Genomic DNA, 57,671 nt, shown 5'->3' with positions numbered 1-57,671 from the left:
AGCAATGACAACACCGATTGGAACCCCGATATCCATTGTCATATTGTGCGGATCCTGACTAATGATACCTACGCAGGTCATTCCTTTAAGTTTTTTTGGCAAATATTCGCAAACGAATAAATTTTTCAAGTACTTATCCTGCCAAATCCCGTAATCCGTTTCGTCACTGGACATGATTGCGAGTTCTTTTGCATGTTGCTGAATTTCTTCTGCCATTACTTCCACAATCTCGTCCAATTTCTTCTGCGGAAAAGCAGCGAGTTTTTTTTGTGCTTCGCGCGCATTTTCCACGAGGATTCGCGCTTCTTGGATGGAGAGCAAATCGTTATCAATAATATTCATTTCTGACTCTCCTTATCATTTCATCCACTTCTATCCAAGCAAGTTATCGATGGAATAACGTGCAATGATTTTTTCTAAATCCTGATGCGGCCTTGCTATTACGACAGAGCTGTATACCTGGGTGCCCAACTTTTTGACTGCTTGGACACCGGTTTCTACCGCCGTTTTACATGCTCCTACATCGCCGCTGACAAGAACAGAGATGTAACCGGATGCCACGTTTTCGAAGCCAATCAATTCCACATCTGCTGCTTTACACATCGCATCTGCAGCCTCTAATACATAGACAATCCCAAATGTTTCAATTAACCCTAATGCTTCGTATCTATTCATTTAGGTAGTCCCCTTACCTTATTTATCGACGTCATATAATGAAACGATGTCACCAACACTCCTGATTGGGCGCGGCATTACATTGTGAGCCGTTAATTTGCCAATTGCAGCAGCAGCGGCAGCCCCCGCTTCTACAGCTTCCCTGACTGCAGCCACATCCCCCTTTACCATGATGGTAACGAGCGTGGAGCCGACATTTTCATACGATACCAATTCAACATTAGCTGCCTTCAGCATTTTATCTGCCGCCTCAATTGCCGGCACCATACCAACTGTCTCGACAAGTCCTAATGCTTCTTCACCTTGATACCTCATCGTATCTCCCCCAAAGGTTGATCAATCTTTAATGTATTTATTAATGGTGTTTGCACCGTCTTCATGAGCATGGTAATAAATTCTTAAAAGGCCAGCCGCATCCATTTCAAATCTTGATTCTTCAATAAGTCCATTTGCTTCGGCCGTCATTAATGACGAAATGACATCTTTTCGATTTAGGGCCCTGAACTTTCCATATTCCCCTTTTAACGCTTCGATCACGTCTTCTGCACAAGCTTCATCGACTCGTGTAAAGTGTTTTAAAATAGCATAGTTAAGTGGGTTCAAGATTTATCTCCTCCTTTGCCAATCAAACAATTAGCTGGCAATTTTTTGGTCATCCATTTGTTTCCCTTTTTTGAATAGGTCGAGAGGGTTCATGGCGATTAATAAGATACCAAATACCATTACTACCGCAGCAATCCAGGCAATAGGGGGAATGGACCACCCATCCATACCGAAAATAACACCAAGGACGATCCAGCAGCAGAATGGTCCCCAGAAGGAATATGTCCCATTACAAGCCATGCCAAGAGCGGCACCACACATACTGTTCCCTCGATACCAACTCATATAAGAAAGCCATGCACAAAAACCACCGATTGCAATCCAAATCATCGCTGGACCGCTAGAAAATGCCTGAACAGCAAGATCAACGGAAAGACCGACATCGCCAGCTAGTAACCCAAAAATTGGGATTAGAATGATTAAGTTTGAAACACCTGAAATGACCTGGCGGATTGTAATGCTAATTTCATAATCAATCATCGATGTGCCATAGCCGGCAACGCAGCCTTCAAAGCCCCAGCCCAGAGCCGCAATAAATGCGATACAGATTCCTAGGAACATCCCTTTTGGCGCATCGCCGCCAATGCTTGTGCTGCCAATCATGAAGCTGGCAATAACACAAATGGCAATCCCAAGCATCATTCGTTTGTTTAATTGCTGTTTGAACAGCAGTCTGCCTAGAATTGCGCCAATTGCCGGGCAAAGTGCCGTTATTGGAATAACGATGGAACCCGCCATTTGAAGTCCGACAACATAAGCAGTACTAGAGATCGGTCCTCCGACGAGTGCTGCTAAAATCATCACTTGACCAGGCTTGGTTTTAAGCGTTCTAAAGAAATCTCCCATTTTTCCTTTTACGCCAACATTAAGCAGTGCCCAGCCAGCGCTCGTGGTATCATTGACTGCACTGCCCAGTGCACCAAGCAAATAGGTGATCACAAATGCAGATAAGACCGTTTTTGCCCCATACCAGTCAGCCCAAACGCCCTTAGACATCCCCAATGTCAGGAATGCGGAATAGAAACCGTACATCAAGCCTGAGAATAAAGCGATTACAATTCCCTTTTTAAAAAATTGTGAAGCTACCTTCTTCTTAGCAGCAACTGCTAGTGAATCAGAATAAGTTGATCCCGTCACAGCGTTCATTCGCAAAACTCCTTTGTAAAATTTATTTTTACGATTTATGAATTGCATCTTTATCTTAATTGATGGAAGCGGTTTATCATGGTATCTAGGGAAGTTTTTACTGGATAATTTCCATCTGTATTTTTGGCGGATTGTACAATCGTTACTTATTCGCATGTAATTTACGTCCATAAATTCGCCACAAATCTTGTAAAATTTCCATAATAAAAGAGAATGTTCCATATGAAGGGGTTAACCCTAATGAAACATCCTCATTAATCGCAGTTTATTTAATTATTCACTATGCTGGAGATGGAATATTGAGATAAATGTTTGATTATTTCCATATTTTTACGGAACCGTTCGTACCTAAAATAACAATAGTCTAGAAAGTCATCGCCATTGTAATGCCGGATGAGTGCCCAGACTGTCCAAAGCAAATCCTGTGCCAGCATGAAGCCTTTTATTTTTACAATCTCTTCGTGTTGCGGATAATCGCCATAGTAGTCCACAAGAAAATCCTTTATCGGTTCTTCGCCTAGTTTAGATTCAAGAATATAGGCAGCAATATCCCATGCAGGGTCGTTCATACCAGAATATTCCCAGTCAATCAGAAATGCTTCATCTTTATCATTTAATAGTATATTCTCTGGTACTGGGTCGTTATGGCATGGAAGAAAAAAGGTTTGTTTTATATTTTGTTCAAAAAAACACAGTAGGTCTCTCTTCATACTTTGATAATCATAGAAAAAGTCGCCGTTAAGCTCCTTGACAATCTGCTCATATTTGGCTAGTTCAATCTTCCAATCAAAGAAATTAGAAAAATGCTTTTCGCTCAAATGAGTTTTTTTCAACAAACTGGAGACAGCTGTTAAATTTTCTGACTTACTAGGATTACTAACTGCTACGTTTTGGCTGTTTATTATATAGGCACTGATTTTAATCCCGCTGATTTCATCAAAATACACACATTGTGAATTTAGACCAAGTTCCGAGGCAATTCGGTTGTTAACTTTTTCAATCCTTCGGTCTATCATCTGGTTCGTCATTCCGCCCGGCTGCCGGATAATATACTCTGATCCTTTTATATTCATAATGTAGTTATAATTGGTAAGTCCGCCGGCAAAACGGGATTTGTCATAGATAAGATCTTCGTCGTTAAAAATGCTCCGCAATTTGCTCTGAACTATATCTTCTATTTTCATATATTATTCCACCAGTGCACATTTAATTGTTAGTAAAAGTATAATTTCATTAAAATGGGAGGTCAATAAACCTCTGTGAATAAATTGGTAAAATTACCTTTATAAATAGCGATTGTTCAAGAAAAAAGAATTAGTACCATTTTTATTATAAAAATGCTCCGAGAGTACTATAATATCTGGCAAATCTTCAATCTTCGGGTTTTCGTTCCATGATATTGTTAACATGGATTATTGTTATAAAGCCGAAGAATGGGGGTATCTACCATAGAAGATCAGTTTTTTCTTAAAACCAAAGTATATTTTAGCCGGGATTCGTTGAAATCACTGAAACAAGTTAAAGGGTCGAGGGCATTTATTGTTTCCGATTCTATTATGGAATCACTCGGATACTTGCAGCAGGTTGTAGATTACTTGAATGATGCCGGAATCAGCTCCACCATTTTCACAGGGGTCCGCCCTGATCCCGATGTTTCGCTAATTGCTGATGGACTGAAGCTTTACGGAGATTGCGGCGCCGATGTCCTAGTGGCCATCGGCGGCGGATCAGCTATTGATTCAGCGAAAGGAATCCTTTATTTCGCCTGGAAGTTTGGCGCTATCGAAGGGGCAGAAATCAAAAAACCGCTCTTTATTGCCATACCTTCCACTAGCGGTACCGGTTCTGAAGTGACCGACTTTTCCGTCATTACCTCAAATGGCGAAAAGGTAGTTGTGGTTGATGAGTTTATCGCTCCAGACATGGCCATCCTTGATTCAACCTGTATCCAGCATGTCCCCCAGCGTGTAGTCGCAGATACAGGAATGGATGTTTTGGTTCACGCCATCGAGGCCTATGTTTCCACGAAGGCAACTGATTTTACCGATGCCCTTGCAGAAAAGGCAATCAAACTGATTTTTGAAAATCTCGAAACACTCTACAAAGATCCGAAAAATGATATTGCCCGCGATCACGTCCTGAATGCTTCTTGTTTAGCGGGTATGGCATTTACTAATACCGGTCTTGGTATTAATCACAGCCTTGCCCATGCCTTTGGCGGCACTTTTCACATTTCCCATGGCCGTTCGAATGCACTATTGCTCAATGCGGTGATTGAATACAATGCCGATTTACATGGAAGCTTGGGGGAATATGCCGCCAATCGCTATGCTAAACTTGCCACAGTCCTGCAGCTACCAGCGAGAACGAAACGTGAGGGAACCGTAAATCTCATACAAGCAATCAAACGCTTGAAAAAATCCCTTGGAGTCGAGGATAAAATTAGGGACCTTGGCATTGAACAAACTGAATTTACAAATGCATTGGATCATATGATTGAATCAGCGCTGCTAGACCGCTGTACCCCGTCAAATCCAAGGGTGCCTGCTAAAGAAGATTTAAAACATATTTTTAAAAAGTGTTATTAAAAAAATTCCCCACTGTAGCCTTTACGGTGGGGAGTTTTTTAACCGTTCACGCTTGCCCCAAGAGAGGAATCATTTTGGTTCAAAGCGTGGACGGATTTTCGATAGTTTTGCGGTGTCATATTCATCTTGGCACAGAAAACTCTATTAAAATAGGACGGGTCCGAGAAGCCGCATTCAAGGGAAATCCGATAAGCCTGATAATTGGTTGTTTCAAGCAGTCTGCAGGCATATTGTATTCTCAGTTGAATAATATAATCAGTGAACGGAATCCCCATTTCTTTCTTGAAGACATGGCTAAAATACTTTGGATTCACAAACACCTTGGTGGCGACCGTTTCCAAGGTTAACTTTTCTCGAAAATTTGCGCCAATATATTTAATCGCTTCTTCGATAAAATGAGAGTGTTCATGGTCATTTGTTTCCGGTTTACCTACTTCCGCCTTTTCATCGCTCACATCTTGTTCAATAACCGAAACTGTTTTCAACATTTTGCTCAGTACCGCTGTAATCGCAATCGGTTTTACAGGTTTTAACAGATATTCAAAAACTCGCAAACTAATGGCCTTCTGCGCGTAAGAAAAATCGGAATAAGCTGATAGAATGCTTATGCACGACTGAGGCAAGAATTTTCTAATTTCCTGAATTGCGCTTAGTCCATCGATATCAGGAATCATTAAATCCATAAAAATAATATTCGGCCGATACTGCTTGGCCATCCTGACAGCCTCGACTCCGCTATCTGCAGTCAGCAGAATATCCTCGGGCTGAAGTCCATCACGAACAACCATTGTCAAGAACTCCCGTTCAAGCATTTCATCTTCTACAATCAAGACAACGTTCATTTTAGGACCTCCCAGTTATTTGGGTGGGAATCTTGATGGCGACGGTACTTCCACTAAAATCAGATTTTACAATCTCTAAGCCATAACATTCTCCATAATTTTGTTTTAAGCGCTTATCAGTGCTTCGGAACCCCAGCCCCGACTTATTTTCAGACTGTTTGATTCTTTCGAGGACATCCCTTGGGAAACCGTTTCCATTATCTTCAACAGTAATAATGACTTCCTCATCCGTTTCGTGGGCAATTATATTTATTTTTCCCCCATCACGTCTAGGTGTAATACCGTGAATAAGGGCGTTTTCAACAATTGGTTGGATGACCATATTCGGGATTCTGTAAGCCTTAATGTTTTCAGGAACATCAATTGTGTACTCCAGACGGTTTTTAAAGCGGGCTTTTTGGATATACAGATATTTCATAATGTTATCTATTTCAGAACCGATGGTGTGAAGTTGATCGTCCTGCTTCAAATTGTAACGCAGCAAGTCGGACAGGTAGTAAATCAATTCCTCTGTTTTATGAGAATGTTCAAAATAAGCAATACGGGCAATACAGTTCAAGGTATTAAACAAAAAATGCGGATTGACGACAAGCGACATGTTTTTCGCTTCTAGGTCAATAATCTTTTTCTCCAGCATTTCCTTTTCGATTGATAATCTGGCTACAGCGGAATCTGCATGATTTTTGGTGCTCTCAGTCAGGTCAATGGTTATGTTTTTGGCAATGTGACTACATAACTGCTCATGTACCTTCATTTTATTTTCATCAACTGTTTTCAAAGAGGCAATGGATTTGGCGATAAACTCCAATTCCGTGTTTGTTTCTTCCCTTAGGGCTTGGACATCAATCATAAATTTTTGGTATTCGGTGTCCTGTGAATAAGCCTTCATTCCCGAAACAAACCCTACCGTTTCGTCATGCTTTTTGATCGGTATAAAGATATTATGCAAGCCATAATGGCAAGTAAAACGGCCCTCCTCCCCCTTATCCGAGTTAAAGCGACTCTTGTAGTCGGGGCAAATCTTCTGACCGCCTTGCTTTTTGCAATATGTACAAAAATCCGGAGCTGGGATTAACTCATGCATGACTTGACCATCTGTATTGACCAAAACTAAAGGAATATCTGACAGAGATAAGATTCCACTATAGCGGGCATATAAGCTCGTAGGACTCAATTCTTTTAGAGGGTTTTCAGTTAGATTCATCTTATTAGTACACCTCCCGCTATGAAATGAATTAGATATTGATGAAGAGAAATTGCAATCTGCTCCTCCTCATGAGAATAACAATTCTATTATACTGACTACTCAACTGGATTTTTTGCTATAAAAAAGAATTTTTTGTGTAAATATTTTCTTCAAAAAGGAAAACAACCTGTCCAAATTTAATTCAAACAAAAATAAAAGAAGTTGTCTAACATAGAACAACCTCTTTTTCAACCAAGTAACTTTATATAACCAGCATTAGTTTTTATATATAATATGTGACAAATTCATGAACGAATAAGTATAAACTTTGTTTGCTTGGTAATTATATTCCAGTAAGTGCTTTTATTTATCTTTAGTATTTGCTATTATAAATATAAGGTTATTATTAATAACCAAGGAACCATTTGAGGTGTTTATATATGGATACGGAAAATAAATTATGCAGCAAAGTTGAAGAGTGCTACCATATTATGGGGAAGAAATGGATGGGTTTGATTGTTCATACTTTAATGGAGGAACCAAAAAGATTCAGTGAAATCCATTCTTCTATACCAGATTTAAGTAAAAGAGTATTAAATGAACGTATGAAAGAGCTTGAGGATCATGGAATTGTGTTAAGAAATGTCATTGCAGATCGTCCTGTACGGACCGAATATTCATTAACCAAAAAAGGGACCGAACTCGGGCGATCGCTTAAAGTTTTAGAACAATGGGCAGATAAATGGCTTTAATGATGGTGAAAATTCAAAAACTCTTCGTTTATCCGCTATCATATAAGCTGTCTGCCACTATAAACATCCTTTCTGTTTTAGAACTAAATATAATAAATAAAGGAGCTTGGCTACCAAGCTCCTTTATTTTTAGCTAATATTGTTTATTTCATTATACTAAACAGCTACTGCTGATAATTTCTTTGCTGCTTCTTTTACTTTTTCTAATCCTTCGGCAATAATGGTTTCAGCTTGAGCCGGCATTGCAGCATGTCCTTCGATAATAACTTCGTCTACGATTTCCATACCGAATACGCCGCCTACCACGTTTTTAATATAATTTGCCGCCATTTCCATTGGTGCTGCTTCAGGAGTTGAGTAAACGCCGCCGCGAGCGCTTAGGATGATTGCTTTTTTGTGTGTCATTAATTGAACTGCTTGACCATTTTCATCGTATTTAAAAGTGAAACCAGCTTGATATACGTAATCAATAAATGTTTGTAATGGGGCCGGGATTGTTAAATTCCATAACGGGAATGCGAATACAACTAAGTCTGCTGCGGTAAGAGCATCCATTGCTTTTTGTTTTGCAGCAAGAAGACGTTTTTCTAAATCAGTCAATTCTTCGCCTTTTTCAACTTTGCCGAAAGCGTTGAATAAATCTTGGCCAAAGTAAGGCATATCTTCAGCGAAAACATCGAAAGTTGTGACATTCACTCCTTCTAAGTTTTCCATAAAAGTTTCGTACATTTTACTTGATACAGCCTGCGAAGCTGGACGATTGTTTGCTTTAACTACTAAAACATTCATATATATATTACTCCTTTTTAGCTGAAATTTTATTATTATCAAATACAATATCTCGAATTAATAATATATTAATACAGTATTATTGTCAATGAAACCCACATAGTAGTTATTTCCTGTTTTTTTATTTATAGCTGATAAAAAAGTCTGTGGAATAATAGTCCCATAAGACTATTTCATTATTCTCAAAAAAAGCTCATCGTTGAGTTGGATCGGACGTTTTGTAATCATCAATAATCAATAGAATTTTTTCCGCGAGTCAAAAATTTACTATTTCAATATAATAGTTATACCAAGTTTTTTCGGTTCTTCCAGAAAATAATAAAAACTAATCGAAAGGTCCGATTAGTTTTTGATTATCGTTTTATTGATTCGCTTTTTTTACCCATTCAGCAACTGTAACAGTACGCTTTGCTTGATGTTTAACAGCCCCTTGAACATCTTCAATCATTTTACCATCTTGATCTACAGAAACACTTGTTCCATATGGGTTACCACCAGCCCCAAATAGTACTGGGTCTGTATAACCAGGAGGAACAATAATCGCACCCCAGTGCATCATTGAAGTGTACAATGATAAGATAGTTGCTTCCTGGCCGCCATGTGGGTTTTGTGCAGATGTCATGGCACTTACTACTTTATTGACTGTTTTACCAGTCGCCCACAACCCGCCTTGGGTATCAAGGAATTGCTTCATTTGTGATGGCATGTTCCCAAAACGAGTTGGAACACTAAATATAATGGCATCTGCCCATTCAATGTCAGCAGATGTTGCGACTGGAACGTCTTTAGTAGCCTCAACAGTAGCTTTCCATACTTCATTTCCCGCGATAACGGATTCAGGCGCTAATTCTTGTACTTTTAATACCTTTACTTCAGCACCGGCTTCTTTCGCACCTTCTTCTGCCCATCTCGACAGTTGGTAGTTTGTTCCACCCATGCTGTAAAAGATTACTGCTAATTTTACATTTGTCATTTTTTCTGTCTCCTTTTCGGTAGATTTTCCAAATAATTTGGATAAGAAACCCATTATTAATGCACCACCTAAGTTATTATTTCTTAATTTGAAGGTAATATTCATTATTAAGCTGCTAATGTTATTTCTTGGACTCATTTGAATCCTTGTGAAAAATCAATTGGTTAACTGATAATAGTTTGCTTCAATTGTTCAAGGTTAATACCACGGATTATCATATCTCGAATTCAAGGTAATAGAGATACACATCAATAATTTGGTTAATATCAATTGTATTCCTATCTGGTAGACACACAGACCTTATTGAACTTCTTCCAATAAGCTATATACTTCATCTAGTTGGATTATACGCATATTACGTGGTAAAAAGCTCCGTATCTCTTCTTCGTTAAACCCAACTTGCAATCTTTTTTCGTCAAGGATTAATGGTTTTCTTAATAGCCCAGGATTTTCCTCGATCATCGTATACAATTCATGAAGGGACAGAGAGTCGATATCAATATTTAGCTCCTTGAAAGCTTTTGACTTAGTAGAGATAATTTCATCAGTGCCATCTTCTGTAAAGTAAAGGATATTCTTTATCTCATCTAATGTAAGTTTATCAGAAAGGATATTTCTTTCTTTGTAAGGAATTTGATGTTCATCAAACCAAGCTTTTGCTCTTCGGCATGAAGTACAACTAGGTGATAAATATAAAGTTACCATCATTAACACTCCCTTGGTGTTTTTTAGTCAGTTCGACTTAAATTAATTAACTTTCCCGTATATCTCAAATTAAAATATCTCGAAATTAGGATATTTTTATTATATATCAACCTTTACTTTTGTCAACCTAAATATTAAATAGTATCACCACTTTATGAAATTGGATTTCTACCCTATAATTCCTTTTAGCTTAGAACTTAATCGGGTTTCTTGTGTTTATCGGATATAGTCTCCCATCTAACGCAAATGATATTTTCCCCGTTTCTTCAGAAACGACAAGAGCAAGTGCATCGCTTTTTTCGGATATGCCAAGTGCCGCCCGATGACGTGTTCCAAGTTTCTTTTCCCCTGTTACAATGGTTGTCAGCGGAAGGACATTGGCTGCCGAGACGACTGTATTTCCTCTTATTAAAACTGCACCATCATGTAATGGGTTCCCTGGGTAAAAAATCGATTCCAATAATTTGGGTGTTACAAGAGCTCCTATTGTTGTTCCCTTTTGTATAATCGAGTCAATAGGATCGCCACGTTCAACTACAATGAGTGCACCATGGTTTTGTTTTGATAAATACTGTACCGCTTGAGATAAAACCTCGTATGTATCAGTAAAGGATGATAAATAGCAATTTAAATAGAAGGAAGCTGCAATCGATTCAATTTTTATTAGTTGCTCTTTTACATCCTCCAGACCTCCTAATACACAGTAATTTTCGTTTCCTAACACCATTAAATTGGATTGGAGTAAATCAATAATTTGTCTGATACCATCCTCTAAATTCTGCTTTAATGGCGAAAAATCACAATTACTCTCCATGTAGAAATTCCTCCAAAATTTTTTTGACTCCAGAGTAGTTCTTATAATTTTGTATACTATTACATATTAGAAATAGTATTAGTTTGGTGTTTAAAAATTATAGATGGACATTCCCAATAATTTTCAAGCAACTTTAATTGATTTATCCGCCTATAAACACTATAATGTAATTAGGTTACTAAAAGTATACACATTACTTTTTATAAACAAATCAATAGAAACGAGGTATGAAAAGTGAAAATGTTAGAATCAAAAGTAATTCAAACTAGGTATGAAAAAGAAATTTTTATAGATGAAAAACCAAACATTGAAATTAACGGGTTTCGTTCTCTTAATAAGAACACACCTTTTTATGAATTTATGATTGGCCTTGATTTAATGCGGATTCGGAATAATGAGTATTATGGATATAAGAAAAGTTTTATTCGCATCAGAATTTCGGAGGATTTACAATCTCTTTTCGTACTAGAACCCGATTTACAAAGTATCTTCGCAGGCAAAAATACGCAGGAAAAAGAAGCAGCCATTGAATTGATTCATTACCTATTAGTTGATTCTCAAACTTTTAAACAAGTGGTATCAGATATGATAGGCAGCCTAAGAAAAGTAAATGTTGTAAACAGTTTAGAAATAAAGGAATTAAAGATTAAATTAGATGTGCTAGAAAGATTATTAAATGTTAATGAGGAAGATATTAAATTCACGATTCGAATGGAAAATATAGCTTAGTTTTTTGACAAAGGAGAAAAGCCCCATCATAACTGACTTTTCTCCTTTTTAGTATGTGTAATATTTCATACTTCAAGGAAAAGCAACCTTATTTGTGACAAGGTTGCTTTCTATTTCTATTATTTAGAAATGCGTTTTCGTAATTTTTTCCTTTCTTCTTCGTATCCAGGTTTTCCAAGTAGTGCAAACATGTTCTTCTTATATGCCTCTACTCCTGGTTGGTCAAAAGGATTTACTCCCATTAGCAAGCCGCTGATTCCACATGCCTTCTCAAAGAAATAAACCATTTCACCGAAGGTATATTCATTTAATTGATCCAGCTCGACAGATAAGTTAGGAACTCCTCCATCCACATGGGCTAAAACTGTACCTTGAGCGGCATTCTTATTAACATAGTTCATTGTCTTCCCCGCTAAATAATTTAATCCATCAAGGTCCTTATCCTCTATCCTTAGAGTAATATCTACTTTAGGTTCTCTTACAGAAAACACGGTTTCAATCAGTTCACGGCGACCTTCTTGCACATATTGTCCCATGGAGTGAAGGTCCGTTGTAAAATCGACAGAAGCAGGATAGAGACCTTTTTGATCCTTCCCTTCACTCTCACCAAATAACTGTTTCCACCATTCAGATACATAATGAAGGGATGGTTCAAAGTTCACCAATAGCTCGATTGATTTACCTTTCCGGTAAAGGGCATTCCTGACTGCCGCGTACTGATAACTCTGGTTTTCTTCCAAGTTTGGGTTATTGTACTTATCCGCCGCAGCCACAGCACCTGCCATCATTTTACCAATATCTAGGCCAGCGGTTGCAATCGGCAATAAACCTACTGCGGTTAACACGGAGTATCTGCCGCCAACATCATCAGGAATCACAAAGGTTTCATATCCTTCTTCATCCGCAAGGGTTTTTAAGGCCCCTTTAGATCGATCTGTTGTCGCATATATACGTTTCCGAGCTTCTTCTTTACCATACCTTTTCTCCATATATTCACGGAAAATACGGAACGCAATCGCAGGCTCGGTTGTGGTACCTGATTTAGAGATTACATTGACGGAAATATCTTTGTCCTTCAGCACGTCAAATAAGTGAGAAATATAAGTAGCACTGATATTTTGTCCGGCAAAATAAATCTCTGTTTTGTCATCCATTTGGTTATGGAAAGTATGAGACAATGCTTCAATGGCTGCTCTTGCACCAAGATAAGAGCCTCCGATTCCGATGACGATTAGAGCATCGGAATTACTGCGAATTCTTTCTGCTGCTGCTTTGATACGCGCAAATTCTTCTTTATCGTGGTTATACGGTAAATCCACCCATCCAAGATAATCAGAACCTGGTCCTTTTTTCTCGTGAAGCATTTCATGTGCAGTTTTTACAAATTCACTTAAATAATCAACTTCATGCTGTTGCATAAACGCTAATGCATTTGAATAATCAAAAGTAATTGACATACAATTGTTCTCCTCACCGGTTTATTTTTGTTATGTAAGGGCGCTAACTTTCCCTTGGCTAACGCCCTTAGATTTCAATTTTTTATACGGTCTTCCAGTCAGCAGCAAATTTCTCTAGTCCCTGGTCGGTCAGCGGATGTTTTGCCAATTGCTCAATGACCTTAAATGGAATTGTTGCTATATGTGCTCCTGCCAACGCAACACGGGTTACATGGTCCGGATGTCGAACAGATGCTGCAATGATTTGTGTATCTAGATTTTGAATCCGGAACAATTCAGCAATTTTTGCGACAAGCTGTACTCCATCTTCATTAATGTCATCTAAACGGCCTAAGAATGGGGATACATAGGTAGCTCCTGCACGTGCTGCCAGTAATGCCTGGTTTACACTAAAAATCAGTGTAACATTTGTTTTAACACCTTTTTTGGTTAAATAACGGCAAGCCTCTAATCCATCCAATGTCATTGGCAGTTTAATGGTAATGTTCTTGTCTCCGCCATTTATTGTTATTAGTTCATTTGCCTCGGCAATCATTTGATCAGCTGTTAGGGCATTAGGTGTTACTTCAGCAGAAACAGACTCAACCTCTGGGACCGCAGTTAGGATTTCTGCAATGCGGTCTTCAAATTTAACTCCTTCTTTTGCCACTAATGAAGGGTTGGTTGTAACACCCGATAAGACACCAATTTTATATGCTTTTTTAATGTCATCTAAGTTTGCAGTATCAATAAAAAATTTCATTTTCGCTTTCCTCCATTTTGTTATAAATTCGGTTTTTTTAATTCTTTACAACCGCATGTCCGCCAAATTCATTTCGTAATGCGGCTACTACTTTACCTGTAAAGGTATCATTTTCTAAAGATCGGTAACGCATTAATAAAGACATTGCAATAACTGGAGTGGCAGTTTGTAAATCTAAAGCTGTTTCTACAGTCCATTTTCCTTCCCCTGATGAGTGCATGATTCCTTTGATTTCATCTAATTTTGCATCTTTTGAAAATGCATTTTCTGTTAATTCCATTAACCATGAACGAATAACAGAACCATTGTTCCAAACTCTTGCTACCTTTTCGTAATCATAATCGAATTCACTCTTCTCAAGCACTTCAAAGCCTTCACCTATAGCAGCCATCATGGCATACTCTATGCCATTGTGAACCATTTTTAAGAAGTGTCCGCTGCCTGCTTTGCCAGCATATAAGAAACCATTTTCTACTGCTGTATCTTTAAAAATTGGTTGAACGATTTCCCATGCTTCAGGATCACCGCCAATCATATAACATGCACCATTACGGGCACCCTCCATGCCGCCCGAGGTACCTGCATCCATAAATCTGACACCAATTTTTTTTAATTCATTGTAACGGCGAATGGATTCCTTATAATGAGAATTACCCGCTTCGATAACAATATCACCTTTGTCCAAAAATGGGATTATCTCACCTATGACTGGATCAACAACAGCATGCGGAACCATAATCCAGATAATTCTAGGTTTTTCTAAAGACTCAACAAGTTCTTGATAGCTTGATACACCAACTGCTCCATATTTCTTCATTTCTTTCACAGCATTAGGGTTAACATCAAATGCTACGACTTCGTGGTTTTGATCCATTAAATTTTGTCCTAAATTAAAACCCATTTTCCCTAAACCAATTAATCCAACCTTCATTGTGATTTCCTCCTCTACTTTAATGTTTCTCTTTTTTAAGAATTCAAAAGACTTTTCGTCAGTTGAATTAAATTGTCGGTCGTAAATCCGAACTGTTCCATAACTGAAGCACCATCTCCTGACGCTCCAAATGATTCGATGGATAACACTTTTCCTTTAAATCCAACAAAACGCTCCCATCCCAGTGAGATTCCCATTTCAATCGCCACTCGTTTTGTAATGGAAGAAGGAAGTACCGATTCTTTATATTCAGCAGATTGCTGATTAAACAACTCCCAGCTTGGCATTGCAACGATCCGAACCGATCGATTTTCTTTTTCGAGCTCGGCTTTTGCTCTGACAGCTAATGAAACTTCAGAGCCGGTAGCAATCAAAATAACCTCTGGTGTGGAATTAGTTTCAGCCAATACATAAGCTCCCTTAGAAACATTCTCCAAATTCGCTTTTGTTTCGTTATACACTGGCAGGTTTTGGCGGCTTAAAATCAATGCTACTGGGCCATCCGTTTGTTGAAGTGCGTAGGCCCATGCACTTGCCGTTTCATTTGCGTCAGTAGGCCTAATAACTGTTAATCCAGGTATAGACCGGAGTGCTACCAAATGTTCAACCGGTTCATGTGTAGGTCCATCCTCACCAACCGCAATGGAATCATGTGTAAATACATAAATGACAGGCAGCTTTGATAATGCTGCCAAACGGATTGACGGACGAAGATAATCATTAAAGACAAAAAATGTACTAACAAAAGGTTTTACACCGCCATGATAGGCCATTCCATTGGCTGCAGCTCCCATGGCATGTTCACGGACTCCAAAGTAAACATTACGTGCACCGTATGATTCAACTGCGTAAATTTGTTCCCCTTTAATGTCCGTCATTGTAGAACCTGAAAGGTCTGCACTTCCCCCAAAAATCGCTGGAACAGATTTTACAAAATGATTGATGGCTTCTCCACTGGCAACGCGCGTCGAAACAGCTTTTCCTGTATCAAAAGTTAATATATCTTTTGCGTCGATTAGGACTTTTCCATCTATAGCACTTGTCAATTGATTGGCTAATTCAGGAAATTTCCGCTTATAGGATTCGAATAAGTTCATCCAGCTTTGTTCAGCATCGTTCCCCTTACGCTTTAATTGTTCAAAATGGGCTTTTACTTCCTCTGGAACATAGAAATCTTCCTCATAAAGCCAGTTATAGGCTTGCTTTGTCGCTTTCCCTTCTTCCACTCCCAGTGGTGCACCATGTGCTTTATTTGTTCCAGCTACCTTCGGACTTCCATATCCAATTATCGTTCTGACTTCAATCAAACTTGGCTGATTTGTATTTTGTTTGGCGGCTTCAATTGCTTCAGAAATGGCGTCGATGTCATTTCCATCTTCCACTTTTACATAGTGCCAATGTGCTGATTCTGCTCTTTTCTCAATGTTTTCGGAAAAAGAAACGTTCAATTCACCATCAAGAGATATATCGTTTGAATCATATAATACAATCAGTTTTCCTAGTTTCATGTGGCCAGCCATTGACATCGCTTCATAAGAAATACCCTCCATTAAGTCACCGTCCCCAACTAACGCATAGGTGTAGTGATCAATAATCGGATGTCCTTCTTTATTAAACTTTGCTGCTAAATGCGCTTCTGCCATCGCCATCCCAACAGCATTCGCAATCCCTTGGCCTAATGGACCTGTTGTTGCTTCCACACCTGGAGTATGACCGAATTCAGGATGTCCCGGCGTTCTGCTATTCAATTTTCGAAAGTTTTTCAAATCATCGATTGTGACATTGTAGCCAGTTAAATGCAGCATGCTGTACAGCAAGCTTGACCCATGGCCCGCAGATAAAACAAACCGGTCACGGTTAAACCATTTCGGGTTTTCAGGGTTGTGTTGAAGGTGTTTGGCCCATAATGCATATGTCATTGGTGCTGCCCCCATCGGGAGACCCGGATGACCAGAATTGGCTGCATTAATAGCATCAATCGATAACGTTCTAATTGTCGTAACGGCTAGATTTTCAATTGTTTGTGACAAAAGTTTTTCCTCCTCAAACTTCTTAGTAGTGTAGGACCTTATCATTAAGTTCTTGAATTGGTTCATCGAGCCACCATTTAAAGCCATTTTCCAATAGTAAGCAATCAGCAGCTATAGGACCATTTGAGCCTGAACGATATTCATATAGAGGTAGTTGATTCGCTTCAAATGCATTGAGAATTGGCTGTACCCATTCCCATGACAACTCAACTTCCTTCCAATGCGCGAAGAAGGTAGAATCTCCGTTAAACGCATCATAAATAAGTCTTTCATATGCTTCAGGAACTCCCATTTCTGTTTGTCCATTAGCAAGATTAATCCAAACAGGTTCTACTTTTCCATTGTTCAATGGGTTTTTAATGTTTAATTGAAAAGATATATTTTCATTTGGATTGATTTCAATCACCAATAAGTTAGGATTTATTTGAGTATTTTTATATTCATGGTTCTGATTATTTTTAAATTCGATGACGATCCGCGTTGATTTTTCCTTCATTCTCTTTCCAGTACGGATGTAAAAAGGAACCCCTGTCCATGACGGATGATCGATCCACAAAAGAGCAGCAACAAAGGTATCTGTGGTGGTAGAAGGATCTACCCCAGGCTCTTCTAGATATCCAGGAACTTCTTGTCCATTTACCTCTCCTAAAATGTATTGGCCGCGAACAATATCATTTTGAACATCTTCCTCTTTTATGGGCCTTAGTGACTCCATGATCTTTCGCTTTTCAATTCGAATTTCCGCTGCACTTATATTTTCAGGTGTATCCATCGCGGTCATCATCAGTATTTGCAGCATATGGTTTTGAACCATATCACGGATGGCTCCGGCGTGGTCGTAATAACCAGCTCTTTTTTCTACCCCAACCGTTTCACTTGCTGTAATTTGGACATTAGCTATATGTTCCTTATTCCAAATGAACTGTAGAATCGGGTTGGCATAAGACAAGGCTTCAAGATTTTGAACCATTGGTTTACCTAAGTAATGGTCGATGCGATAGATTTCCTCTTCCTCAAAGGCACGGCTTAGTTTTTCATTCAGTTCTCTAGCTGATTGGAGATCATGACCAAATGGCTTTTCAATAATTAGTCTTTTCCAGCCGGTTGTCTGTCCCAGTCCACTATTTTTTATATTCAAGGCAATCGTGTCAAAAAACTCTGGTGCAACCGAAAGATAAAACATCCGATTTTCGGCTAATTTTAGCTCCTCTTCACGCTGCATCACTAACTGAAGTAAAGTTTGAAAATCTTCTTTCCGATTAACATCCAACTTACTGTAGCGAAAGTAATCCAAAAATTCTCCCATACTTGCTGCATCATGTTCTAGGCGGCGTGAAAAGTCTAAAATAGAGTCCTTCACTTTGTCTTGGAAATCTTGCTGAGAAAGTTCCCCTCTACCAAGTCCGATAATAGAAATGGACTGTGGCAATTTTTGATCAACATACAAATTGTATAGAGCAGGGAAGATTTTTCGCTTAGCTAAATCCCCTGTTGCACCAAATAAGACAAATGTCATAGTTTCCATTTTTATTTCCCCCATGTTCGTATTTTCTAGCCCCGGACTTTCGCGATGATGTTTTGATGACAATCGATTGTGATGACACTGTCTGCCATTCCGACAAATAATCCATTATCCACAACGCCCGGTATCAAATTTAGCTCCCTCTCCAATATTTTTGGATCCTTTATTTTTGTAAAAATACCATCAATAATATAGTTTCCGTTATCTGTGAGAAAAGGGATCCCATCTTTTTGTCGCAGCTTTGGACTTCCCCCAAGCTCCAGGATGTGCTTCATGGTCATTTCATATCCAAATCGCACTACTTCTATCGGCAGTGGAAAAGTTCCTAATGCCTCCACTATTTTGTTTGAGTCTGCGACGACAATAAAGGTCTCAGCTGCTTTTGCGATGATTTTCTCTCTTAAAAGGGCCCCGCCTCCCCCTTTAATGAGATTTAACTCAGAATCTACTTCATCTGCTCCATCAATGGCCACATCAATTTTCTCAATCTCATTGATCGAAATTAGGGGAATTCCAAGTTCAGTCGCTAATTTTTTCGTGTGTTCAGAAGTAGGAACTCCTTTTATGGAAAATCCTTGTTGAACTAATTCCCCAAGTTTTGAAATGGTATAGAAAACAGTCGTGCCAGTTCCTAATCCAACTACCATCCCTTCTCTCACATAATCAACTGCTTTTTCTCCAACTTTCTTCTTTTCATTCAAGGCCTTTTACCCCTTTCCATTAAGGTCTGGAGATTGCCTTATTAATTTAACCATTGTTTTTTAATTTGCTCTTGTGCGATATTTAAAATCTGTTTTTCAGGTGTGTCTTTTTTAACAATTACATTAGTTAGATAATTTCTTCCTTTGTAACTAAGCTTTACAGTTACTTCAATCATAATTGTCACTCCTACCTATTTTATTTAATTTATTTAGTTATTTTATTTCATCTAGTAACTTTTAATAACCTAGGTTACTTTATGTATTCATAATACCTTTTGACGAAATTACCGTCAAGAAAACTATCTCGAATTTGAGATAATAAATATATTTACTACTATAAAATAAAAATAGGGAGATAAATCAAACTCGATTTATCTCCCTATTTAATAACTGAAACTTATCATAATACAAATTCAACTTGACCCAATTGTTTTAAATATCACTTCCTTAGAAAGAGGGATTGAACAGTGAATTTCCGTGCCTTTATTCAACTCTGATTGTATAGTTAACGACCCGTGTAGAAATCTTAACTATAAAAATTTAAAGTCATATCAAGAAGTGAAGGATGGCTAAATCTGAGGAGGAAAAAGGACAGAATCATTATTACATCATGTGCCCAAAATTTGTCCGTGTACAAACAAATTACCAACCTATTCAATAAAATGAGAGTAACATTGAATTTCAATTTGGAGTGGTTCTATTGGGTGCTATTAATGGAAGGGAATTCGTAGGGCGGATTGATCAGTTAAACAAAGAAATTTGGTTGGATGGGAAACGGATAGAAGGCAAATTATCCATGCATCCTGCATTCAAAGGGCTTATTAGAACAAAAGCATCCCTGTACGATTTACAGGATGCTCCAGAGTATAAAGACAAATTAACCTATACTTCTGAAGAAACGGGGGTGCCAATCGGGGTTTCTTTTCTGCAACCAAAAACAAAGGAAGACCTAAAAAAACGAAGAAGTGCAAGTGAGATATGGGCGAAGCACACGAATGGAATGATGGGAAGAAGTCCGGATTATATGAATACAGTCTTAATGGCATTCGCCTCATCGGCATCCATCTTGGAGGGTAAAGAAAATTGCTTTCCGGAGAACATTCAATCGCTTTATAACCGGGCAAAAGACAACGATTTATGTTTTACCCATACCTTCGTCTCTCCACAGGTTAATCGAGCCTTAATCAATCTTCAGATCTCAAAAGAACCCATATCAGCAAGAGTAGTCGACAAAACAGAACATGGCCTGATCATTAAAGGTGCCCGTCTATTGGCAACCCAAGGCGGTGTAACCGATGAGGTACTTGTTTATTCCACAGGCGGAATAATCGAGGAGGCGGAAGCTTTTGCCTTTTCGATCCCTTCCGATACAAAGGGTTTAAAATTTATTTGCCGGGAGTCCTTTGTGGGGGGGGATTCTTCCTTTGATCATCCATTGAGTTCACGGTTTGAGGAGATGGATACAATACTGGTGTTTGATCATGTATTGGTGCCATGGGAGCGGGTGTTTTTTTACGGTAACCCTGAAGCGGCAAATGACTTTATGCTGCAAAGCTCATTTCATCATCATGCAACACACCAAGTGATTACAAGGCAAGTTGTCAAAACGGAATTTTTACTGGGTCTTACTGACCTGCTTGCCAAAACGATTAATGTATACGGTTATCAACAAATTCAGGAAAAAATATCGGAAATTATCATCGGCCTTGAATCCATGAAGGCACTTTTAGCGAAGGCAGAAAATGATGCGGAATTGGATGAATGGGGAACTATGGTGCCTAGTATTATTCCACTCAAGGTTGCTAGCAACCTATTTCCAAAAATATATCCGAGATTTGTAGAAATCATACAACTAATCGGTGCTAGCGGCATGATCACACTACCAACAGAAAACGACTTTTCCTCGCCTATCAAACCGGATTTGGATGTATATCTTCAAGGAACAAATCTAAACGCCGAAGAGCGTGTCCAACTTTTTCGATTGACCTGGGATATGACAATGAGCCCGTTCGGTACCAGGCAAACTCAATACGAGCGTTACTTTTTCGGAGACCCTGTCAGAATGGCCAGTCATTTATACCAAAGCTATCCAAAAGATGAATTTTGCGATCGTATTTCCGAATTTTTAAATTTATCCAATGAAAAAAGCGATCAAAACTGATCGCTTTTGCCTTGTATTACTATTTTAACGCGTTAACAGCATTAATTAGTCCAAATCCAGAATTCTCATCGTAGCCTGGTTTAAACACGTCTTCCGCTGACGATTGGATGATATGTTTTACCTGGGCAGGTTTTAGTGTATCCTTGCCGTATTTGGCTATGATGACTCCGGCTAACGCGGCTGTTTTTGGAGCGGCCATTGACGTGCCGGCATAATATGCATAGCCGCCAGGTACAGAACTTAAGCAAAGGTAAGTACTGTCTCTGCCTGTCTTTGTCACTGGATCATAATTCGGGCCATAATCCCCGCCTGGAGCCATAACGTCAATTTTTCCTACTCCGTAGTTTGAATAGAAGGTTAAATTTTTCAATTGACCTCCGGCAGAAACACGAATCATGTTTTGGCTGCTTGGGCTGCGGTGTGTAGCACCTTTATCGTCTCCGGATAACTTACCCGGGCTGCTAATGTCCACTCCATTATTACCGGCGGAACCAACAACTGTGACCCCTTTTTGAATCGCATATTGAATGGCACGATTAAATAAATTCACATCGGCAACAATGTCCTTTGTGGCGTAGTCAGGATCCTGGAACCAGTCATAGCCGCCTAATGACATATTCACTACATCAACATTGTCATCTGCCGCGGTCATAAGTGCCTCGGCAATGTGTGCGGTTTCAGCCCCACCAGTTGGTCCAAAGACGCGGTAGGCTGCCACTTTTAGATCAGGACCGATCCCCATGATTCTTCCTTTACCGGCAATGGAACCGGCAACATGAGTGCCATGTCCGTCTTCATCCATTGCATCCGGATATCCCGGTACAAATGATTTTCCGTACGCATAATTTGCCTTAACATCAGGATGTGTATAATCAATTCCTGTGTCGATCACCGCAACTACAATATCATCTCCAGAAGCAGATTTTCCTGTTCCGCCTGGCATGCTCCATGAAGCACCATTATTTGTTACCTGTTTGATATCCCATTGTGAACTTTCATATAGGTCAGCACCAGCAACAGCATCCAGTTCCACTGTTTCCTGATAAACTGGCTTTTCCGGGTAGATTTTGTTTTGAACACCGGCCTCCTGAACTAGGTTTGACTTTTTAACCTTTTCTAAAAAGCTGGCATCTGTCGAACTTACTTCGACTGCACCTAGCTTATCAAGCTTGGCTGTAACTTTCCCACCGGCATCCTTCAGTAATTTATCATATCCGGCAGGTAGTTTCGCTTGATCTTTAAAAATAACTATGTAGTCCTTGCTCACTGGTGCGGCATTGGTTTTTGGAACTCCTCCGCTAAAAACAACAGAAGCCCCCAATGTCAGTGCCAATGCACTGCCGAATAACCTCTTTTTTAATGTCATAATATTTCCCCTTTTCTATTTATTCAATCCTATTATAGTTCATTTAAATCACTCAATATATCAGTCTGATGGAGCAATTCCAGGGCGATTTTAATAGGTAATATGACCTTGTTTTTAGAGAACCTTTTATAAAAACATGAAAATAGTATTAGGAAAAGGCACAGTATCTACCGTGCCTTTTGTTACTGCATTTGTAATTTTGACAGTAGAGGTCTCCCATTCTCCCAAATCACACTTACAGGAAGCCCGAAAAACTGTGAAAGCTGTTCACTTGATAGCATCTCTTTTGTCGCCCCCGTTGCAAAAACCTGGCCATCCTTTAGTAACAAGGTTTTATTAAATACAGGCAAGATCTCTTCCACATGATGTGTCACATAAATAACGGTTGGCGCAACCGTTTTTTTTCCAATCGTTTCAATTGATTCCAACAGTTTTTCGCGTGCAATAAAATCTAGGCCATTTGTCGGTTCATCCAAAATAAGCAGGGAGGGGTCAGCCATTAAGGCCCGGGCAATTAACACCCGCTGTTTTTCCCCTTGCGATAAAGTTTCATAGTTTCGGTTCGCATACTCTAGACAACCCAAGTCTTCCAGTAGACCTATAGCTTTTTCTCTCATTTGATCTGTTGGGGTTTCATAAAGCCCAATAGAGGCAAACGACCCACTCAGCACCACTTCAAAGGCATTATCACCCCTATGAAATTTCTCCTGGAGGGAGGACGACACAAAGCCGATTTGCTTGCGCAACTTTTCCCCAAGATAGTGTTTGCCGAACTCCATTCCTAGCACGTTAATTCTCCCCTTTGTTGGGAAAAAGTAGGCATTTAATAGATTTAAAATGGCCGTTTTCCCGGAACCATTCAATCCAAACAAGACCCAGTGCTCCCCTTTGTCTATTTGCCAATTCACATCATTTAAAATCCAGTTTCCGTCTCTAACCAAGGAAACTTCCTCTAGTTGTAGGATCATCCGTATTCTCTCCTCTACGGTAAATCTTTTAAATATAATATTATCAAAATTTTTTAAAAATAAAAATATTTAAGTCTAATTTACCACCAGTTGTATTTTTTGAACATTCTATGAATTTATCCCTTCAAAGGGGCAATCCCCATTTTTCGCCACATTTTTCTACAAATTTCTTCCCTCATGATTGCTATATTTGATGACAGATTGGTAATTGAGCAGGCTTCACTTTATGCAGTTTGTTCAAAAACTAACAAACTTCAATTATGGGGAGGAAGTTTTTTATGGCAGTAGATGAGAAGAAAGTACTACAAAAGCAAACGAGCATTTCCGTTGACCGATTAGCCGCTCAAGGGGCCCAGGCACTCGAAGAGTTTCGCGGGTTTACACAGGAAATGGTCGATGAAATCGTCAAAGCAATGGCGCTGACAGCACTTGAAAACCACGAAAAATTTGCAAGGATGGCCGTTGAGGAAACGAACCGGGGATTATTTGAGGACAAAATCTCAAAGAATATGTTTGCTACCGAGATGATCTATCACAGCATTCGGGACCTAAGAACTGCCGGAATCATTAGTGAAAACGAACATGAAGGAACCTATGAAATGGCCGAGCCAGTTGGTCTAATTGCAGCCTTGGTGCCTGTAACCAATCCTACTTCCACTGTTATATATAAATCTCTTATTTCGTTAAAAACAAGAAATCCAATTATTTTTGGCTTTCATCCCGTCTCGCAAAATTCCGGGAGGTTCGTGGCCGAACTGCTTAGAAATGCTGCAGTAAAAGCCGGAGCTCCGGAAAATTGCATCCAGTGGCTTGAAAGTACTACCCTTGATGGTATCGAGGCACTAATGAAACATCCAAAGGTTTCGTTGATACTTGCTACCGGCGGTTCAAGCATGGTTAAGGCGGCCTACTCCTCCGGCAAGCCGGCAATTGGCGTCGGACCTGGAAACGTCCCGTGCTATTTTGAAAAAACAGCGAATATCAGGCGTTCGGTTCAGGACTTGCTGCTGTCCAAAACTTACGACAACGGGATGATTTGCGCTTCTGAACAAGCCCTGATTATCGATAAAGAAATCTACACGGAAGTTATTACTGAAATGATTGCCAATCATTGTTATTTCTTGAATGAAGAGGAGAAACACCAGTTGGAGAAAGTGGCAATCCGACAGGAAACCGGGTTACTCAATCCGATGGTTGTCGGACTACCTGCCTACAAAATTGCCCAAATGGCTGGAATTGAAGTGCCAGCTGAAACAAAGATTTTGGTCGTGGAATTGGAAGGAGTCGGTCCAAAGCACCCGCTTTCCTGTGAAAAATTAAGCCCGATATTGGCATGCTATAAAGCAAATAGTACGGAAGAAGCCCTCAAACTTGCCGAGGCGACATTGGAGTACGGCGGACTGGGACACACAGCATCTATTCACAGCACCGATGATAGTATCGTTGAACAATTTGCAATGAGGATGAAAGCAGGCAGGGTCCTTGTGAATACACCTTCAGCACAAGGGGCAACCGGAAATGTGTACAATGATTTTCTGCCGACCTTAACTCTCGGCTGCGGCACCTATGGAGGCAACTCGGTCTCCACCAATGTCGGTGCCATGCATTTGATTAACATTAAAAAGGTGGCGAAACGGAATGTAAATGCTCAAATCTTAAGGACGCCGCCACAGATCTATTATAAAAAGAATTCCATTCAAGCCTTGGAGGTCATTCCTAATCTATCCAGAGCCTTTATCGTAACCAGCCCAAGCTCGGTTAAGTATGGCTACGTGGAAAAGATTCTTCATTATTTGAAGAAACGCCCTGATTTTGCGGGATTTGATGTCTTTACCGACGTTGAGCCGGACCCAAGCATTGAAACCGTCGTGAAGGGAGCAGAATTGATGATGCATGCCCAGCCGAATATCATCATTGCTCTAGGGGGCGGTTCCGTACTGGATGCAGCAAAAGCCATGTGGTTATTTTATGAGCATCCTGAGGTGGATTTCCATGCCTTAAAGCAAAAGTTCCTAAACCCGAGAAAACGAGTAGTTACTTATCCGAAGCTTCGGGAAAAAGCAAAGCTGCTTGCCATCCCAACTACATCCGGTACTGGTTCTGAGGTCACTTCATTTGCTGTCATTACCGATAAGAAGGCGAACATCAAATATCCGCTATCTGATCCGGAATTACTGCCAGATATCGCGATTATCGACCCACAATTTGCAATGACAGTTCCAAAGCACATTACGGCGGACACGGGGATGGACGTGTTAACCCATGCACTTGAAGCGTTTGTGTCGGTTGTCGCCAATGATTTTACCGACGGCCAAATTATTAAAGCAATCCAGCTTGTTTTTGAATACCTACCTAGAGCTTACCGAGATGGAACCGATGCAGTTGCCCGCGAAAAAATGCATTACGCTTCGACCCTTGCTGGACTCGCATTCAACAACGCCTATTTAGGAATCAACCATAGCCTAGCCCATTCGCTCGGAGCCGAGTTTAACATTGCCCACGGCCGGGCCAATGCCATCTTCCTGCCGCATGTGATTCGGTATAATGCCATCAAGCCGACGAAATTCACTCCGTTTGCGGGCTATGAAGCTTTTGTAGCCGATAAACGCTATGCCGAACTGGCCAGGATGCTAGGTCTTCAGGCCCGAACCACGGAGGAAGGAATCGAGAGCCTGATTGAAGCGATTGTGGGATTGGCAAAAGAGCTTGATATGCCGATGAGTGTCGCCGAGTGCGGGGTCGAACAAGCAGCATACGAGGGTAAAATTTATCAACTCGCATTGAATGCCTTTAACGATCCGGATACGAATGTGAATCCTAAACGGCCGCTTACACGGGAGTTAGTCGAAATCCTTCGCCTAGCCTATAAAGGGATTTAAAAACTATACTTAAAAAACACCAGATTACTCCGAGACAGTTTCGGAGATAATCTGGTATTTCTTTTTAATAAACCCTGTATGTTTGCCCTGTTTGCGCTCCTTCGACGCTTTTTCGGTAGGCTTTGGCTACCCGGCTTGCTGGTACAGGTTCAAAGCCAGGGAAAAACGGACCATACTTTTCCAAAGATTCTTCTATAACATTCGGGCTAACATTATTGATCCGGATTCCCCTCGGAAGTTCAATCGCGGCTGACTGGACAAATGCTGTAATCCCACCACTGGCCATCGCTGCAGACACACCACCTTTTATAGGATCATCCATAATCACCCCAGTGGTTAACGTAAAGCTGCCAAAATCGTTTACATGATCCAGTCCAAGCAGTACAAGGTTCACCTGGCCTTTTAACTTACTTTGTATTGATATCTCATTTTTCTCCGGAGTCAGCTCAGTTAGTTGACCAAAGTGTGTATCACCTGCTGTAGTGATTACTGCATCCACATTGCCAACCGACTGATACATTGATTTGATACTTTCTGGTGATACCATGTTGACAAAAAAATCCGCCTTCGACCGTCCTGCTGTTATCATTTCATGCTGTGCCGATAGTTCTTTATAAACAGCACTTCCAATCGTACCCGTGGCACCTATCATTAAAATTTTCATTATATTATCCCCCTAAATTAAGATTTCCTGCTTAAAATTATGTTGCTTTATTTATACTATACCCACCTATAGTATGTAAAGTGTTTTAAAAAAATACCTGCCGGTTTCGTTCGACAAAATTCGAATCTCTTTACAAAAAAACCAGCATTCATACTGTATGAATGCTGGTTTTTGAGAGTATCCTATTCCGCTAGTGAACGATATTTTCCACTAAAATAAATGAGTGGTTCTTGATTTGTTTCATCTAGTTTAATTTCCTTAACCCTTCCGATAAACAAAGTGTGATCTCCCTCAACATGCTCTGCTGATACTTCACAAACCACTTGGGCCAATGCACCCGGCAATACAGGGATCCCGCCGAGTCGATCAAACACTACTTCTCGGGGATCTTTTATCTGTTTTGCAAAAATCATCGATTCTTCCTGTTGTTCTGCAGAAAGAATATTGATAGAAAACGACTGGCTCTGCTTTATTTTTTCAAGCATTTGCGCTTTTTCAGCGATGGAAACCACCACAAGTTTGGGATTCAGCGATACGGACATAAAGGCATTTGCCGTCATCCCATGTACCTTTCCGTCAACTTCCGTTGCCACCACTGTTACCCCTGTTGCAAACTTACCCATTGCGTCTCTAAAAAGCCGATCGTCCAATTGGTCTCCCTCCCATAACTAACATTCATATATGACTATAACACTTGGCAGCCTAACAAAACAAATAACTTACCCGCCAAGGCCAGAAATAATAATGCCAAAGCAAGCGGTAAACAACAAAACATTGAGGCCAAGACCGATTAACGCCCCCTGTCCTAGACGCTTTTTCCCCTTGGTAAAACTAACAATCGGAAGAATAATTAGAGCCACAACCGCGATACACAAATAGGCAAAAAACGCCTCGGAAAAGACGAACAAAACCAGCAGGCCCAGAACATAAATACCCAATGTAATTCCTATCCCAAGCCAAAGGTCTTTTAAATTTGCCTTATTCCCCTGATTTTGAACCATGCCTCCATCTCCTTATTTGTCTACTTCATCAACGTTCTTACTTCCAGCTCCTGCTGAATTTTCTTCAGCTCCTGTTCTTTATCATCACGGTAAAATAAATTGTACGTATCAAACGGAATGATCCGTCCATCCGGGTGCGCGATATGGACACAGGACTTCTTAACCGAGCGGACATCAAAATTATGTGCATCCAAAAACTGCATAATGATCACTCGGAACACGTTATCGTAACCGATTTCTCCCGGCATAGCCACCTTAGGCAGACAGCAAAGCAAATCCTTTAAAGACAAAGCCGATGAGTCCGGTGAATGATTTAAGGAAAACAATTTAAAAATCATATTTTTAATATTGTCGTCTTGCTCAAAAACAATGGTATTTCTCTCGCCTTCCAACAATATATTGGGATCGATCAATCCAGTCAACGGAGTGACCTCCCCGTTTACCTTCAATGCATAGCCCATCGCCAAACAATCCGGATGGCACGGAACCGGGATGATATCCTTTGGCCCGAACACATTGGATTGGTCGATAATCATTTGCCTTACTTCACTAAGAGTCAAACGATTTACCGCTGGGTCGTATTCTTCCAGTCTGCCGGCAGCCTGAATTGGCTGGAAAGTGACACCGCGGACGCACTTTTGCTGCAAGCCATACTGAATGATTTTTCCGACTTCCTGGTCATTTAAGCCTTTTTTCAAAGTGACAACAAGAGTAGTAGAAATATTGAACTCATTCAGATTTTCAATCGCTTTTTGGCGAATATCCCGCAAGTCGACTCCTCTCAATTCCTCCAAGGCTTCTTTTTCAAAGCTATCAAATTGTAGGTAAATTTCAAAGCCAGGCGAGTAGCTGGCAAGCCGTCTTACAAATTCTTTATCGTTAGCAATTCGCAGCCCATTTGTATTCACCATTATATGACGAATCGGCCGTGATTTTGCCAGATCCAATATGTCAAAAAACTGCGGGTGAATCGTTGGTTCCCCACCGCTGATTTGGACAATATCTGCCTGTCGCTCATTTTTTATAATGCTATCGAGCATAAACTCGATGCTCTCTAAGCTGCGGAAGGTTCCTTTTTGCGGTGATGAATCTGCATAACAAATCGGACATTTTAAATTGCATCTTTCGGTAATCTCCAAAAGGGTCAAACAGCTATGCTGTTCATGGTCCGGGCAAAGCCCGCAATCGTAAGGGCAGCCATATTTTATCGGCGTATTCCAGCGGTAAGGCATTTCCGAAGGTTTGATAAATTCCCGGCACCACTTGTAATAGGCTACATCCGTGGAAATTAATACCTTTTCACGTCCATGCTGCAAACAATTTTTTACTAGATAAACCCGTTCATTTTCGATGATGACTTTTGCTTCGACCTTCCGTAAACATGTTGAGCAGATGCTGTTGGTCAATTCATAAAACAAGTAGGGACGGTTAGGCATGAATTTCTCTCCTCTTTTCGATTTGTTTTTTATTGATCAGCCAAATGTAATACAGGATGCCCAGTAAACTGGCCAGTTGAATATTGTTGAAAATCCAATAAGGGTGTGGTGTCGGTTTAATAAAATCAATGAAGAAACGGAACATGAGATAGCTTAGCATGAACAATTGGAACAGAAGCCCTTCCCAGCCGGCATTTTTCCGTTTTATTTGAAGCAATGTGAAGGCTAACAGTGCCAAAAAACCAATTTCATATACTTGCGTGGGGTGGCGTTTAATCCCATCACCAAAATCGACACCGGTCATCCAGGTGGTTGCGGTGCCGTATGTATGGTCATCCAAACCGGTCAAAAAGCAGCCAATTCGGCCAATCATCATTCCGACTGCTAAGGGAAGCACAAAATCATCACCGGTGGAGCGCGTCCAGCCAATGCATTTCTTTGCTGTTTCGACGCCAATTAATCCCCCCAATAAACCGCCGACAATCGTTTTACCCTCGATTAAATAAAAGAGATTAATCCAGTTTTCCATCGTTGCCTTTGGATTTTCAAACCAATATAGAAATTTTGAGCCTAATGCCGCCCCCAAAATCGCACCAACAATGACCCAAAGCGCCTGATCCATTGGAATTCTCTCTTTATTTCTAGTAAATAAATAGACCCGAAAGCCAATAAAATAGGCGAGTGATTCAAATATCAAATGGGGATGGATGCCAAATATATAAACCGGGAAATCCACCAGTTCACCTCTTTTCTACTATTAAAACCTATGTTTCTTTTTTATCTTATCAGACAACAGGAAAAATTTATCATCTTTTTTAAAAATTTCCTAAATGGATTTTAACCTCCGTAACAAGGTGAATTTCTTCTTTATTTTTCGGGAAACAACTTATACACTTATTAAAGAGTGTAGATCTCTAATTGAAAGAGAGGGTAAAATCGTGACATTTCCTGTCTTAGAAACTAAAAGAGTAAAATTGATAGAAATCACCCAGCACCATGTGGACAGTCTTTTTGAAATTTTCTCTTCGGAAGAAGTAACAAGGTTCTACGGTTCCGAACGCTTTACCTTGCCGGCAGAAGCGGTAAAATTAATTGATATGTTCCAAAAAAACTACCTGGATAAACGTGGTATCCGCTGGGGAATTAAGTTAAAGGAAAACCAAAAAATAATCGGAACGCTTGGTCTAAACGGATTGCAATTAAAAAACAAACGAGCGGAAATAGGTTACGAGTTGCACCCCAACTATTGGAGAAATGGTTATGTCTCGGAGGCGCTGCAGGAGGTCTTAAGCTTTAGCTTTGAGAAATTGGATTTGTATCGGATCGGGGCTGTCGTATTTCCGGAAAACGAACCATCTTTAAAGCTTCTTGAAAAATTCGGCTTTGCCAAAGAGGGCCTGCTGAGAGGCTACATCCAACAAGATGGAGAAGTCCATGACACCTATACATTATCCTTGTTAAAACCGGAATGGGAAGAAAGCCAGCTTGACTAAGGCTGGCTTTCTTTTACTCTTTAAAATACTCCTTAAACTCCTTCGGGTCTTTTACGTCTTCACCATCATAATAGGGGTTATTCTCTGTAACATTTTTCGGATCAAGATTGGTTTTAATCACCAGCATCGGCCCTGATGGACTGTCGGCAATGATTCGGTCGTTTAGCTTATCGAAATCCGGCATCTCCTTATTTCCCGGCTGTTTTGGTTTCATTGAACACACCTCCTCAGAGATAGGATGCTGATTTTACTCAAAAACATGCACCTTATATCCCTGCAGTGTTCATTAGGACAATTCTCCAGCCATCAGGATCCTCAATCGTCACTCCCCCTCGTCCCCAATAGGGATTTTCCGGTTCTACCTCACGATAGCCCATTACCGCCAATTTATGTACCATCTTTTGGAGCTCGAACAGATTGGGGATATAAAAAACCAGCAAGTGCTCTTTTGTTGGACGGGGCAGTTCCATCGGTTCTTCACATTGAGTGAACTCAAGATGATAGCTGTGGCCAGGTGTGCCAAACAACACCCCATCATAGCCTTCATGACCGTGAAACTCGCCTATCTTCTCCAGCCCTAGGCCATTCTCGTAAAAATCAATAATTTTCTCGATTTGATTAGTGGGCCGGGCCATACGAAATTGGACTGCCGGTACCTGCCCGCTCCATTCCTTACGAACGACAATTTCGTAAGGCAGCTCCTGATGAATAAATTTACCCTCATGAAGACCCGATACTACTGCCCTAATTGGATGAATGGTCGCTCCGCGATCTGTCGGATACCAGTTCCGCCCCTCCTTTACAAGGACAAAAACCCCTTCTTGATTTCCGTAAAATGCAAATCTGTCATTTTCACTTTTTTGTTCGTCTTCAACGAAATCCGAAAGATTATTTTGCATTTCACTGATATCCTTTACCGGCAGCCCGATTTCGCCAATATCATACCATCCTGAATCCGGGGCCACGCCTCCCCAATGAAACGGACGTTCCAGTAATTCGAGAATATTTCCGTCAGGGTCATTGAAGTAGGCCTGCTTTCCCTGCCAAAACATGCTGAATTGACCGTTCTCATCAGGCAGTAAGAGGTTTTTATCCGATAGTCTTTGAAACATATAATCAAAGAACTCAGAACCGGTTCGAAAACAAAGATGATAATATGGCACTTTCGTATCGTGTTCAAACACTAATTTTGAAGTACCTGCCATTACACTGAAATGTGTTTCCGATTCGCTTATGATGGGCATATTTAAAGTTTCACAATAGAACTTTTTCATGGATAAAATATCAAAACATTTTACATTTACCTGATATATTTTCATGTTCTCTTCCCCCTTTGTTTTATTATAGCCAGGGTGAACCGTTGTTTTGTCGGTCTTTAGACTGATGTTATCCCCATCTATTTTATGAAAAAGAAAAACTAGGAAGCAAAAACCTCCTAGTTTGAATTATTCTTCTTCTCCGCCGACCAAGAAATCCGGATTCAGTTCCTCGAATTCCTCATCATCGACGTCCATGCCCCATTCATCGTCATCATCTTTGCATCCTTCAGGATTGACACGGACGCAAACCTTCGTTTCACCGATTACCTCGACCAGGAATTCCCTTTCGACATGGACAATGATTTTGTTGCCATTAGGGGAAATCACTGCTTCACACGTATTTGGCTGTTGCAATACTTTTGCTACGATTTCGTGGTCATCCATGCTATCATTGTCACGGTATTTTAACTTGATGACATCGGTATACTGAACCCGTTCTGTAACAACTTCAGTTCTGGTGTTATCATTAAAGGAGTACCATGCATTGATGTCATAAGAGCCGTGTATCTCAACTGTTTTACCAACTTTTTTTGCATTATATTTATGGTTGATAACCCAACAGCCGAGAACGCTTGATGGATTATGTGCCGGGCTAATCGTATGATTGGACTGGGTAAATTTACGTCCTTTCGCTACTACGGCCTTCGCAAATATCTCTCTGTATTCTCCCATTTCGCGCGAACCCTCCTCATTTCTGTTTCATTTCATCCTATGCGAATGTCTAGACTAGTGTGATATATAATCTTTGAATACTGGAAAATCTTTAACTCATGCTTTATCTTATGCGGGATTAGTAGGTGTGTGCCATGGGAGGACATTTTTCAAAAGAGGACCAAAGAAAAAAGCCAGGCCAAAAATGGGCCTGACTTACATATTAATGATCGTGATCGCAATCATCATGTCCAGCGCATTCTCCGCCGCCGTTTTTCATGCTGGCGCCTGTTTCCCCACGAAGGACATCTCCACCGGTTGAAATGATAATTTCATCGGTGACTTTATTAGAAATCGTTGATGCAATCAATTGCAGCAAATCATTTACATCCACTTGTGATTGTTTAAATTCCTGAACAACCGGAATTTCATCTAATTCCTGTTCAAGCTGAGCCATCTTGTCTTCAACCTTCTTTAACGCTTCAGGTTTGCCGTAATGCTGCAAATTCACTGCCTGCTTCTGCAATCCTTTAATATCAGAAATCAGTGCAGTTACCTTTTGGTTGTCATGAATGGCTGCTTCTGCTCGCTTAAAGAAGTCCACTTCCTCTGTTTCTGCAATCATTCGTGCCAATTCCGCTGCTCGAGCGACGATATCGTCTTTCGTATACTTCGCCACTTTAGTTCACCTCTGCTGGTTCTAATTCTTCCACCATTTCTCCGTTTAATGACCATGTTTTTGTTTCGGTAATTTTTACTTTCACAATTTTTCCAATTGCTGATTTAGGACCGATAAAGTTTACCAACTTGTTCTTGGTTGTGTAACCTGCTAGGACATCAGGGTTGTTTTTGCTTTCCCCGTCCACAAGAACCTCAACAATTTGGCCTTTATATTTTTTCATTGCTTCAGCCGAAAGTTCGTTCACAAGGTTGTTCAGGCGCTGCAAACGCTCCTTCTTCACTTCCATCGGAACGTTATCCTCCATTTTTGCCGCAGGAGTTCCCTCACGTGGAGAATAAATGAACGTATACGCTATTTCAAAGCCAACTTCACGATAAAGCGACATCGTTTCTTCGAATTGTTCATCCGTCTCATTTGGATAGCCAACGATAATATCCGTTGATAGTGCGACATCCGGAATCGCTGCTTTGATTTTTCTAACAAGCTCTAAATATTGTTCTCTTGTATACTTACGAGCCATAATCTTCAATACATCAGTAGACCCTGATTGAACCGGAAGGTGGATATGATCCATCAAATTGCCACCTTTTGCCAGAACTTCAATCAAACGGTCATCAAAGTCACGCGGATGGCTAGTTGTAAACCTGATTCTTGGAATATCGATTTTACGCAATTCCTCCATCAAGTCGCCAAGGCCATAATTTATTCCCTCAAGGTCTTTACCATAAGCATTAACGTTTTGGCCCAGCAGGGTAATTTCTTGGTAGCCCTGGGCCGCTAATTGTCGCACTTCCTGGATAATTTCCTCGGGAAGGCGGCTTCGTTCCTTACCACGTGTAAAAGGCACGATGCAGTAGGTACAGAACTTGTCACAGCCGTACATAATGTTAACCCATGCTTTAATATTGCCGCGGCGTTCCTTTGGAAGGTTTTCAATAACGTCACCTTCCTTGGACCATACCTCAACGACCATTTCCTTGGACATATAAGCTTCATGCAGAATGTTTGGCAAACGGTGAATATTATGGGTTCCAAAAATCATATCCACTTGCTGATACGTTTTCAAAATCTTGTTTACAACAGATTCTTCTTGAGACATACAACCGCAAACACCAAGCAATAAATCAGGCTTTTCCATTTTTAACGCTTTTAGATGGCCAAGTTCCCCGAATACTTTATTTTCCGCGTTTTCGCGAATCGCACATGTATTAAGAAGAATCACATTGGCATCCTCGGTACGGTCTGTAGGCTCATAGCCCAAAGCCAAAAAGATGCCGGCCATTACTTCTGTATCATGTTCGTTCATTTGGCAGCCATATGTGCGGATATAAAACTTGCGGCCTTTACCCATTCCGCGAAATTCTTCCGGAATTGCAAAATCATTGTGATACTTAACTTCTTCTTTACCGCGCTTCTTAGCATCTTTTAAGGATGGCGCCGTAATGACTTGCTCAAAGTATTTGCTGTAATCCTTACTAGATTTTTTGTCCGAAGAATTAGCAGCAGCTACTTGCTGGCCTTCTAATCGTTGCTTTTCATTCATGTGCAATAACCCCTTTCTCAGGATCTTGTTTCTATCAGATTAATTTTTTCGTTTTTTTGCCTGTACAGCTGTTTTTCTTAATCTGCACATTATTATAGTATAAAGGTTTGCGAGACTGAAAACAATAGAAAATCCAGGCTGCATTTGACATCAGCAAAAAATCCCGAGGCAAAATCGCCTCGGGATTTTTATTACGTTGTCTAGCTTCAGCGCATAGGCGCTTCCGCTTTTCGGATTACATAAATTCTGCTACTAATTTATCAAAATAATTCTGATCAAGGCCGAGGTCCGCTTGTGTTAACGGAGCTTCAGCGTAACCATGAACAAGTTCTTGATATGATTTTCGCTCAGTGTTTTGGTAAATAAGGCCAGTCACTAAACCATTATGCTTCATTAGCGTTTGCATGGCCTCTTCACGATTATGCGGGTCATAGCCTTCCACATCGCTCAACTTGGTCAAGTTTTCTTTGAACCAGTCATACGTGTTGACTTTATTATAGGTTACACAAGGGCTGAATACGTTAATTAGCGAGAAGCCTTTGTGATTGATCCCTGCTTCGATTAAGGCAGTCAGGTCTTTTAAGTCAGTTGAGAAGCTCTGGGCAACAAACGTTGCTCCAGCAGTTAATGCCAGTTCCATTGGAGAAATGGCTTGCTCAATCGAACCTGCAGGTGTTGATTTTGTTTTAAAACCTGCAGCAGAACGTGGAGATGTCTGCCCTTTTGTTAATCCATAAATTTGGTTATCCATAACGATATAGGTAATATCAATGTTACGACGGATAGCGTGAACCGTATGACCCATACCAATGGCGAACCCGTCACCGTCACCGCCGGAAGCGATAACCGTTAAGTCACGGTTTGCCATTTTAACGCCTTGAGCAATTGGAAGTGAACGGCCATGAATTCCATGGAAACCATATGAATTTATATAACCGGAAATCCGGCCGGAACAGCCGATTCCGGAAATAACCGCTAAATTTTCAGGCTCTAATCCAACATTTGCAGCTGCACGCTGCATTGCCGCTTGTACAGAGAAGTCGCCACAGCCAGGGCACCAGTTCGGTTTTACATCGTTACGAAAGTCTTTAAATGTGGCCATTTAGAACAACTCCTTAGCTTTTGAATATACTTCATGAGGTAAGAACGGATTCCCGTCATATTTCACATGTTTGACAATCTTATTGGCATGTCCAACGTTCATTTTCATGATATTGGCCAATTGACCTGTTGCGTTGTTTTCCACTACCACAACTTTTTTCGCTGATTGAACCAATGGAAGAACCTCGTCAGTTGGGAATGGGTGAATTAACCGGATATGGGCATGATTTACTTTCAGCCCGTCCTTTTCAAGACGTCCCATTGCTTCTTCAATTACTCCACGAGTCGAGTTGAAACCAACGAAAAGAATATCGGCATCTTCATGCTTGGCATTCTTATAAACCGGCATATTGAAACGGATGTTTTCGACTTTTCTCATCCGCTTATCCATTTGAGCTTTACGGTTTTCAGCAGATTCAGATGGCTTACCAGTTTCAGCGTGTTCAACGCCTGTCACGTGGTGAATGCCGTTTTTCATTCCAGGAATAACACGCGGTGAAACGCCATCTTCGGTCACTTCATAACGCTTGAAATAGCCTTTGGCTTCAATTTCAGGAAGATCTCCTGTTAGCAATTTACCACGTCTAATTTCTACCTTACTAACGTCTAAAGGTTCAACCGTTTGTTTACCTAAAGATAATTGCAGGTCAGATAAAACAATAACCGGAACTTGGTATTCTTCAGCAAGGTTGAATGCCTCAGCAGTATCATAAAATGCTTCTTCTACAGTACTTGGAGCTAACACGATTTTTGGAATTTCACCGTGTGTTCCGTAAATCATCGCCATTAAGTCGGATTGCTCTTGCTTTGTTGGCAGACCGGTTGAAGGGCCGCCACGCTGGGTGTCAACAATCACAAGTGGGGTTTCGGTCATACCGGAAAGGCCGATTGCTTCCATTTTTAAAGAAAGTCCAGGTCCTGCAGATGCAGTAATAGTACGAACACCAGCATAGTTGGCACCGATTGCCATTGTCGCTGCAGCGATTTCGTCCTCCGTTTGAATGACAGTACCTCCAAGTGCCGGAAGCTTTTTAATTAAGTATTCCATAATCTCAGATGCCGGAGTGATAGGATAAGCAGCCATAAATCGGCAACCGCCAGCAATCGCACCTAATGCGATGGCATCGTTTCCAATCATGAACATCCGCTTTTTGCCGTCCGCTTTTTCAAGTTGCATTGTTTGAACGCCTGCACCAAGATTAGCTTTCAGATTATCAAAACCTGCTTTGATTGCATCCATATTCTTGGCAACAACTTGATCGCCTTTTCTGCCAAAAATTTCTCTGACGACTTCTTCAAACACTTGAATATCTAAATCTAATACCGCAGCAGTAGCACCAATAGCAACCATGTTTTTCATGAGTGATGTGCCAAGCTCTGTCGCTATTTCTGTGAATGGAACCGCATACAAGCTTGCTTCAGTATCCTCAGGTTTTTTTGGATTAAATTTGGCATCAGCTAGGATGATCCCTTTGCTATGAAGCTCTTTGTAGTTTACGTCAATCGTTTCCTGGTCAAAAGCGACAAGAATATCCAGGTCATCTGAAATAGTACGAACCTCTGTTGTACTAACTCTGATCTTATTGTTAGTATGGCCGCCTTTAATACGTGATGAAAAGTGACGATAGCCATACAGGTAATATCCCAGGCGATTCATTGCAATTGCAAAGATTTCCCCAGTACTTTCTATGCCTTCCCCTTGTTGTCCGCCAACTTTCCACGAAAGTTGCTTGATCATGTCTTACACCCCTTTGGATATGTAAAAGATATTAATTGAATCATGTATTAGTGTAGCACTTTTCCAAGTAAACCACTAGAAATTAGCCCTATTTTTACGCTTTAAAGAGATAAAACTAGAGTCATGGATACGTACTAAACGCTTACAATTCTAGACCTATGTGCAAAAAATTGCAACCCTTTGGCTCGAAATATTGTCTAAAATATGAATATTTTTTTATAATTTTAAATTAATACGTTTTTACCCTTTAAAACTGCCGCCAAAACCCGTTGATTTAACATTTTTACCAATTAGACCTATTTTCAGACCTTCAAAGATTCATATAAAAAAAGCTTTTTACTCATATAGCAGAATAATATCTTTCAAGTGAATGATGGGCGCGGCAGCTTTTTGTCGACACAAAAATACCTGCTTGTATAATACAACCAGGCATAAAGATTGGGATGTTTCTTTATCCACGGTTCAAAAATGGAATGCTCTGTTACCGTGGTTCCACAATTAATTTGATAGCTGTGCGTTCTTCCCCGTCAATCAAAATATCGGTAAACGCAGGGACACAAATCAAATCAACTCCGCTAGGCGCCACAAATCCTCGTGCGATTGCTACTGCCTTGACGGCTTGATTTAATGCACCCGCTCCAATTGCCTGTATTTCCGCTGCACCTCTTTCACGCAGAACTCCGGCAAGTGCACCAGCTACAGAATTAGGATTAGATTTTGCTGAAACTTTTAATATTTCCATTCCTAGCTCCCCCTTGTAAAATCCCGATTCCGCATGAGCAGTTTCATGAACAAATCAGGTATATAACATTCCACTGCTACTATATTCACTTTACAAATGACATATTCCAGCTTGGACAAAAAAAGAAAAGCGGAAGTGCCTTGACCAGGCGCTGGAGCTGGACAATTTGCAAAGAAAAAAAGAGCAAAGTTTTTTGCCTTTGCTCATTAAGAATAAAACGGGTGATCATCGTTTATTAATATAGGGGTGATTTTCTTCGCTAAACCCGTTTTTGGGTCCAATTCAATATTAACAGCACTTAGTTGGGCTCTGCCCTCCTTTGGCACTTCAAAACGAACTGGGAGGCTTGTCAAGAACCGCTTCAGCACTGCCTCCCTTTCCATGCCAAGAATGCCATCATAGGGACCGGTCATCCCCACGTCTGTTAAATAGGCCGTTCCGCCCGGAAGAATCCGCTGATCTGCCGTTTGTACATGTGTGTGTGTTCCGACTACCGCCGACACCTTGCCATCCACATACCAGCCCAAAGCCTGCTTTTCACTGGTAACCTCCGCATGAAAATCGATAAAGATGAATGGGGTTCTTTTTCGGGCAGTTGCAATTAATTCATCCGCTTTTTGAAACGGGCAATCAATCGGATTCATGAACGTCCGGCCTTGTAGATTAATAATTGCCACTTCAAAGTTATTTATTTTTAGAAAAATAAGCCCTTGTCCAGGAGTGCCCTCCGGGAAATTGGCCGGGCGCACCAAATATTTTGCTTTATCAATAAACTCAAAGATTTCCCGGTTATCCCAAGCATGGTTTCCAAGCGTGACGGCCTGTGCACCCTGTTCTAAAAATTGCCGATAGATCTTTTCGGTAATGCCTCTTCCGCCTGCTGCATTCTCACCATTAATGATGGTCAGGTGCGGCCGAAATTTTTCCTTTAATTTTGGCAAAAATTCCTTCACCATATCTCTGCCAGGCGAACCGACAACGTCGCCAATAAAAAGTAAGTTCATATCCTTGCCCTTTCACTGTTTGATAGCTTAAAGTTTACCACATTTCTTTTCCTTACAAAAATAAAGCGGCGCATATGCACCGCTTTATTTTGCGTATTCAACAGCCCGTGTTTCACGGATAACTGTTACTTTAATATGTCCCGGATAATCAAGCTCTTCCTCGATGCGCTTACGGATATCGCGAGCCAATCGGTGGGCGGCAAGATCATCTATGGCATCCGGTCTTACAATGATTCGCACTTCACGTCCGGCCTGAATCGCAAATGATTTCTCAACACCCTCATAGGATTCCGAAATCTCTTCTAGCTTTTCGAGGCGGCGAATGTAGTTTTCAAGTGTTTCGCTGCGGGCTCCCGGTCTTGCAGCAGAGAGTGCGTCAGCAGCAGCGACTAGAACCGCAATGGTTGATGTTGGTGCTGTATCGCCATGGTGTGAAGCAATACTGTTGATGACGACAGGATGTTCCTTGTACTTCGTAGCAAGTTCGACCCCAATCTCAACGTGGCTTCCTTCGACTTCATGGTCAATCGCTTTTCCAATATCGTGCAGCAGTCCGGCGCGTCTTGCCAACGTTTCATCCTGACCAAGCTCAGCAGCAAGCAATCCAGAAAGCTGAGCTACCTCCATGGAGTGTTTCAGCACGTTTTGTCCGTAGCTTGTACGGAACTTCAAGCGACCAAGAATTTTGATCAAATCCGGATGGAGCCCATGCACCCCAACTTCGAATGTGGTCTGCTCCCCAACTTCACGGATGTATTCATCCACTTCACGGCGGGACTTCTCGACCATTTCCTCAATCCGGGCAGGATGGATTCGTCCATCTTGAACAAGCTTTTCAAGGGCTAAGCGTGCCGTTTCCCGACGGATAGGATCAAAACCGGAAAGAATAACGGCTTCCGGAGTATCGTCAATAATTAAATCGATACCGGTCAACGTCTCAAGGGTACGAATATTACGTCCTTCACGTCCGATAATCCGTCCCTTCATTTCGTCGTTTGGAAGGTTTACCACTGAAACAGTTGTTTCAGCAACATGGTCCGCAGCACAACGCTGGATGGCGAGCGAAAGAATTTCCTTCGCTTTCTTATCAGCTTCTTCCTTTGCACGATTTTCGGTTTCTTTAATCATCATCGCGGTCTCAAAAGCAAGTTCCTGCTCTGTTCGTTCCAGGATAATTGTTTTTGCTTGATCGCGGGTTAAGCCGGAAATACGTTCAAGTTCTGTTTGTTGTGTACGTACCAACTCGTCCACTTTGCTTTCCATCTCTTCAATATGCTGTTGTCTTTGGTTTAGAGAATCATCCTTTTTTTCTAAAAGAACTTCACGCTTGTTTAACGATTCATCCTTTCGGTCTAAATTCTCTTCTCTTTGCAGTAAACGGTTTTCTTGTTTTTGCAGTTCATTTCTTCGTTCACGAACCTCACGCTCTGCTTCTGTTCGAAGCTTGTGAATTTCATCCTTTGCCTCTAACAGGGCTTCCTTTTTAAGTGAATCCGCATCACGTTTTGCATCTTCCAAAATCGATTCTGCAGCATTTTTTGCCCCTGCTATTTTTGCTTCAGCAATGGATTTACGAATAAAATAGCCAACAACGGCACCGACGATAAGGCCAAGCAAAATGGAGATGATTGTAATTAGGTCCATCATTACACCTCCTCTTGCTATGAACTTTTGTTAGATTTTTTAAGTGTCGGCATGTACATTGTTTAGACTCAACATACACCAAGCACTAAGGCTTTTCGCAATGTAATATTTCCAAAAATGTAAAATATACATGTTAATTGTAAAGCTGGGACTTGTCATTGTCAAGGTTTTGTCAGAATTGCTTCTATAAATATTTCCAACTTATCTGGTTTGAGAACGGTTTCAATATGTATATTCGTCGGCTTTACTGCATAAAAATACATTTTTATAAAAAATGAGCAAAACCCGAACATGGGCCTTGCTCAAGAATATTAATTATCTAGCAATTCAAATTGCTCATCGTCATCGGTTTCGGTAACGACTTTTTCGCCATCTAAACCGTAATGCTCGCGGATTTTGGTCTGAATCTCCTGGCGAAGAACAGGGTTTTCCTTTAGGAACAATTTGGCGTTTTCACGGCCCTGTCCGATTCGTTGATCGTTGTAGGAATACCAAGAACCGCTTTTTTGGATAATATCCAATTCTGAACCGATATCGACGATTTCGCCTTCTTTGGATATACCTTCTCCATACATAATATCCACTTCAGCCGTACGGAATGGAGGCGCCACCTTATTCTTGACAACTTTAATTTTTGTCTTGTTACCGACCATTTCAGTGCCTTGCTTTAACTGCTCGGAACGGCGGACTTCAAGACGGATGGTCGAATAGAACTTCAGCGCACGTCCACCAGGTGTTGTCTCGGGGTTACCAAACATGATCCCAATTTTTTCGCGGATTTGGTTAATGAAGACAGCGATTGTTTTAGATTTGTTGATTGAACCTGATAGTTTACGAAGGGCTTGGGACATCAAGCGGGCCTGTAAGCCTACGTGAGAGTCTCCCATTTCACCTTCAATTTCGGCTTTTGGTACTAGAGCTGCTACAGAGTCGACAACGATAATATCGATTGCGCCGCTTCGCACAAGCGCTTCAGCGATTTCAAGGGCTTGTTCACCTGTATCTGGCTGGGATAATAATAATTCATCAATGTTAACGCCTAGTTTTTGTGCATAAGTTGGGTCCAATGCATGCTCAGCGTCGATAAACGCTGCTTGTCCGCCTTTTGCTTGAACTTCTGCAATAGCATGGAGAGCCACGGTGGTTTTACCTGAGCTTTCTGGTCCATATATCTCGATGATCCGTCCCCTTGGGTATCCTCCTACACCAAGTGCTGCATCCAGTGCCAGGGATCCACTCGGAACTGTTGAAATCTTCGTTTCCGATTGTTCTCCCATTCTCATGATGGAACCTTTACCGAATTGTTTTTCTATTTGTTTTAGCGCCATTTCTAAGGCGGCCTTTCGGTCACTCACAAATAGTTCCTCCTTTTATAATTAAATTAAAATTATTGCTGGAATCTATGAAATTGAAACCTATTAATACTATAACCTCTTTCGGATGATTTGTCGAGCAAAAACACGAACATCTATTCGACCTTTTTCTAGGTAATTATTATGGTATAAGAAACAAATTTACCCACGAAAAGAAGTTTTTCTGGTGGGGGTTTGAAAGAAAAAGCCTTATTTGCTTATTTTCAGATAATTTAATAGTGCATAACCAATTCTCTTGAAATGGGAATTATTTATAGTGACCCTTACAATGGTTTTTTTCGCTCTAGAGGGCACTATGTTCCTTCCATAAGGACACCTTATCCCCAATTACCCACAATTTTGTCTTCATAAACGGCCCACCCCTTCCCCAAAAAACAAAAAAACACAGAACGCTCATCCAGCATCCTGTGATTCCTTCAAATATTTCAACAAATAGTAACAGCCAAACTTTACCGCCCGGCCACGGTTGGCTTCGCGCGTTCCGCCAAGACTAAGTTTCTCAACGATCACCGGAAGCCCTGCAACCGAAATACCGATATATACCGTTCCAACCGGCTTGCCTTCCAACTCATCCGGTCCGGCTACACCAGTAAAACTGATTCCGATATCAGCCCCAAAGATCCGTGCCGCATTCACCGCCAGTTCCCTGGCACATTCCTCACTTACCGCTCCATGGGCAGCGAGAGTCTCCGGGCGGACCCCAACGACCTTCTCCTTGATTTCGTTCGAATAACAGACGACGCCGCCCTTAAACACCGAACTCGCCCCGGAAATGGAGGTGATTTCCTGCTGAAACAATCCTCCGGTTAAACTTTCTGCAGCGGTAACCGTCCATTTCTTCTCTTTTAAGACCTTCGTCAATTCTTCCAACAATGAAGTATTATCATAACCGTATAAAAATTCGCCCACGCGCGCCCTGATTTTTGCTTCCACGTCATCTAGCATTGCCTGAGCCGAGGCAACATTCTTATGTTTGGCGGTCAACCTTAGAGTTACTTCTCCGTCACCGGCAAGCGGGGCAATGGTTGGATTGCTTTGGGCTTCAATTAAATCAAGGACCTCTGTCTCCAATGCTGCCTCACCGATGCCAAAAAACCGCAGCACCCGGGAGACAATTTGTTCCCCAGAACCGCCAAACCCTGCCAGAGCAGGCCCTCCATATTTCAAAAACATCGGCTCCATCTCTTTTGGGGGTCCTGGCAGTAACATATAAATACGTCCGCCACCACCCTGATAAATCATCCCGGGAGCCATCCCATGGTCGTTGGGCAGAACTTGAGACCCCTTCAAAATCAATGCCTGTTTTCGGTTATTTTCCGTCATTGCCCGATTGGTTCGTTTAAAGAAATGTTCAATCGATACCAGCGCGGCTTCGTCCATGGTCAGTTCTGTTCCAAGATGGCGGGCAATCGTTTCCTTCGTCAAATCATCCTTTGTCGGGCCTAAACCGCCGGTAAAAATAATCACATCCGACCGCTTCTCAGCGATTTCAATCGCCGACTTTAGCCTGTCCGGATTGTCCCCGACAACAGTGTGAAAATAAACATCAATCCCCAGCCCCGCCAGTTGCTGAGATAGAAACCGTGCGTTGGTATTTACGATTTGGCCCAAAAGCAGCTCCGAACCAACTGCAATAATCTCAGCATTCACAAACTGCCCCTCCTTTTTCAAAGGTTTACAGAATAAAAACTGCACCTATTTCGAATTTTTCAGCACATGGCTGTTTTTCGCAAAATAATCCCATCCGGACCAGATTGTAAAAAATAATGCCACCCATAATGCCAAAAGGTCAAATCGAAATGGAATCATAGCAAAAATAATATTATGTAGTAATAACGCTGAAATCGCGACGATTTGCGTCCACGTTTTAATTTTTCCAAGCATATTGGCCGCGACGACTTCCCCTTCGCCGGCAAGCAACAAGCGCAGTCCGGTAACAGCAAACTCCCTACTGATTATCACAATGACAATCCATGATGGAGCAAAGCCCAGTTCAACCAGGACAATCAAAGCCGCGGAAACAAGCAGTTTATCCGCCAAAGGATCAAGAAATTTCCCCATGTTGGTAACAAGATTGTATTTGCGGGCATAATGGCCGTCCACCCAGTCAGTCGTCGATGCCAGTATGAAAATTAACGCACCGACAAAATGGGTTACCGGAAGGTCAGCACCGAGCAATCGGAACTCGCCCCAATCAAAAGGAACCAGCATAATAATCAAGAACACCGGGATTAATAATATGCGTGAAATAGTAATCTTGTTAGGTAAATTCATCAAACTTCCTCCTAAAATACAACAATGTGCCGTTCAGTCGGCACCCTTTTCTATTTATAAAAGTTCATGCATGCGAAAATAGTCATCGAATGATGACTATTGGTTCTTCGGAACAAATTGAATGGTGATGTCCTGACGAACTTTTTCCGCGGGCGGAACCGCATACTCCAGCTTTTGGTCATTAACATAGATATCGGCATCAAGCGTTCTGCCGACGGTGATGACAGCTGCAGCCTCAGGTGTTAAGTCATAGGTTTGGCTTTCTGTCTCGGTGCCGGCCTTCAGCGTTCCCTGGAAAAATGATTTTCCTATGCCGTTTTTAATGCTTACCCAGGATTCTCCTCGGGAAACGACCTTAACAACAAATTTATCGGCATTAGCCAATGAAAATGTTGAATTTCTGCCGCTTGTCTGCACAACCGTCAACTCTTGCTTTGGCGCCTCAGGTACTGGTGTCTGTGTTTCTTCTTTTGGCGTTTCTTCTATTTGCGTTTCATCCTTGGATTTTTCCTGTTTCTTATCCTTTGCCTTTTCTTTGTCGGCGGCTTTTTCCTTCTCATCAGCCTGTGCCTTTTCAAGATTGTCGGATTTCACAAGCTTTACCGGCTCATTATCCTGGCTGACAGCTTCATTCGTATCATCGCCGGCATTCGTGGAAATAAAATAATAGAAAAGGCCGGCAACTCCAATGACAAAAACGGCAATCAAAATTTTGGGCAGGAAATCAAAAATCTTCGAGTTACCCGGAGAGATATTTTTATGTGTTTTCACTCTCGATAATTGCGGCATTTCATCATTGATAGATGGAGGGATTTCATTCTTATAGGTTTCAAAAATTTCCTCCGGATTTAGGCCGAGCGCCTCTGCATACTGCTTTATAAACGCTCGAACATAGAAGTTACCTGGCATGCTGGAATAATTGCCTTCTTCAATTCCAATTAAATATCGCTTTTGGATTTTCGTCATGGATTGTAAATCATCCAAACTTAAATCCTTGGCTAAACGGGCTTCTTTTAATCGATTCCCTAATTCAGTCACGTAGAACACCTTCCAATTATTTAAAAATCAAAATCTCCAAAATCAGAACCGGAGAACATATTATGCTGGTCAACAATATCGTATGTAATTTCTTCATCCGCATGATTTCTTAGTTCGATGATATAGTCAAAATCATCGAGCGTATACTCGGAGTTTTGCACAAAAATATCGGGATGTTCGATCACCTTAACGGACGGCATCCGCATAATTTCCCGGACAAGCTGCCAGTGCCGTTCATTGGCTCTCTTGGTCGACACGATCCCATCAAGAATAAATAGATTGTCGCTGTTGTATTCATCCTCAATCAATTGGTTGCGGATTGTTTGCTTTAACAGGGTCGAAGACACAAACAGCCAACGCTTATTAGCACAAACGCTTGCGGCAACTAGCGATTCAGTTTTTCCTACCCGGGGCATCCCGCGAATCCCGATTAATTTATGGCCATCCTGCTTAAATAATTCTGCCATAAAATCGACTAATAGACCAAGTTCGTCACGGACAAAACGAAATGTCTTTTTATCATCGGCATCACGCTGAATATAGCGGCCATGCCGGACAGCAAGACGGTCCCGCAATTTCGGTTCCCGCAATTTTATTAGTTTTATTGTGTCCATAGTATGTAAAATTGACTCAAGCCGTTTAATTTGATTATCGTCCTTTGCCAATATTAGCAAGCCGCGTCTGCCCTCATCAACACCATTGATGGTAACGATATTAATAGAAAGCATTCCTAAGAGGGAGGAAATGTCCCCTAATAAACCGGGACGATTTTTCTGAATTTCATATTCCAAGTACCATTCTTTCTTCATGTTCATTTCAGCTACGCACCCCCTTAAAGAAGTTTCGACAATTTTTTCATAAATGCTTACCTAACCCCTATCATATCTGATTTTACTGTAAGATGAAAGAAAAAACACATGCAAACTAATATTTCACTGAAAAACTGGTATATAGCAAAAAAAGAGGCGGGGAATCTCCGCCCCATCCTCTCTTCTATAGCTTTATTGCTTAACAAGCTTGACCATCAAGTTGGCAATTGCCTGCTGCTCCTTTTGGTCTGCAACTGACCACAGGTCGGCGAGAACACGCTCCTGCTCGTTTTTCGGGTCAACATTTTTCGCCAAATAGTCACCGATCTGATAAGCGAGGCTGTTAATTGCCCCTTCACTCATCCCTTGATCTTGGGCATGGTCAAGACGGTCACCCAAAAATTCCTGCCACTGTTTCCAGTTATCTAAAACAGACATCGCATAACCCTCCTTTAGAATGGTACATGGTTATTTTGCTACCCGAGGACCCAATCTATACATGATAGCGGCACGATTTTCAGGTATACCATCCGCCATTTATTGCAAGGACCTGGCCGGTCATATAGCTCGAGTCATCTGAGAGTAAAAATGCGGCAGCTTTTGCGATTTCCTCCGGTTGGCCGAGCCTGCCCATCGGAATCTCAAAGGTAATCCCTTCCAACTCCTCATCGGTAAAACCCTCCATCATTTTCGTCTCTACAGCTCCAGGAGCAATCGCGTTAACACGAATCCCATTTAAGGCTACTTCCTTACTTAGAGCCTTTACAAACGCAATTTGCGCCCCTTTTGCAGCTGAATAAGCCACTTCACAGGCAGCCCCAGTCTGTCCCCATATCGAGGTAATGACAACGATATTGCCCGAGCCCTTACTTAAGAATTTCGGCAACAGCTCTTTGGTCAGCATGAGTGGACTAAGCACATGAACATTAAGCAAAGCCATGGCCTCTTCAAGCTTTAAATCAATCAGAAGCCCATAATGGCTCATTCCGCCGCAATGAATGATGGCATCGAGGGAATAAATCTGTGAGGTAACTTGCCGAAAGCCTTCCGGTTTAGCAAGATCGGCATATATCGGAATGTACTCACCACCAAAAGCCGAGAGCCTTTCCATTAGTTCTTTGATATTCTGTTCTCCTTGATTGTAATGGAGATAAAGATTGTATCCTTTGGCGGCTAAATGGCTGGCGACCGCTTGTCCGATTCCTCCGCTTGCTCCCGTAATTAATACATATTTTTTCATGTATATTCACTCTCTCTATTTCATTTGCCGTGAAAAAGCGCCGAAGTAACCGGCGCTTTAAACTATTTGGCCTTCGGGATTACTTGACAAACTGAGATCCGTTCATCGGCAATCATCTCTGAGGCCAGGGACTGGACGTCCTGCAGTGTAATTTTTTCCAAAGTTGGCACGACATCAAACAGGTTCATTTCGTTGAAGGCATAACGGGTAAATTGATTGGCGATGTATTCAGGAGAATTGATTGCTCGTAAAAAGGCACCAATTTTCTTCCTTTTTCCTCGTTCCAATTGCTCTTCCGTAAAGGCATTCCCATCCTTCGCCGCCATCAGCATTTCCTGGATACGTTCCGCAAGCCTGTCGGGGCTATTTGTGTCTCCGCCAATCATGGCAAATCCAAAGCCCTGCTCCTGCGTGTAATCAAAGGAGAACGTTTCGTCCACTAAACCCTCATTATATAGCTCATCATAATTCTCCGAGCTTTTGCCAAACAGCAAATCCAGAAGGACATTCATGGTCAGCTCGGTTTTAAGCATTGCTTCCCCTGTTTGATCCACGTGGAGCGCCTTGATGCCCAGTAGGCATTTGGAGGTTTGCACATTCATCTGCAGCACTTGCTTCTTTTCCGCCGCCTGAACAGGTTCACTTTCGAAATGACGCTGAATTTCCGGCATATCTTTGTACTCTTTTTTAGCCTGATTATCCTTCACCTGTTTCATCACTTGATCCGGGTCAACGGGGCCGACAATAAACAGGAGCATATTGCTCGGGTGGTAAAAGGTGTTATAGCATTCATACAGCCAATCCTTCGTAATATGGGAAATGGATTCAATTGTTCCAGCAATGTCGATACTGACTGGATGGTTTTTATATAGATTTTGGATAATCCCGAAGTATAACCGCCAGTCAGGATTATCGTCATACATTGTAATTTCTTGGCCGATGATTCCTTTCTCCTTTTCTACTGTCTTCTCGGAAAAATACGGGGATTGGACAAAATCAATCAGCGTTTCCAAGTTCTTTTCCACGTCAGACGTGCTGGAGAACAAATAAGCAGTTCGGGTAAATGATGTAAAGGCATTCGCCGATGCCCCCTGCTTACTGAATTGTTGAAAAACATCGCCATCTTCCTTCTCGAACAGCTTATGCTCCAAAAAGTGAGCAATGCCGTCTGGAACGGTGACAAAGTCCTTTTTTCCGAAGGGAACAAAGGTGTTGTCAACTGACCCGTATTTGGTCGTAAACGTGGCATAAGTTTTGTTGAACCCCTGTTTCGGCAATATATATACATTCAAGCCATTTGGCAATTTTTCGTGGAAAAGCTCTTCCTGAAGCTGGTCAAACGCAATTTTCTCCATTATTGCCCTGCCTCCGTTCCCGTTAAGAAATAAATGGTATCAAGGTTTATTTTATTCCCCACCGCGATGATGTCCTCCCTGGTGGCTTTTTGCATTTCGGAAAGCCATGTTTCAATTCCAATATTTGTTTTGGCAATCACATTATGATATAGAAGCTCAAGCAGTCCCCTTGAGGTATCAATTGTTTCGAGAATTTGATTTTTAATGACCGCCTTCGTTTGTTCAATTTCTTCTTCTGTAAAATCGCCTTTTCGCATGGCTTCCATTTGTTCGCGAATGATTTTTACAGCCTGATCATAATTTTTATTATCAATCCCTGACATCACCATCAGCAAGCCTTTATGGCTTTCAAGCCGGCTTGCAGCATAATAGGCCAGGCTGGCCTTTTCGCGGACGTTGATAAACAGTTTGGAATGGGCAAAGCCGCCGAAAATGCCATTAAACACCTGCAAGGTGAAGTAATCAGGGCCTCCATAGGAAATATTTGTCCGATAGCCGATATTTAATTTACCTTGCTTGACATCCTGCTGCTCCTTCACCTCATTTACATCCGATTTTTGTGAAACCCGAAGGTCCTCTGCCTGTTTTGGTGTCCGGGTTTCAAATTTGAGTAATTCCTCAGCAAACGCCTTCACTTCCGCCTCTTTCACATCGCCGATCACATAAAGATTCATTTCATCCTCGGCGAGGGCTTTTTGATAATATTCATACAGGCTGTCCGGAGTGATGGCTTCAACTTCTGCAGCATCACCGTGAACCTGGAGTGCATAAGGCTCTCCCTTACACATTTCCTCAATCAGACGGACATTGGAGTAGCGCATTTTATCATCATAGACCGATTGGATACGCTGCTTTTGAGTGCGCTTTTCTTTTTCTACTGTTTCACGGTCAAACGCATTACCGCTCGCATTAGGATGCAATAGGATCTCCGCGAGTAATTCAAACCCCTTTTCGAGAAGCGGTGTCGGGTCTGTCAGGAATTTTTCATTGGCAATTTCAATCAGAAAGCTGATGACATGATATTCACCTTTTTTTGACAAATCTACATAAAGCGTTGCCCCATATAAATCATCTAGATAGGAGCGCAGCTTGGTTGTCGTCGGATAATTGGCCGAGCTGGATTGGAGCACTTGCGGGAGCAGGGCCCTTTTCGTAACATCCTTCTTGGTTAATGGGGCTTTCATCCGCCAAACAATGGTATTGGTTTTATATTTATCTGTTTCAATTACATGGAGTTTATATCCTTGCATTTCCGTTATTTTTTCCGATATATCGCCCATTTGCCTTCCTCCTTGTTAGTCTTCAGACTTACATTTCTAAACATTTTTCTTTATATTTTTTCCTTGGCGCAGAAACCTATACTTATTACTATAATTTTACATGCTTGGTTCATTCAAGCAATGACACTTTTTCCAAAAAAAAGAACCCTCAGTGATAAACTGAAGGTTCTTAATTTATTAACGGCTTCCCTTAATATAATGGGTACCAGATGCTTTCGGAGCATCGGCACGACCGATGAATCCGGTTAAGGCCAAGATTGTTAATACATAAGGTGCAATTAACAGATACACACTCGGGATTTCTTTTAAGAATGGCAAGCTTGACCCGATAATACTGATACTTTGGGCAAGGCCAAAGAAGATACCGGCACCAAGGGCACCAAGCGGATGCCATTTACCGAAAATCATTGCCGCGAGCGCCATGAAACCTTGACCACTAATCGTAGCGTGGCTGAAGTTGGAAGTAATCGACTGGGCATAAACGGCACCGCCAAGACCACCAAGCGCGCCAGAAATGATAACACCCAAATAACGCATTTTCGTTACATTGATTCCCATCGTGTCTGCTGCCATTGGATGTTCACCAACCGAACGGAGGCGAAGACCAAATGGTGTTTTAAATACTACATACCAAGCAATAAGTGCTACGATAATGGCAAGGAACGATGTCCAATACGTGTTTTGGAAAAAGATTTCACCAATAATTGGAATATCTTTTAAAATAGGAATGTCAATCTTACTAAAGCTCTCTTTGATGATTCCTGTTTCACCTTTATCATAAATCATTTTAACAAGGAACAATGTCAAGCCAGTTGCTAGCAAGTTAATGGCTACACCGGATACAGTGTGGTCAGCGCGGAAGGTAATAGACGCCACCGCATGGAGAATCGAAAAAACTCCCCCGACAATCATCGCCACGACCAAAGCAACCCATGGAGTTGCATTGCCGAAAGTGCCTACAAATGTCAAGTTAAAAACAATAGCCGTAAACGCACCAACAACCATTAAACCTTCAAGACCGATATTTACCACCCCGGAGCGTTCCGAGAAGATACCGCCTAGTGCAGTGAAGATAAGTGGAGCTGCCCATAAAAGCGTAGATGGAACAACGATCGTCAAGATATCCATTAAGCTCACTTTACTTCACCCCTTTCTTGTTGAATCGATCAAGAAATACTCTGATGATGTAGCTAGAAGCTACAAAGAATACAATCAACGCTATAATGATATTAACAAGCTCATTCGGTACGCCAGCTTCAAGTGGCATATTTAATGAACCGACCTTTAGAGCACCAAATAAAATTGCTGAGAAGAATACTCCTAAGGCGGAGTTGGCCCCTAATAACGCAATCGCAATTCCTTCAAACCCAACACCCGTAAATCCACCCTTTACAGCCGCATAGCCGAAGGTTCCCAACCCGTCCATTGCCCCTGCAAGTCCTGCAAATGCCCCGGAAATGACCATCGAAAGAATAATATTTCTATTTACGTTCATCCCGGCATATTGCGCCGCATCTTGGTTAAAACCGACGGCACGTAATTCAAAGCCTCTGGTAGTTTTTTCTAGTAAAAACCACATTATGAAACAGCAGGCAATGGCAAGAACGATTCCCCAATGCAGACGTGAATAGTCGGTGAGACTTTCCAGCCATTCTGAACGTAATGAAGCTGTTTGATGAATAGGTTCAGTTTTATCACCGCTTTTAGCAGCGAGATAATTTCTAATAATATAGTTTGTCGCATGAAGCGCCACATAGTTCATCATGATGGTGACGATAACTTCGTGTACACGGAAACGAGCCTTTAATAGCCCGGGAATATATGCCCAAATGGCACCCGCCACAATAGAAGCCAAAATGGCAAGCGGCAGATGAATAATCTTTGGAAGGTCAAAGGCAACTCCTACCCAAACCGCCGCCAGCCAGCCGACGATAAATTGGCCTTCAACTCCGATGTTAAACAGGCCGACGCGGAAGGCAAATGCTACCGCCAAACCAGCCAAGATGTAAGGTGTAAACTGTCTGATAACTTCCCCCACATAATAAATATCACCAAAGGCCCCATTCCATAATGCTGTATAGGCTGCAACTGGGTCGTAGCCGCTGACTAACATGATAATGGTTCCAACGATGATTCCTAACAGTACCGCAATAATTGGCGTCAATAATCCTGTTAAGCGTTTAGCCATTTGAACCAGCTTCCTTTCTATTTGAACCGGCCATCAGCAATCCAAGCTCTTGTTCATCCGTTTCCTTCGGATTGACGACAGCTACGATTCTCCCCTCGTATATGACAGCAATTCGGTCGCTGACATTCATGATTTCATCTAACTCAAACGAAACAAGCAAAACGGCCTTTCCATTATCCCTTTGCTCAATTAAGCGCTTATGAATAAATTCAATCGCCCCTACATCCAACCCGCGAGTAGGCTGAGCAGCAATTAACAGATCAGGATTACGATCTACCTCACGGCCAATGATTGCCTTTTGCTGGTTACCGCCGGATAGTGCGCGTGCCAAAGCAGATTCACTCGGTGTCCGTACGTCAAACTCAGCGATTAATTTCTTAGCTTGTTTATATATTTCTTTGAAATTTAAAATGCCATTTTTCGAAAATGGTTGTTTGTAATAAGTTTGAAGCACCATATTTTCGGCCATTGGATAATTTAATACCAATCCGTGTTTATGACGGTCCTGCGGGATATGGCCGACACCCGCTTCGGTAACCTTTCTCGGCGGTAAATTAAACAATTCCTTGTCATTTAATTTCACACTGCCATTTTCAGCTTTGCGCAAGCCTGTAATCGCCTCGATAAATTCAGATTGCCCGTTTCCATCCACCCCGGCAATCCCGACAATTTCTCCTGCACGGACGTTCAGGTTTAGCCCGTTTACAACGGTTACTCCACGTGAATCCTTTACGACTAAATCCTTCACAACCAATACATCCTGCTTTGGTACAGACTCTTTCTTTTCCGTTTTAAAAACAACTTCACGGCCTACCATCAGGCTGGCAAGTTCATTGGGATTTGTTTCACTGACATTGACCGTCCCGATCCCTTTTCCTTTGCGGATTACAGTGCAGCGATCAGCTACCTCCATAATTTCCTTCAACTTATGGGTAATTAAAATAATCGATTTCCCTTCCTTAATAAGGGTTCTCATAATTTGAATCAATTCTTTAATTTCCTGTGGTGTCAATACAGCTGTCGGTTCGTCAAAAATTAGAATTTCGGCACCGCGGTACAGTGTTTTTAAAATTTCTACCCTTTGCTGCATTCCAACAGAAATATCAGAAATTTTCGCTTGTGGATCGACAGCAAGTCCATATCGTTCGGAAATGTCCCGAACTTCCCGCTCGGCCTTTTTTAAATCGATTCGTCCACCGGTTGTGATCTCCCGACCAAGGATAATGTTTTCCGTTACCGAAAAGGTATCAACAAGCATAAAGTGCTGGTGCACCATTCCGATTCCCAAATCATTAGCGATATTTGGGTTAGAAATTTTTACAGGTTTTCCTTTTACTTTAATTTCTCCCCCTTCCGGTTGATACAATCCGAAAAGAACGTTCATTAAAGTTGATTTGCCTGCACCGTTTTCGCCAAGTAAAGCGTGAATTTCGCCCTTCTTTAATTGAAGGGTGATGTTATCATTCGCAACAAAGTTACCGAACTCTTTGCGTATGTTAAGCATCTCAATAACATATTCCATATTTCTCACTCCCTGCAGATAGATAAAAGGAAAAAATGACCAATAGTAGTAAGAGGTCAGACCTTTTGCTGTTTTAAAAAACAGGGATTTATCCCCAGTTAAAACCTTAAGTGAAAAGTAGAATGATTCTTCTACTCTTCAATTAAGGTTTCATTAATAAGGAATAAGCGGTAAAGATATATCCGCTTATTCCTTTAATATCACTCTTATTGTGCGCTAAAATTTTTCGCTTCATCACGAGTTCCCGGAACTTTTACATCTCCGGATTTGATTTTTTCAATCCATTCTTTAACAGCTTTATCAATAGCATCCTTGTTAGCTGCCTTTGCATTGATTGGAGCCAAGCCTACACCATCTTCTTGCAAGCCGTATAAAACAACTTCTCCGCCAGCGAAATTACCTTCTTTTGCTTTAGTGGCAAGGTCTTGTACCGCTACGTCTACACGCTTAAGTGCAGATGTAAGGACGATTTCCGGACCCATGTCAGCCTGGTCACGGTCAACACCGATTGCCCAGAAATCCTTTGCAGGTTCTTTTGCTTTACGGTCAACGGCCTCTTTGAATAATCCGTTACCAGTAGCGCCAGAAGCATGGAAAATTACGTCAGCGCCGGAAGAGTACATTTTCGAAGCAATAGATTGACCAAGTTCAGCTTTATCAAATGCGCCAGAATATTGAACATCAACTTGTACTTCTGGTTTAGCTGCCTTTACACCAGCAAGGAAGCCGGCTTCGAAGCGTTCAATAACCGGGATTTCCATACCGCCGATGAAACCGATATGATTAGTTTTTGTAGTTAAAGCAGCGGCTACACCAGCAAGGAATGCTGCTTCTTGCTCTTTGAACATGATGCTTGCCACGTTTGGCTCTTTCACTTCAGCATCAACGATGGCAAAGTGAGCATCCTTTTGTTGTTGAGCGATTTCTTTAATGGCAGATTCCATTAAGAAACCAATACCGTATACTAAATCAAAATCTTGACGAACTAGAGTATTAAGGTTTGTTGCATAGTCAGCATCTGATTTCGATTGTACGTAATCAAAGCCGCCTTTACCCTTTTTCAAACCGTTTTCTTTACCGAAGTTTTGCAGACCTTCCCAAGCAGACTGGTTAAATGATTTGTCATCAACGCCGCCGACGTCAGTAACCATACCTACAGAGAATGCTTTTTCTTTGTCTCCGCCTTTGGTCTCTTCGGTGCCTTTGTTGTCATCACTCTTTCCACAAGCTCCCAAAAGTGTGCCAGCAGCAAGAACTAGTGATAGTGCCATTCCAACTTTACGATTTTTCAAGGTATTTTCCCCCTAAAATTGTTTTGATCTTGTAGAAATGGTTAAAGCTAGGACTGATTGCGTTTTCATTACCAATTAAAAATTAAACGCGTCTCCTAAGTACATGAAAACTAAACATGTCCGCTTTAAAATAGTTTACCGAAAATAGGACAGGCTCATCCATTTCATCGAAATGCATCTGTTTTAAGACTAACAATGCTGTTTCCGGGTCACATTCCAGAATTGGGGAAATCTTTTCATGATAACCAATGGGCTCGATTTGAGCAACCGCATACGTAATTCTTCGGTTTGCCTCTTCATCTAATATGGTGAAGATGGATTCTCCCTCATGAGAAAAGGTTTCCGGAAATATATGGGCAGGCACCTTGTCGATACAGTATACGACCGGTTCCCCGTTTGCGGTTCTTACCCTTTCGATTACCACCATTTCCTCACTAGTGGAACATGAGAAACGACGAATGTCCTCCTCGGTTGGGTCTTGCTTTGATGATCTTAAGAAAATGGTCCCTGGTTTCATGCCAGCCTGCTTAATCATGTCAGTAACGCTATTTAATTGTTCGATCCCTGAAGTGAACAGGGGCTTTGCATTTACAAACGTCCCGACTCCGTGGCGTCTAATGATAACGTTTTCTTCTTCAAGTATTCGTAGTGCTTCCCGGAGTGTCGCTCTGCTGACACCCAGTTGCTTGGCAAGATCAAATTCGGAAGGCAATTTTTCTTTTTCTTTATAGACCCCATTTTCGATATCTTGCTTGATTCGATCGATTACTTGGAGATATAAATGCCGGTTATCTGACTTTATCGACATGCTGCTTTCCTCCAGCCTTTTTTCCTAAGACATCAGACCTCTGATATCATTCCTACTAATCGAGATTTATATTATCATGTTTTCATTTAAAATTAAATAGAAATTCAAGATTTTGTCGAAAAAAGGCGTAAAGATTATAAAAGTTATCAAATAACCAATTTCCTTTTTACAATTTCTGATATAATTTAATATGTTATTTTTAAAATGGAAAATTAATAGAAAAAAACAGGGTCAATCGGCCCTGTCGGATTGTCGAGAAAGAGTTTTTTCTCGGCATTTTTTTATGTTATTGTATTTTAGTCCTTTTTATGTTTGGTTATCCCTGCTAATGGGTCTGTTGATTTCCGCTCCAGGTGCTTCGCTTTCCGCGGGCGGTTCGGGGAGCCTCCTCGGCGCTAAAGCGCCTGCGGGGTCTCCCCTGCCCCGTATTCCCGCAGGAGTCTGCGCACCTTGCGCTCCAATCAACAACCGGTAAATAACCAATAATTTCCACACACATTATTTCCAACGTAGATAAGTAAGTGCCACAATTATTGATATTAATGCAAGCTACTGTCAGGAACCTCTATTCTTGAATTCTATTATTTCCATATCATCAAAGCAAAACCCGTTGGATCACATAGAAAGGTATATGCGACGGGGTCGCTGGTTGTTTCAATTATTGGGTCGCATAGAAAGGTTGTATGCGACCGGACCGTTGGATATTTCAAGTATTGGGTTGCATAGAAAGGCTGTATGCGACTGGACTGTTGGTTGTTTTAAGCATTGGGTCGAATAGAAAGGTTGTATGTGACTGGACCGTTGGTTGTTTCTAGTATTGGGTCCCATAGAAAGATTAAGTCTATATAATTGTGTAAAAAGAAAGGTCATCAATCATGATCCATGTTAAAATGTTTTTTTCGACCAAGAAAATCA

The 57,671-nt window shown here is 41.3% G+C and carries 57 protein-coding genes and 1 pseudogene (1 of these 58 running past the window's edge); 6 read left to right on the top strand and 52 right to left on the bottom strand.

The features are described 5' to 3' along the window. The 6 genes from AR334_RS25740 to AR334_RS25715 form a co-directional block, all read right to left on the bottom strand. Nucleotides 1-342: the 5' end (the start) of an aldehyde dehydrogenase family protein gene (locus tag AR334_RS25740; RefSeq protein ID WP_066320847.1), read on the bottom strand. 1,149 nt of this gene lie to the left of the window's left edge; only the first 342 of its 1,491 coding nucleotides appear in the window; the start codon lies at nucleotides 340-342; its stop codon lies beyond the left edge, outside the window. A 30-nt stretch (nucleotides 343-372) separates the two neighbouring features. After that, the gene (locus tag AR334_RS25735; RefSeq protein WP_066320846.1) at nucleotides 373-675 is read right to left on the bottom strand and encodes a BMC domain-containing protein; all 303 of its coding nucleotides are present in this window, start codon (nucleotides 673-675) and stop codon (nucleotides 373-375) included. An 18-nt stretch (nucleotides 676-693) separates the two neighbouring features. Further along, a complete protein-coding gene (locus tag AR334_RS25730; protein WP_066320845.1) occupies nucleotides 694-990 on the bottom strand; it encodes a BMC domain-containing protein in 297 nt (98 codons plus the stop codon). Between the two features lie 21 nt (nucleotides 991-1,011). Further along, nucleotides 1,012-1,278: a hypothetical protein gene (locus tag AR334_RS25725; protein ID WP_066320844.1), complete on the bottom strand. Its 267-nt coding sequence runs from the start codon at nucleotides 1,276-1,278 to the stop codon at nucleotides 1,012-1,014. 30 nt (nucleotides 1,279-1,308) lie between these two features. Then, nucleotides 1,309-2,424 carry a hypothetical protein gene (locus AR334_RS25720; protein WP_066320837.1) on the bottom strand — a complete coding sequence of 372 codons (1,116 nt, stop codon included), beginning with the start codon at nucleotides 2,422-2,424 and terminating at the stop codon, nucleotides 1,309-1,311. Between the two features lie 269 nt (nucleotides 2,425-2,693). After that, nucleotides 2,694-3,608, bottom strand: coding sequence for a choline kinase family protein (locus tag AR334_RS25715; RefSeq protein WP_066320833.1), 915 nt, complete (start codon nucleotides 3,606-3,608; stop codon nucleotides 2,694-2,696). 249 nt (nucleotides 3,609-3,857) lie between these two features. On the opposite strand from AR334_RS25715, the gene AR334_RS25710 reads away from it, so the two are divergent. Next, on the top strand, nucleotides 3,858-5,012 hold the full coding sequence (locus tag AR334_RS25710) for a 1-propanol dehydrogenase PduQ (RefSeq protein WP_066320831.1): 1,155 nt from the start codon (nucleotides 3,858-3,860) through the stop codon (nucleotides 5,010-5,012). A 38-nt stretch (nucleotides 5,013-5,050) separates the two neighbouring features. Here AR334_RS25710 and AR334_RS25705 read toward each other — a convergent pair whose 3' ends face one another. Both AR334_RS25705 and AR334_RS25700 read right to left on the bottom strand, forming a co-directional pair. Beyond that, the gene (locus AR334_RS25705; RefSeq protein ID WP_066320828.1) at nucleotides 5,051-5,854 is read right to left on the bottom strand and encodes a helix-turn-helix domain-containing protein; all 804 of its coding nucleotides are present in this window, start codon (nucleotides 5,852-5,854) and stop codon (nucleotides 5,051-5,053) included. A gap of 1 nt (nucleotide 5,855) precedes the next feature. After that, on the bottom strand, nucleotides 5,856-7,058 hold the full coding sequence (locus AR334_RS25700) for a histidine kinase (protein WP_066320826.1): 1,203 nt from the start codon (nucleotides 7,056-7,058) through the stop codon (nucleotides 5,856-5,858). 422 nt (nucleotides 7,059-7,480) lie between these two features. Between AR334_RS25700 and AR334_RS25695 the strand changes: the two genes are divergently transcribed. Further along, complete coding sequence (locus AR334_RS25695) at nucleotides 7,481-7,792, top strand: helix-turn-helix domain-containing protein (RefSeq protein WP_066320824.1); 312 nt, start codon at nucleotides 7,481-7,483, stop codon at nucleotides 7,790-7,792. A gap of 156 nt (nucleotides 7,793-7,948) precedes the next feature. On the opposite strand, the gene AR334_RS25690 is transcribed toward AR334_RS25695, so the two are convergent. The 4 genes from AR334_RS25690 to cdaS form a co-directional block, all read right to left on the bottom strand. Then, nucleotides 7,949-8,581, bottom strand: coding sequence for an FMN-dependent NADH-azoreductase (locus tag AR334_RS25690; RefSeq protein WP_066320817.1), 633 nt, complete (start codon nucleotides 8,579-8,581; stop codon nucleotides 7,949-7,951). A gap of 361 nt (nucleotides 8,582-8,942) precedes the next feature. Continuing rightward, nucleotides 8,943-9,554: an NAD(P)H:quinone oxidoreductase gene (gene wrbA, locus AR334_RS25685; protein WP_066321032.1), complete on the bottom strand. Its 612-nt coding sequence runs from the start codon at nucleotides 9,552-9,554 to the stop codon at nucleotides 8,943-8,945. 300 nt (nucleotides 9,555-9,854) lie between these two features. Then, on the bottom strand, nucleotides 9,855-10,259 hold the full coding sequence (spxA, locus tag AR334_RS25680; protein WP_066320810.1) for a transcriptional regulator SpxA: 405 nt from the start codon (nucleotides 10,257-10,259) through the stop codon (nucleotides 9,855-9,857). A 190-nt stretch (nucleotides 10,260-10,449) separates the two neighbouring features. Then, nucleotides 10,450-11,073 carry a sporulation-specific diadenylate cyclase CdaS gene (cdaS, locus tag AR334_RS25675; protein WP_066320805.1) on the bottom strand — a complete coding sequence of 208 codons (624 nt, stop codon included), beginning with the start codon at nucleotides 11,071-11,073 and terminating at the stop codon, nucleotides 10,450-10,452. Between the two features lie 234 nt (nucleotides 11,074-11,307). Between cdaS and AR334_RS25670 the strand changes: the two genes are divergently transcribed. After that, a complete protein-coding gene (locus tag AR334_RS25670; RefSeq protein ID WP_066320800.1) occupies nucleotides 11,308-11,802 on the top strand; it encodes a hypothetical protein in 495 nt (164 codons plus the stop codon). A gap of 119 nt (nucleotides 11,803-11,921) precedes the next feature. On the opposite strand, the gene AR334_RS25665 is transcribed toward AR334_RS25670, so the two are convergent. The 7 genes from AR334_RS25665 to AR334_RS25635 all read right to left on the bottom strand — a co-directional run bounded on the left by AR334_RS25665 (nucleotide 11,922) and on the right by AR334_RS25635 (nucleotide 19,361). Continuing rightward, entirely contained in the window at nucleotides 11,922-13,259 is a 1,338-nt protein-coding gene (locus AR334_RS25665) for a glucose-6-phosphate isomerase (RefSeq protein WP_066320798.1), read from the bottom strand. An 82-nt stretch (nucleotides 13,260-13,341) separates the two neighbouring features. Further along, nucleotides 13,342-14,001 carry a fructose-6-phosphate aldolase gene (fsa, locus tag AR334_RS25660; RefSeq protein ID WP_066320793.1) on the bottom strand — a complete coding sequence of 220 codons (660 nt, stop codon included), beginning with the start codon at nucleotides 13,999-14,001 and terminating at the stop codon, nucleotides 13,342-13,344. Nucleotides 14,002-14,038: 37 nt separating this feature from the next. Further along, nucleotides 14,039-14,932, bottom strand: coding sequence for a phosphogluconate dehydrogenase (NAD(+)-dependent, decarboxylating) (gene gnd, locus AR334_RS25655; protein WP_066320792.1), 894 nt, complete (start codon nucleotides 14,930-14,932; stop codon nucleotides 14,039-14,041). Nucleotides 14,933-14,967: 35 nt separating this feature from the next. Then, nucleotides 14,968-16,962: a transketolase gene (tkt, locus tag AR334_RS25650; protein WP_066320791.1), complete on the bottom strand. Its 1,995-nt coding sequence runs from the start codon at nucleotides 16,960-16,962 to the stop codon at nucleotides 14,968-14,970. Nucleotides 16,963-16,984: 22 nt separating this feature from the next. Continuing rightward, a complete protein-coding gene (gene zwf, locus AR334_RS25645; RefSeq protein WP_066320790.1) occupies nucleotides 16,985-18,487 on the bottom strand; it encodes a glucose-6-phosphate dehydrogenase in 1,503 nt (500 codons plus the stop codon). Between the two features lie 26 nt (nucleotides 18,488-18,513). After that, complete coding sequence (rpiA, locus tag AR334_RS25640; RefSeq protein ID WP_066320787.1) at nucleotides 18,514-19,185, bottom strand: ribose-5-phosphate isomerase RpiA; 672 nt, start codon at nucleotides 19,183-19,185, stop codon at nucleotides 18,514-18,516. A gap of 41 nt (nucleotides 19,186-19,226) precedes the next feature. Continuing rightward, the gene (locus AR334_RS25635) at nucleotides 19,227-19,361 is read right to left on the bottom strand and encodes a BA3454 family stress response protein (protein ID WP_066320784.1); all 135 of its coding nucleotides are present in this window, start codon (nucleotides 19,359-19,361) and stop codon (nucleotides 19,227-19,229) included. A gap of 524 nt (nucleotides 19,362-19,885) precedes the next feature. Between AR334_RS25635 and hpaB the strand changes: the two genes are divergently transcribed. Beyond that, the gene (gene hpaB / locus AR334_RS25630; protein ID WP_066320780.1) at nucleotides 19,886-21,346 is read left to right on the top strand and encodes a 4-hydroxyphenylacetate 3-monooxygenase, oxygenase component; all 1,461 of its coding nucleotides are present in this window, start codon (nucleotides 19,886-19,888) and stop codon (nucleotides 21,344-21,346) included. Between the two features lie 19 nt (nucleotides 21,347-21,365). On the opposite strand, the gene AR334_RS25625 is transcribed toward hpaB, so the two are convergent. Continuing rightward, nucleotides 21,366-22,712 (bottom strand): S8 family serine peptidase, encoded by a 1,347-nt coding sequence (locus tag AR334_RS25625; RefSeq protein ID WP_066320777.1) that lies wholly within the window; start codon nucleotides 22,710-22,712, stop codon nucleotides 21,366-21,368. Nucleotides 22,713-22,894: 182 nt separating this feature from the next. Further along, the gene (locus AR334_RS25620; protein WP_066320775.1) at nucleotides 22,895-23,680 is read right to left on the bottom strand and encodes an ABC transporter ATP-binding protein; all 786 of its coding nucleotides are present in this window, start codon (nucleotides 23,678-23,680) and stop codon (nucleotides 22,895-22,897) included. A gap of 278 nt (nucleotides 23,681-23,958) precedes the next feature. Between AR334_RS25620 and adhE the strand changes: the two genes are divergently transcribed. After that, nucleotides 23,959-26,559, top strand: coding sequence for a bifunctional acetaldehyde-CoA/alcohol dehydrogenase (gene adhE, locus AR334_RS25615; RefSeq protein WP_066320773.1), 2,601 nt, complete (start codon nucleotides 23,959-23,961; stop codon nucleotides 26,557-26,559). A gap of 64 nt (nucleotides 26,560-26,623) precedes the next feature. On the opposite strand, the gene AR334_RS25610 is transcribed toward adhE, so the two are convergent. The 5 genes from AR334_RS25610 to AR334_RS25590 all read right to left on the bottom strand — a co-directional run bounded on the left by AR334_RS25610 (nucleotide 26,624) and on the right by AR334_RS25590 (nucleotide 30,396). Next, the gene (locus AR334_RS25610) at nucleotides 26,624-27,223 is read right to left on the bottom strand and encodes a short chain dehydrogenase (RefSeq protein ID WP_066320769.1); all 600 of its coding nucleotides are present in this window, start codon (nucleotides 27,221-27,223) and stop codon (nucleotides 26,624-26,626) included. A gap of 182 nt (nucleotides 27,224-27,405) precedes the next feature. Continuing rightward, a complete protein-coding gene (locus tag AR334_RS25605) occupies nucleotides 27,406-27,873 on the bottom strand; it encodes a flavin reductase family protein (protein ID WP_066320764.1) in 468 nt (155 codons plus the stop codon). Nucleotides 27,874-27,942: 69 nt separating this feature from the next. Next, entirely contained in the window at nucleotides 27,943-28,224 is a 282-nt protein-coding gene (locus AR334_RS25600; RefSeq protein WP_066320762.1) for a hypothetical protein, read from the bottom strand. Between the two features lie 20 nt (nucleotides 28,225-28,244). After that, nucleotides 28,245-29,660, bottom strand: a complete 1,416-nt coding sequence (locus AR334_RS25595) for a radical SAM protein (RefSeq protein WP_066320760.1) — start codon at nucleotides 29,658-29,660, stop codon at nucleotides 28,245-28,247. After that, nucleotides 29,653-30,396: a prolipoprotein diacylglyceryl transferase gene (locus AR334_RS25590; protein ID WP_066320757.1), complete on the bottom strand. Its 744-nt coding sequence runs from the start codon at nucleotides 30,394-30,396 to the stop codon at nucleotides 29,653-29,655. The genes AR334_RS25595 and AR334_RS25590 overlap by 8 nt, the downstream gene beginning before the upstream one ends. Nucleotides 30,397-30,598: 202 nt before the next feature. Here AR334_RS25590 and AR334_RS25585 point away from each other — a divergent pair, with 202 nt between their 5' ends. Next, nucleotides 30,599-31,153, top strand: coding sequence for a GNAT family N-acetyltransferase (locus AR334_RS25585; protein ID WP_066320755.1), 555 nt, complete (start codon nucleotides 30,599-30,601; stop codon nucleotides 31,151-31,153). A 13-nt stretch (nucleotides 31,154-31,166) separates the two neighbouring features. Here the strand turns inward: AR334_RS25585 and AR334_RS25580 are convergent, their stop codons facing one another. The 26 genes and pseudogenes from AR334_RS25580 to AR334_RS25460 form a co-directional block, all read right to left on the bottom strand. After that, nucleotides 31,167-31,367 (bottom strand): hypothetical protein, encoded by a 201-nt coding sequence (locus AR334_RS25580; protein ID WP_066320748.1) that lies wholly within the window; start codon nucleotides 31,365-31,367, stop codon nucleotides 31,167-31,169. 52 nt (nucleotides 31,368-31,419) lie between these two features. Then, nucleotides 31,420-31,788 (bottom strand): VOC family protein, encoded by a 369-nt coding sequence (locus AR334_RS30460; protein ID WP_253701371.1) that lies wholly within the window; start codon nucleotides 31,786-31,788, stop codon nucleotides 31,420-31,422. A gap of 369 nt (nucleotides 31,789-32,157) precedes the next feature. Further along, nucleotides 32,158-32,472 (bottom strand): annotated as a pseudogene (locus AR334_RS30800) (VOC family protein); the annotation flags it as partial. Between the two features lie 126 nt (nucleotides 32,473-32,598). After that, a complete protein-coding gene (locus AR334_RS25570) occupies nucleotides 32,599-33,144 on the bottom strand; it encodes an outer spore coat protein CotE (RefSeq protein ID WP_066320744.1) in 546 nt (181 codons plus the stop codon). A 202-nt stretch (nucleotides 33,145-33,346) separates the two neighbouring features. Further along, nucleotides 33,347-33,802 (bottom strand): RicAFT regulatory complex protein RicA family protein, encoded by a 456-nt coding sequence (locus AR334_RS25565; protein ID WP_066320741.1) that lies wholly within the window; start codon nucleotides 33,800-33,802, stop codon nucleotides 33,347-33,349. 1 nt (nucleotide 33,803) lies between these two features. Beyond that, nucleotides 33,804-35,348, bottom strand: a complete 1,545-nt coding sequence (gene miaB / locus AR334_RS25560) for a tRNA (N6-isopentenyl adenosine(37)-C2)-methylthiotransferase MiaB (protein WP_066320739.1) — start codon at nucleotides 35,346-35,348, stop codon at nucleotides 33,804-33,806. Nucleotides 35,349-35,583: 235 nt separating this feature from the next. Then, a complete protein-coding gene (locus AR334_RS25555) occupies nucleotides 35,584-36,450 on the bottom strand; it encodes a 2-oxoacid:ferredoxin oxidoreductase subunit beta (protein ID WP_066320737.1) in 867 nt (288 codons plus the stop codon). Next, entirely contained in the window at nucleotides 36,451-38,187 is a 1,737-nt protein-coding gene (locus tag AR334_RS25550; RefSeq protein WP_066320736.1) for a 2-oxoacid:acceptor oxidoreductase subunit alpha, read from the bottom strand. 481 nt (nucleotides 38,188-38,668) lie between these two features. Next, entirely contained in the window at nucleotides 38,669-38,929 is a 261-nt protein-coding gene (gene spoVS, locus AR334_RS25545; protein ID WP_038541258.1) for a stage V sporulation protein SpoVS, read from the bottom strand. Nucleotides 38,930-39,135: 206 nt separating this feature from the next. Further along, on the bottom strand, nucleotides 39,136-39,933 hold the full coding sequence (locus AR334_RS25540) for a TIGR00282 family metallophosphoesterase (RefSeq protein WP_066320735.1): 798 nt from the start codon (nucleotides 39,931-39,933) through the stop codon (nucleotides 39,136-39,138). Nucleotides 39,934-40,017: 84 nt separating this feature from the next. Next, entirely contained in the window at nucleotides 40,018-41,577 is a 1,560-nt protein-coding gene (rny, locus tag AR334_RS25535) for a ribonuclease Y (protein WP_066320734.1), read from the bottom strand. 311 nt (nucleotides 41,578-41,888) lie between these two features. Continuing rightward, entirely contained in the window at nucleotides 41,889-42,932 is a 1,044-nt protein-coding gene (recA, locus tag AR334_RS25530) for a recombinase RecA (protein WP_066320733.1), read from the bottom strand. A 411-nt stretch (nucleotides 42,933-43,343) separates the two neighbouring features. Then, nucleotides 43,344-44,600: a competence/damage-inducible protein A gene (locus AR334_RS25525; RefSeq protein WP_066320729.1), complete on the bottom strand. Its 1,257-nt coding sequence runs from the start codon at nucleotides 44,598-44,600 to the stop codon at nucleotides 43,344-43,346. Nucleotides 44,601-44,645: 45 nt separating this feature from the next. Beyond that, on the bottom strand, nucleotides 44,646-45,224 hold the full coding sequence (gene pgsA / locus AR334_RS25520) for a CDP-diacylglycerol--glycerol-3-phosphate 3-phosphatidyltransferase (protein WP_066320727.1): 579 nt from the start codon (nucleotides 45,222-45,224) through the stop codon (nucleotides 44,646-44,648). A gap of 96 nt (nucleotides 45,225-45,320) precedes the next feature. Next, a complete protein-coding gene (locus AR334_RS25515) occupies nucleotides 45,321-46,262 on the bottom strand; it encodes a helix-turn-helix domain-containing protein (RefSeq protein ID WP_066320726.1) in 942 nt (313 codons plus the stop codon). Between the two features lie 20 nt (nucleotides 46,263-46,282). Next, on the bottom strand, nucleotides 46,283-47,071 hold the full coding sequence (locus AR334_RS25510; protein WP_066321029.1) for a DUF3388 domain-containing protein: 789 nt from the start codon (nucleotides 47,069-47,071) through the stop codon (nucleotides 46,283-46,285). Between the two features lie 192 nt (nucleotides 47,072-47,263). Next, nucleotides 47,264-47,509, bottom strand: a complete 246-nt coding sequence (locus AR334_RS25505; RefSeq protein WP_066320725.1) for a DUF3243 domain-containing protein — start codon at nucleotides 47,507-47,509, stop codon at nucleotides 47,264-47,266. Between the two features lie 79 nt (nucleotides 47,510-47,588). Then, nucleotides 47,589-48,311 carry an SDR family oxidoreductase gene (locus AR334_RS25500; RefSeq protein ID WP_066320722.1) on the bottom strand — a complete coding sequence of 241 codons (723 nt, stop codon included), beginning with the start codon at nucleotides 48,309-48,311 and terminating at the stop codon, nucleotides 47,589-47,591. A gap of 62 nt (nucleotides 48,312-48,373) precedes the next feature. Next, nucleotides 48,374-49,666 carry a pitrilysin family protein gene (locus tag AR334_RS25495; protein WP_066320720.1) on the bottom strand — a complete coding sequence of 431 codons (1,293 nt, stop codon included), beginning with the start codon at nucleotides 49,664-49,666 and terminating at the stop codon, nucleotides 48,374-48,376. Further along, nucleotides 49,666-50,946, bottom strand: coding sequence for a pitrilysin family protein (locus AR334_RS25490; protein ID WP_066320717.1), 1,281 nt, complete (start codon nucleotides 50,944-50,946; stop codon nucleotides 49,666-49,668). Before AR334_RS25490 ends, AR334_RS25495 begins: the two co-directional genes overlap by 1 nt. A 177-nt stretch (nucleotides 50,947-51,123) precedes the next feature. Next, complete coding sequence (locus AR334_RS25485) at nucleotides 51,124-52,083, bottom strand: ABC transporter permease (RefSeq protein WP_066320711.1); 960 nt, start codon at nucleotides 52,081-52,083, stop codon at nucleotides 51,124-51,126. Nucleotide 52,084: 1 nt separating this feature from the next. Further along, nucleotides 52,085-53,134, bottom strand: coding sequence for an ABC transporter permease (locus tag AR334_RS25480; protein WP_066320709.1), 1,050 nt, complete (start codon nucleotides 53,132-53,134; stop codon nucleotides 52,085-52,087). Then, nucleotides 53,127-54,656 carry an ABC transporter ATP-binding protein gene (locus AR334_RS25475; protein WP_066320703.1) on the bottom strand — a complete coding sequence of 510 codons (1,530 nt, stop codon included), beginning with the start codon at nucleotides 54,654-54,656 and terminating at the stop codon, nucleotides 53,127-53,129. The genes AR334_RS25480 and AR334_RS25475 overlap by 8 nt, the downstream gene beginning before the upstream one ends. A gap of 206 nt (nucleotides 54,657-54,862) precedes the next feature. Further along, complete coding sequence (locus AR334_RS25470) at nucleotides 54,863-55,948, bottom strand: BMP family protein (protein WP_066320701.1); 1,086 nt, start codon at nucleotides 55,946-55,948, stop codon at nucleotides 54,863-54,865. A gap of 82 nt (nucleotides 55,949-56,030) precedes the next feature. Then, on the bottom strand, nucleotides 56,031-56,756 hold the full coding sequence (locus tag AR334_RS25465; RefSeq protein ID WP_066320699.1) for a GntR family transcriptional regulator: 726 nt from the start codon (nucleotides 56,754-56,756) through the stop codon (nucleotides 56,031-56,033). A 306-nt stretch (nucleotides 56,757-57,062) separates the two neighbouring features. Further along, entirely contained in the window at nucleotides 57,063-57,251 is a 189-nt protein-coding gene (locus tag AR334_RS25460) for a hypothetical protein (protein WP_066320698.1), read from the bottom strand. Between the last annotated feature and the right edge of the window lie 420 nt (nucleotides 57,252-57,671).

The organism is Bacillus sp. FJAT-29814, from assembly GCF_001510715.1.
GTDB lineage: Bacteria > Bacillota > Bacilli > Bacillales > Cytobacillaceae > Neobacillus.
Note: the sequence above shows the minus strand (reverse complement) of the source record. Positions and strands in the feature narration are given on the sequence as shown.

Bases quoted from the DNA above. Each gene is read 5' to 3' on its own strand.
- AR334_RS25595 (WP_066320760.1), bottom strand. From the start codon at position 29,660: ATGCCTAACCGTCCCTACTTGTTTTATGAATTGACCAACAGCATCTGC.
- AR334_RS25695 (WP_066320824.1), top strand. From the start codon at position 7,481: ATGGATACGGAAAATAAATTATGCAGCAAAGTTGAAGAGTGCTACCAT.
- AR334_RS25475 (WP_066320703.1), bottom strand. From the start codon at position 54,656: ATGGAATATGTTATTGAGATGCTTAACATACGCAAAGAGTTCGGTAAC.
- AR334_RS25600 (WP_066320762.1), bottom strand. From the start codon at position 28,224: ATGGTTCAAAATCAGGGGAATAAGGCAAATTTAAAAGACCTTTGGCTT.
- AR334_RS25665 (WP_066320798.1), bottom strand. From the start codon at position 13,259: ATGTCAATTACTTTTGATTATTCAAATGCATTAGCGTTTATGCAACAG.
- AR334_RS25480 (WP_066320709.1), bottom strand. From the start codon at position 53,134: ATGGCTAAACGCTTAACAGGATTATTGACGCCAATTATTGCGGTACTG.
- AR334_RS25540 (WP_066320735.1), bottom strand. From the start codon at position 39,933: ATGAACTTACTTTTTATTGGCGACGTTGTCGGTTCGCCTGGCAGAGAT.
- AR334_RS25710 (WP_066320831.1), top strand. From the start codon at position 3,858: ATGGGGGTATCTACCATAGAAGATCAGTTTTTTCTTAAAACCAAAGTA.
- AR334_RS25500 (WP_066320722.1), bottom strand. From the start codon at position 48,311: ATGAAAAAATATGTATTAATTACGGGAGCAAGCGGAGGAATCGGACAA.
- AR334_RS25705 (WP_066320828.1), bottom strand. From the start codon at position 5,854: ATGAACGTTGTCTTGATTGTAGAAGATGAAATGCTTGAACGGGAGTTC.
- adhE (WP_066320773.1), top strand. From the start codon at position 23,959: ATGGCAGTAGATGAGAAGAAAGTACTACAAAAGCAAACGAGCATTTCC.
- AR334_RS25555 (WP_066320737.1), bottom strand. From the start codon at position 36,450: ATGGCCACATTTAAAGACTTTCGTAACGATGTAAAACCGAACTGGTGC.
- AR334_RS25620 (WP_066320775.1), bottom strand. From the start codon at position 23,680: ATGATCCTACAACTAGAGGAAGTTTCCTTGGTTAGAGACGGAAACTGG.
- AR334_RS25610 (WP_066320769.1), bottom strand. From the start codon at position 27,223: ATGAAAATTTTAATGATAGGTGCCACGGGTACGATTGGAAGTGCTGTT.
- spxA (WP_066320810.1), bottom strand. From the start codon at position 10,259: ATGGTAACTTTATATTTATCACCTAGTTGTACTTCATGCCGAAGAGCA.
- zwf (WP_066320790.1), bottom strand. From the start codon at position 18,487: ATGGAAACTATGACATTTGTCTTATTTGGTGCAACAGGGGATTTAGCT.
- AR334_RS25690 (WP_066320817.1), bottom strand. From the start codon at position 8,581: ATGAATGTTTTAGTAGTTAAAGCAAACAATCGTCCAGCTTCGCAGGCT.
- AR334_RS25625 (WP_066320777.1), bottom strand. From the start codon at position 22,712: ATGACATTAAAAAAGAGGTTATTCGGCAGTGCATTGGCACTGACATTG.
- AR334_RS30460 (WP_253701371.1), bottom strand. From the start codon at position 31,788: ATGGCCCGGCCCACTAATCAAATCGAGAAAATTATTGATTTTTACGAG.
- AR334_RS25550 (WP_066320736.1), bottom strand. From the start codon at position 38,187: ATGATCAAGCAACTTTCGTGGAAAGTTGGCGGACAACAAGGGGAAGGC.
- AR334_RS25730 (WP_066320845.1), bottom strand. From the start codon at position 990: ATGAGGTATCAAGGTGAAGAAGCATTAGGACTTGTCGAGACAGTTGGT.
- miaB (WP_066320739.1), bottom strand. From the start codon at position 35,348: ATGAATGAAAAGCAACGATTAGAAGGCCAGCAAGTAGCTGCTGCTAAT.
- spoVS (WP_038541258.1), bottom strand. From the start codon at position 38,929: ATGGAAATATTAAAAGTTTCAGCAAAATCTAATCCTAATTCTGTAGCT.
- pgsA (WP_066320727.1), bottom strand. From the start codon at position 45,224: ATGAATTTACCTAACAAGATTACTATTTCACGCATATTATTAATCCCG.
- rny (WP_066320734.1), bottom strand. From the start codon at position 41,577: ATGGACCTAATTACAATCATCTCCATTTTGCTTGGCCTTATCGTCGGT.
- AR334_RS25570 (WP_066320744.1), bottom strand. From the start codon at position 33,144: ATGGGAGAATACAGAGAGATATTTGCGAAGGCCGTAGTAGCGAAAGGA.
- AR334_RS25720 (WP_066320837.1), bottom strand. From the start codon at position 2,424: ATGAACGCTGTGACGGGATCAACTTATTCTGATTCACTAGCAGTTGCT.
- AR334_RS25465 (WP_066320699.1), bottom strand. From the start codon at position 56,756: ATGTCGATAAAGTCAGATAACCGGCATTTATATCTCCAAGTAATCGAT.
- fsa (WP_066320793.1), bottom strand. From the start codon at position 14,001: ATGAAATTTTTTATTGATACTGCAAACTTAGATGACATTAAAAAAGCA.
- cdaS (WP_066320805.1), bottom strand. From the start codon at position 11,073: ATGGAGAGTAATTGTGATTTTTCGCCATTAAAGCAGAATTTAGAGGAT.
- AR334_RS25510 (WP_066321029.1), bottom strand. From the start codon at position 47,071: ATGAAGAAAGAATGGTACTTGGAATATGAAATTCAGAAAAATCGTCCC.
- wrbA (WP_066321032.1), bottom strand. From the start codon at position 9,554: ATGACAAATGTAAAATTAGCAGTAATCTTTTACAGCATGGGTGGAACA.
- AR334_RS25715 (WP_066320833.1), bottom strand. From the start codon at position 3,608: ATGAAAATAGAAGATATAGTTCAGAGCAAATTGCGGAGCATTTTTAAC.
- AR334_RS25490 (WP_066320717.1), bottom strand. From the start codon at position 50,946: ATGGGCGATATATCGGAAAAAATAACGGAAATGCAAGGATATAAACTC.
- AR334_RS25505 (WP_066320725.1), bottom strand. From the start codon at position 47,509: ATGTCTGTTTTAGATAACTGGAAACAGTGGCAGGAATTTTTGGGTGAC.
- AR334_RS25495 (WP_066320720.1), bottom strand. From the start codon at position 49,666: ATGGAGAAAATTGCGTTTGACCAGCTTCAGGAAGAGCTTTTCCACGAA.
- AR334_RS25700 (WP_066320826.1), bottom strand. From the start codon at position 7,058: ATGAATCTAACTGAAAACCCTCTAAAAGAATTGAGTCCTACGAGCTTA.
- AR334_RS25635 (WP_066320784.1), bottom strand. From the start codon at position 19,361: ATGATTGAAGTAACTGTAAAGCTTAGTTACAAAGGAAGAAATTATCTA.
- AR334_RS25580 (WP_066320748.1), bottom strand. From the start codon at position 31,367: ATGAAACCAAAACAGCCGGGAAATAAGGAGATGCCGGATTTCGATAAG.
- gnd (WP_066320792.1), bottom strand. From the start codon at position 14,932: ATGAAGGTTGGATTAATTGGTTTAGGGAAAATGGGTTTTAATTTAGGA.
- AR334_RS25735 (WP_066320846.1), bottom strand. From the start codon at position 675: ATGAATAGATACGAAGCATTAGGGTTAATTGAAACATTTGGGATTGTC.